Origin of the sequence: Chryseobacterium sp. C39-AII1 (genome assembly GCF_039672645.1) — a bacterium.
Taxonomy (GTDB): domain Bacteria; phylum Bacteroidota; class Bacteroidia; order Flavobacteriales; family Weeksellaceae; genus Chryseobacterium.
Genome location: NZ_JBDFPQ010000004.1, coordinates 123767 through 181437, shown reverse-complemented (window position 1 = coordinate 181437; position 57671 = coordinate 123767). Strand labels below are relative to the sequence as shown.

At 34.5% G+C, this 57671-nt stretch carries 54 protein-coding genes (2 of these 54 running past the window's edge); 14 read left to right on the top strand and 40 right to left on the bottom strand.

Going from position 1 to position 57671, the window contains the following annotated elements; genetic code table 11:
- The 6 genes from ABEG63_RS08860 to ABEG63_RS08835 form a co-directional block, all read right to left on the bottom strand.
- Positions 1-819: the 5' portion of a TolC family protein gene (locus tag ABEG63_RS08860; RefSeq protein ID WP_346584209.1), read on the bottom strand. It extends 363 nt beyond the left edge of the window; the window shows 819 of its 1182 coding nt (coding positions 1-819); it begins with the start codon at positions 817-819; the stop codon falls past the left edge of the window.
- Between the two features lie 282 nt (positions 820-1101).
- Positions 1102-1434 (bottom strand): SMR family transporter, encoded by a 333-nt coding sequence (locus ABEG63_RS08855; protein ID WP_346584208.1) that lies wholly within the window; start codon positions 1432-1434, stop codon positions 1102-1104.
- A 15-nt stretch (positions 1435-1449) separates the two neighbouring features.
- Complete coding sequence (locus ABEG63_RS08850) at positions 1450-2118, bottom strand: LytTR family DNA-binding domain-containing protein (protein ID WP_346584207.1); 669 nt, start codon at positions 2116-2118, stop codon at positions 1450-1452.
- Positions 2105-2938: a histidine kinase gene (locus ABEG63_RS08845; RefSeq protein ID WP_346584206.1), complete on the bottom strand. Its 834-nt coding sequence runs from the start codon at positions 2936-2938 to the stop codon at positions 2105-2107. Before ABEG63_RS08845 ends, ABEG63_RS08850 begins: the two co-directional genes overlap by 14 nt.
- 709 nt (positions 2939-3647) lie before the next feature.
- Positions 3648-4397, bottom strand: coding sequence for a DeoR/GlpR family DNA-binding transcription regulator (locus ABEG63_RS08840; protein ID WP_346584205.1), 750 nt, complete (start codon positions 4395-4397; stop codon positions 3648-3650).
- Positions 4391-5575, bottom strand: a complete 1185-nt coding sequence (locus ABEG63_RS08835) for an MFS transporter (RefSeq protein ID WP_346584204.1) — start codon at positions 5573-5575, stop codon at positions 4391-4393. Before ABEG63_RS08835 ends, ABEG63_RS08840 begins: the two co-directional genes overlap by 7 nt.
- An 80-nt stretch (positions 5576-5655) precedes the next feature.
- On the opposite strand from ABEG63_RS08835, the gene ABEG63_RS08830 reads away from it, so the two are divergent.
- Positions 5656-6054 (top strand): VOC family protein, encoded by a 399-nt coding sequence (locus tag ABEG63_RS08830; RefSeq protein ID WP_346584203.1) that lies wholly within the window; start codon positions 5656-5658, stop codon positions 6052-6054.
- 36 nt (positions 6055-6090) lie between these two features.
- Here the strand turns inward: ABEG63_RS08830 and ABEG63_RS08825 are convergent, their stop codons facing one another.
- The 5 genes from ABEG63_RS08825 to ABEG63_RS08805 all read right to left on the bottom strand — a co-directional run bounded on the left by ABEG63_RS08825 (position 6091) and on the right by ABEG63_RS08805 (position 10196).
- On the bottom strand, positions 6091-6567 hold the full coding sequence (locus tag ABEG63_RS08825) for a PA2169 family four-helix-bundle protein (RefSeq protein ID WP_312398882.1): 477 nt from the start codon (positions 6565-6567) through the stop codon (positions 6091-6093).
- Positions 6568-6615: 48 nt separating this feature from the next.
- Positions 6616-7740 carry an NAD(P)/FAD-dependent oxidoreductase gene (locus tag ABEG63_RS08820; RefSeq protein WP_346584202.1) on the bottom strand — a complete coding sequence of 375 codons (1125 nt, stop codon included), beginning with the start codon at positions 7738-7740 and terminating at the stop codon, positions 6616-6618.
- A 40-nt stretch (positions 7741-7780) separates the two neighbouring features.
- Complete coding sequence (locus ABEG63_RS08815; RefSeq protein ID WP_346584201.1) at positions 7781-8587, bottom strand: helix-turn-helix domain-containing protein; 807 nt, start codon at positions 8585-8587, stop codon at positions 7781-7783.
- A gap of 117 nt (positions 8588-8704) precedes the next feature.
- The gene (locus ABEG63_RS08810) at positions 8705-9517 is read right to left on the bottom strand and encodes an alpha/beta hydrolase-fold protein (RefSeq protein ID WP_346584200.1); all 813 of its coding nucleotides are present in this window, start codon (positions 9515-9517) and stop codon (positions 8705-8707) included.
- Positions 9518-9623: 106 nt separating this feature from the next.
- Positions 9624-10196, bottom strand: a complete 573-nt coding sequence (locus tag ABEG63_RS08805; protein WP_346584199.1) for a Crp/Fnr family transcriptional regulator — start codon at positions 10194-10196, stop codon at positions 9624-9626.
- Positions 10197-10315: 119 nt separating this feature from the next.
- Here ABEG63_RS08805 and ABEG63_RS08800 point away from each other — a divergent pair, with 119 nt between their 5' ends.
- Positions 10316-11113: a Cof-type HAD-IIB family hydrolase gene (locus ABEG63_RS08800; protein ID WP_346584198.1), complete on the top strand. Its 798-nt coding sequence runs from the start codon at positions 10316-10318 to the stop codon at positions 11111-11113.
- Between the two features lie 126 nt (positions 11114-11239).
- The gene (locus ABEG63_RS08795; RefSeq protein WP_267403083.1) at positions 11240-11410 is read left to right on the top strand and encodes a lmo0937 family membrane protein; all 171 of its coding nucleotides are present in this window, start codon (positions 11240-11242) and stop codon (positions 11408-11410) included.
- A 144-nt stretch (positions 11411-11554) separates the two neighbouring features.
- Here the strand turns inward: ABEG63_RS08795 and ABEG63_RS08790 are convergent, their stop codons facing one another.
- Both ABEG63_RS08790 and ABEG63_RS08785 read right to left on the bottom strand, forming a co-directional pair.
- Entirely contained in the window at positions 11555-12127 is a 573-nt protein-coding gene (locus ABEG63_RS08790) for an OmpH family outer membrane protein (protein ID WP_312398913.1), read from the bottom strand.
- A gap of 287 nt (positions 12128-12414) precedes the next feature.
- Positions 12415-13404 (bottom strand): aldo/keto reductase, encoded by a 990-nt coding sequence (locus tag ABEG63_RS08785; protein WP_346584197.1) that lies wholly within the window; start codon positions 13402-13404, stop codon positions 12415-12417.
- Between the two features lie 273 nt (positions 13405-13677).
- Here ABEG63_RS08785 and ABEG63_RS08780 point away from each other — a divergent pair, with 273 nt between their 5' ends.
- Positions 13678-14964 (top strand): NAD(P)/FAD-dependent oxidoreductase, encoded by a 1287-nt coding sequence (locus ABEG63_RS08780; protein WP_346584196.1) that lies wholly within the window; start codon positions 13678-13680, stop codon positions 14962-14964.
- Between the two features lie 60 nt (positions 14965-15024).
- Entirely contained in the window at positions 15025-16869 is a 1845-nt protein-coding gene (locus ABEG63_RS08775; RefSeq protein WP_346584195.1) for a chloride channel protein, read from the top strand.
- 88 nt (positions 16870-16957) lie between these two features.
- Here ABEG63_RS08775 and ABEG63_RS08770 read toward each other — a convergent pair whose 3' ends face one another.
- From ABEG63_RS08770 to ABEG63_RS08760, 3 genes are all read right to left on the bottom strand, one after another.
- Positions 16958-17902 (bottom strand): aldo/keto reductase, encoded by a 945-nt coding sequence (locus tag ABEG63_RS08770; RefSeq protein WP_346584194.1) that lies wholly within the window; start codon positions 17900-17902, stop codon positions 16958-16960.
- A 161-nt stretch (positions 17903-18063) separates the two neighbouring features.
- Positions 18064-18873 carry an anti-sigma factor gene (locus tag ABEG63_RS08765; protein ID WP_346584193.1) on the bottom strand — a complete coding sequence of 270 codons (810 nt, stop codon included), beginning with the start codon at positions 18871-18873 and terminating at the stop codon, positions 18064-18066.
- Position 18874: 1 nt separating this feature from the next.
- Positions 18875-19444 carry a sigma-70 family RNA polymerase sigma factor gene (locus ABEG63_RS08760; protein ID WP_346584192.1) on the bottom strand — a complete coding sequence of 190 codons (570 nt, stop codon included), beginning with the start codon at positions 19442-19444 and terminating at the stop codon, positions 18875-18877.
- Between the two features lie 271 nt (positions 19445-19715).
- Here ABEG63_RS08760 and ABEG63_RS08755 point away from each other — a divergent pair, with 271 nt between their 5' ends.
- The 3 genes from ABEG63_RS08755 to ABEG63_RS08745 all read left to right on the top strand — a co-directional run bounded on the left by ABEG63_RS08755 (position 19716) and on the right by ABEG63_RS08745 (position 21918).
- Positions 19716-20285: a fasciclin domain-containing protein gene (locus ABEG63_RS08755; RefSeq protein ID WP_267403074.1), complete on the top strand. Its 570-nt coding sequence runs from the start codon at positions 19716-19718 to the stop codon at positions 20283-20285.
- An 81-nt stretch (positions 20286-20366) separates the two neighbouring features.
- Positions 20367-21080 (top strand): ferritin-like domain-containing protein, encoded by a 714-nt coding sequence (locus ABEG63_RS08750; protein ID WP_346584191.1) that lies wholly within the window; start codon positions 20367-20369, stop codon positions 21078-21080.
- A 25-nt stretch (positions 21081-21105) separates the two neighbouring features.
- Positions 21106-21918, top strand: a complete 813-nt coding sequence (locus ABEG63_RS08745) for a ferritin-like domain-containing protein (protein WP_346584190.1) — start codon at positions 21106-21108, stop codon at positions 21916-21918.
- A gap of 106 nt (positions 21919-22024) precedes the next feature.
- On the opposite strand, the gene ABEG63_RS08740 is transcribed toward ABEG63_RS08745, so the two are convergent.
- The 6 genes from ABEG63_RS08740 to ABEG63_RS08715 form a co-directional block, all read right to left on the bottom strand.
- Positions 22025-23176: an efflux RND transporter periplasmic adaptor subunit gene (locus ABEG63_RS08740; protein WP_346584189.1), complete on the bottom strand. Its 1152-nt coding sequence runs from the start codon at positions 23174-23176 to the stop codon at positions 22025-22027.
- A 7-nt stretch (positions 23177-23183) separates the two neighbouring features.
- Positions 23184-24392, bottom strand: a complete 1209-nt coding sequence (locus ABEG63_RS08735; protein ID WP_346584188.1) for a TolC family protein — start codon at positions 24390-24392, stop codon at positions 23184-23186.
- A gap of 90 nt (positions 24393-24482) precedes the next feature.
- Positions 24483-27623: a CusA/CzcA family heavy metal efflux RND transporter gene (locus ABEG63_RS08730; RefSeq protein ID WP_346584187.1), complete on the bottom strand. Its 3141-nt coding sequence runs from the start codon at positions 27621-27623 to the stop codon at positions 24483-24485.
- Between the two features lie 82 nt (positions 27624-27705).
- Positions 27706-28038, bottom strand: a complete 333-nt coding sequence (locus ABEG63_RS08725; protein WP_267403068.1) for a hypothetical protein — start codon at positions 28036-28038, stop codon at positions 27706-27708.
- A 100-nt stretch (positions 28039-28138) separates the two neighbouring features.
- Positions 28139-28615: a TlpA disulfide reductase family protein gene (locus tag ABEG63_RS08720; protein WP_346584186.1), complete on the bottom strand. Its 477-nt coding sequence runs from the start codon at positions 28613-28615 to the stop codon at positions 28139-28141.
- Positions 28616-28735: 120 nt separating this feature from the next.
- Positions 28736-29512 carry an AraC family transcriptional regulator gene (locus ABEG63_RS08715; RefSeq protein ID WP_346584185.1) on the bottom strand — a complete coding sequence of 259 codons (777 nt, stop codon included), beginning with the start codon at positions 29510-29512 and terminating at the stop codon, positions 28736-28738.
- Positions 29513-29591: 79 nt separating this feature from the next.
- Here ABEG63_RS08715 and ABEG63_RS08710 point away from each other — a divergent pair, with 79 nt between their 5' ends.
- The gene (locus tag ABEG63_RS08710) at positions 29592-30797 is read left to right on the top strand and encodes an MFS transporter (RefSeq protein WP_346584184.1); all 1206 of its coding nucleotides are present in this window, start codon (positions 29592-29594) and stop codon (positions 30795-30797) included.
- A 46-nt stretch (positions 30798-30843) separates the two neighbouring features.
- Here ABEG63_RS08710 and ABEG63_RS08705 read toward each other — a convergent pair whose 3' ends face one another.
- The 6 genes from ABEG63_RS08705 to ABEG63_RS08680 form a co-directional block, all read right to left on the bottom strand.
- Positions 30844-31380 (bottom strand): GNAT family protein, encoded by a 537-nt coding sequence (locus tag ABEG63_RS08705; protein WP_346584183.1) that lies wholly within the window; start codon positions 31378-31380, stop codon positions 30844-30846.
- A gap of 59 nt (positions 31381-31439) precedes the next feature.
- The gene (bioA, locus tag ABEG63_RS08700) at positions 31440-32711 is read right to left on the bottom strand and encodes an adenosylmethionine--8-amino-7-oxononanoate transaminase (protein WP_346584182.1); all 1272 of its coding nucleotides are present in this window, start codon (positions 32709-32711) and stop codon (positions 31440-31442) included.
- A gap of 94 nt (positions 32712-32805) precedes the next feature.
- The gene (bioB, locus tag ABEG63_RS08695; protein WP_346584181.1) at positions 32806-33789 is read right to left on the bottom strand and encodes a biotin synthase BioB; all 984 of its coding nucleotides are present in this window, start codon (positions 33787-33789) and stop codon (positions 32806-32808) included.
- On the bottom strand, positions 33786-34394 hold the full coding sequence (bioD, locus tag ABEG63_RS08690) for a dethiobiotin synthase (protein ID WP_346584180.1): 609 nt from the start codon (positions 34392-34394) through the stop codon (positions 33786-33788). The genes bioB and bioD overlap by 4 nt, the downstream gene beginning before the upstream one ends.
- Positions 34391-35500: a pyridoxal phosphate-dependent aminotransferase family protein gene (locus ABEG63_RS08685; protein WP_346584179.1), complete on the bottom strand. Its 1110-nt coding sequence runs from the start codon at positions 35498-35500 to the stop codon at positions 34391-34393. Before ABEG63_RS08685 ends, bioD begins: the two co-directional genes overlap by 4 nt.
- Entirely contained in the window at positions 35490-36116 is a 627-nt protein-coding gene (locus tag ABEG63_RS08680) for a hypothetical protein (protein ID WP_346584178.1), read from the bottom strand. Before ABEG63_RS08680 ends, ABEG63_RS08685 begins: the two co-directional genes overlap by 11 nt.
- Before the next feature lie 65 nt (positions 36117-36181).
- On the opposite strand from ABEG63_RS08680, the gene ABEG63_RS08675 reads away from it, so the two are divergent.
- Positions 36182-37663 (top strand): PLP-dependent aminotransferase family protein, encoded by a 1482-nt coding sequence (locus tag ABEG63_RS08675; RefSeq protein ID WP_346584177.1) that lies wholly within the window; start codon positions 36182-36184, stop codon positions 37661-37663.
- Between the two features lie 233 nt (positions 37664-37896).
- Here ABEG63_RS08675 and ABEG63_RS08670 read toward each other — a convergent pair whose 3' ends face one another.
- Positions 37897-38604, bottom strand: a complete 708-nt coding sequence (locus ABEG63_RS08670; RefSeq protein WP_346584176.1) for a YetF domain-containing protein — start codon at positions 38602-38604, stop codon at positions 37897-37899.
- A 136-nt stretch (positions 38605-38740) separates the two neighbouring features.
- Here ABEG63_RS08670 and ABEG63_RS08665 point away from each other — a divergent pair, with 136 nt between their 5' ends.
- On the top strand, positions 38741-39472 hold the full coding sequence (locus ABEG63_RS08665) for an MBL fold metallo-hydrolase (RefSeq protein ID WP_346584175.1): 732 nt from the start codon (positions 38741-38743) through the stop codon (positions 39470-39472).
- 3 nt (positions 39473-39475) lie between these two features.
- Here ABEG63_RS08665 and ABEG63_RS08660 read toward each other — a convergent pair whose 3' ends face one another.
- Complete coding sequence (locus ABEG63_RS08660) at positions 39476-39817, bottom strand: hypothetical protein (RefSeq protein ID WP_267403053.1); 342 nt, start codon at positions 39815-39817, stop codon at positions 39476-39478.
- Between the two features lie 699 nt (positions 39818-40516).
- Here ABEG63_RS08660 and ABEG63_RS08655 point away from each other — a divergent pair.
- Positions 40517-40996 carry a DUF296 domain-containing protein gene (locus ABEG63_RS08655; RefSeq protein ID WP_346584174.1) on the top strand — a complete coding sequence of 160 codons (480 nt, stop codon included), beginning with the start codon at positions 40517-40519 and terminating at the stop codon, positions 40994-40996.
- On the opposite strand, the gene ABEG63_RS08650 is transcribed toward ABEG63_RS08655, so the two are convergent.
- The 8 genes from ABEG63_RS08650 to ABEG63_RS08615 all read right to left on the bottom strand — a co-directional run bounded on the left by ABEG63_RS08650 (position 40993) and on the right by ABEG63_RS08615 (position 54394).
- Complete coding sequence (locus ABEG63_RS08650; RefSeq protein ID WP_346584173.1) at positions 40993-41691, bottom strand: DsbA family oxidoreductase; 699 nt, start codon at positions 41689-41691, stop codon at positions 40993-40995. The two genes, ABEG63_RS08655 and ABEG63_RS08650, sit on opposite strands and share 4 nt — an antisense overlap.
- Positions 41692-41815: 124 nt before the next feature.
- A complete protein-coding gene (locus ABEG63_RS08645) occupies positions 41816-44272 on the bottom strand; it encodes a glycoside hydrolase family 3 N-terminal domain-containing protein (protein ID WP_346584172.1) in 2457 nt (818 codons plus the stop codon).
- Between the two features lie 3 nt (positions 44273-44275).
- The gene (locus ABEG63_RS08640) at positions 44276-45307 is read right to left on the bottom strand and encodes a nucleoside hydrolase (RefSeq protein ID WP_346584171.1); all 1032 of its coding nucleotides are present in this window, start codon (positions 45305-45307) and stop codon (positions 44276-44278) included.
- A gap of 163 nt (positions 45308-45470) precedes the next feature.
- Positions 45471-46349, bottom strand: a complete 879-nt coding sequence (locus tag ABEG63_RS08635) for an alpha/beta hydrolase (protein WP_346584170.1) — start codon at positions 46347-46349, stop codon at positions 45471-45473.
- A gap of 367 nt (positions 46350-46716) precedes the next feature.
- Positions 46717-47883: an alpha/beta hydrolase-fold protein gene (locus ABEG63_RS08630; protein WP_346584169.1), complete on the bottom strand. Its 1167-nt coding sequence runs from the start codon at positions 47881-47883 to the stop codon at positions 46717-46719.
- Positions 47884-48166: 283 nt separating this feature from the next.
- Positions 48167-49765: a nucleoside hydrolase-like domain-containing protein gene (locus ABEG63_RS08625; protein WP_346584168.1), complete on the bottom strand. Its 1599-nt coding sequence runs from the start codon at positions 49763-49765 to the stop codon at positions 48167-48169.
- Between the two features lie 65 nt (positions 49766-49830).
- Entirely contained in the window at positions 49831-52122 is a 2292-nt protein-coding gene (locus ABEG63_RS08620) for a glycoside hydrolase family 3 N-terminal domain-containing protein (protein WP_346584167.1), read from the bottom strand.
- A 10-nt stretch (positions 52123-52132) separates the two neighbouring features.
- Complete coding sequence (locus ABEG63_RS08615) at positions 52133-54394, bottom strand: TonB-dependent receptor (protein ID WP_346584166.1); 2262 nt, start codon at positions 54392-54394, stop codon at positions 52133-52135.
- A 584-nt stretch (positions 54395-54978) separates the two neighbouring features.
- Between ABEG63_RS08615 and ABEG63_RS08610 the strand changes: the two genes are divergently transcribed.
- Complete coding sequence (locus tag ABEG63_RS08610; protein ID WP_267403043.1) at positions 54979-55728, top strand: NUDIX domain-containing protein; 750 nt, start codon at positions 54979-54981, stop codon at positions 55726-55728.
- 58 nt (positions 55729-55786) lie between these two features.
- Here the strand turns inward: ABEG63_RS08610 and ABEG63_RS08605 are convergent, their stop codons facing one another.
- Positions 55787-56413, bottom strand: coding sequence for a chloramphenicol acetyltransferase (locus ABEG63_RS08605; RefSeq protein WP_346584165.1), 627 nt, complete (start codon positions 56411-56413; stop codon positions 55787-55789).
- Between the two features lie 91 nt (positions 56414-56504).
- Positions 56505-57347 carry an AraC family transcriptional regulator gene (locus ABEG63_RS08600; protein WP_346584164.1) on the bottom strand — a complete coding sequence of 281 codons (843 nt, stop codon included), beginning with the start codon at positions 57345-57347 and terminating at the stop codon, positions 56505-56507.
- Between the two features lie 156 nt (positions 57348-57503).
- Between ABEG63_RS08600 and ABEG63_RS08595 the strand changes: the two genes are divergently transcribed.
- On the top strand, positions 57504-57671 hold the 5' end (the start) of the coding sequence (locus ABEG63_RS08595; RefSeq protein ID WP_346584163.1) for an amidohydrolase family protein. It continues 1209 nt past the right edge of the window; only the first 168 of its 1377 coding nucleotides appear in the window; its start codon is at positions 57504-57506; the stop codon falls past the right edge of the window.

Below are 57671 nucleotides of genomic sequence, written 5' to 3'. Positions count from 1 at the left end.
TGCTAAATTGGCAGCCAAAGTTTTCGTAATAGAACCCGGAAGATCAAACCACGTACTTACTTTAAAAGAATTGACTCCAACCTGTGGCGACAAACTTATACTAGGATACATGGCCGCTTTGGCTAAACCCGTTTTAGCATTCAAGCTGATGACGTTGAATTCCGCTGCTTTCAAATCTGGCCTTCGACTTAACAATTGAGCAGGAATTTCGACTGTTAAAGGATTTTCAGAGATCATTGTATGTAAACCTTCTGATCTTTCCACCGACTTAGGATATTCTCCACAAAGAATGCTCAATGCATTTTCCTGTAAGGAAATATTCTGTTTCGCTAAAGGCACAATAAGTTCTGCCGTTTTCTTTTGCGCTTCCGATTGTTGAATTGCTAATGAATTAATTTGCCCTGCCGTGTATTGAAGTTTCATTTCAGAAACTACATTTCCATCCACCAAAGGCTTCAATTTATCAACTTCAAGCTTAGCACTTGCCTGGCTCGCCAATGCCGATTTCAATGCCGCTTCGCTGTTATGGACCTGCTCATTGTAAACCGAAGGATTTATTTTAAACAAAGCCTGCCCTTTATTCACATATTGCCCTTCCTTTACGTAAACCGCTTCCAGATAACCTGTAACCTGAGCCTTGATATCTACATTATCCTGCCCTTCGATACTTCCGGGATAACCTGTAGAAACATCTGCATTTCCAGATTGTAACTGAATAAAATCTGTCGACATCGCGGTCGTTTGTTCTGTCGGTTCCTGGCTTTTCCCAGAGTTGCAGGAATATAGTATTGCGGCGATGATAAGCCATTTTCGTTTCATTTTTATTAAACTCCGTTTCGGGTTTCATTTTCTCCGTTTCACTGTAAAATTTGAAAGAACAAAGATGTTTTACCGTTATCTTTAAGAAGTCATGAAAGTTTGGGTTTCTTCAGACTTTTTGTTTCTTTATATCATATATTAAAAAAAGCCTCAGAAATTTTCCGAGGCATTTATTTTATTATTGAAGAGAAAAGTAAAAGGTAAAAAGAGCCAAATAAAGTCTAGATTTTTAATTTTCACTTCATCCACTTGGCTCTTTCTACTTTCCCCTTTTTACTTTATTTAATGCGTTGCCGATTTTGAAAAAACATTAATCACCACGACACCTATTACAATTAAAAGAATTCCGATGATTGCAGGAACGTCCAGCGTCTGTTTATAAACGAAATAGCCGATTAAAGAGATCAGAACAATCCCAACCGCCGACCAGATCGCATAGGCAATTCCAATCGGGATTACTTTGATGGCGTGGGTTAAAAGGTAAAATGATGCCGACATGGCCACCACAAAAATTACGGTCTGTAAAGGCTTGGTAAAATTTTCTGAAGCCTTTAAAAATGAAGTGGCTAACGATTCTAAAAGAATAGCACACGCCAGAAATATATAGTTTTTCATAAGTTTTTTTTAAGTTTAATAATCCATCCACGATTTGAAAGCAGAAGCTTTATGAATAATAAATTGCCTATTTGCCCTGAAAAATGATTTCGGGTCTAATTGTTTATCAAGGTCTTCCAAGGTCTGTGGAACGGTTTCAATAGTTCCTGTATTTAACATCGCTTTGCTGATGCCGTGTTCCGTATAAAAATATAGGACATCTTCTGCCAAAACTGTTTTATAACCGTCACGGTGCGCCAACAGAAAACGTTTTCTGTAATCTTTAGGCTGAATATAATTGAGCAAGCCTTCAATCGCATTTCCGAGATATGGAATGTTTTCCATGAAGTTTTCATACGTTCGTAAAGCCGCATCTAATTCTTCCTCTTCAATAGGTTTTAGCAAATAATCGACGCTGTTATATTTAAATGCTTTCACTGCATATTCGTCATACGCCGTGGTGAAAATCACAGGGCTCCGAACCTGACATTTATTGAAGATCTCAAAGCTTAAACCGTCTGCCAGACGAACATCCAGCATAATCATATCGGGAGCATTGTTATTGTTGAGCCATTCTACCGTAGAGGAAATAGAATCTTCCACGGAAAGAATTTCGATGTTGGGTCTTAACTTTAACAATAACCTTTTCAACCGATCGGCATTCGGTTTTTCATCTTCAACAATTAAAATTTTATTTATCTTCATATAAAGGAATTTTAGCAATGAAATCTTTTTCGGTTTTCAAAATAATAGGTCTTTTGTTGCCTAAAAACTCAAAACGATTGATGATATTTTTTATTCCCAATCCGGCAGATTCTGTTTTATTGATGAGTGGTGACAGCGAATTATGTACTACAAGATATTGATCACTCGTTGTATAAATTTTAATTTGCAAAGGATTGGATTTTGAGGTTTGATTATGCTTCAACGCATTTTCAACCAAAAACTGCAGCGCGAGCGGAGGCAGTAAAAACTGTTTCAGCTCATTATTTACCGAAATATCAAAATGTACACCTTCACCGATTCTTTTTGTCGTTAAATAAATATAGGAATTTAAAAATTTTAACTCTTCTACTAAAGTGATGGTATCTTTTTTAGAATTAACCAGCAAATAACGATAAACTTTCGCAAAACTTTCAGAATATTCATAACCAAGCTGTTGGTCTTCAAGAATAAGTTCAGACAAAACACTTAAATTGTTAAAGATAAAATGCGGATCAATCTGCAATTTTAGCGCCTGAAGTTCTGCCGCCATTGCTGCTCTTTTGTGTTCGGAAGCTTTTAATTTGTGTTGAGTTGCTTCCAAAGCTGTTTTTTTCCAGTTTTCCAAAAGGAAAGTTCCTGTATTTATGGCACTTATCAATAACGAAACAATAATATTGGTGGCAATCCACTGAGACATTAACGTAATTTCTTTTCTGTAATCGATATTTCCCAGATTATCGCAGCCTTCAAAAAATATAAAATTAATAATGATAACAATCACGATACTTCCGACGATTTGAAGTAATGTTTGTGTAATCAACCTCTTACTGCTTTTTGTATGCCAAGAAATTTTCTTATCTAAACAATAATCTATAAAAAGGCTGACTTCTGCAATAATGATTGAGAATAAAAAGATCCAAAAAATATCTTCAATGATATAAAAAAGGTTTGTGAAGAAGCTCTTTATACGAAAAAGGATCAATAAGATAAATGAAGATGTAGGAAAATAAAAAGGCAATAATCCAAATGACTATCCTTTTTTTTAATCCGTCTAAAAAATTTTTCTTTTTACTGTTCATACAATTACGCAGTGGTTTTATGAATGTAAAGATAAATATTGAATTAAAAAAAAACGGTTTTAAAAGTCAGACGGAGAAAACAGCGGTTGAACCGTTGATTAGAAAGGTTAGAATGTTTGTCCAGATCACTTTATTTTTTCAATAAAAAGCATTGATTTAATGATAATTTTATGGTTGCAAATATTGCGACGAGGGTATATTAAAGTTTTCAGTTTTTATGAGTAACATAGATTAAGAATCAATAAAAATCTTTTGTACATTAAAAAAATTCCTTGTTCGGCCTGTAAGGGCTTAATTTAAACTTAATCATGTTGGGTAGGATTGGTTTTTCCAGTCCTATTTTTTTGTTTTGTTGGGTTTTAATTTAATAGGATTGCATCCTATTCTGTTTTAACTCGCCCTTTCAGGGCTCGCAAGAACCTTAAATTCATCCAGATTTTTTACAACTAATTAAACAATCTGAATATTCAGATTTCTGAATGCATCTAATTCCGGATTATTTGAATCCAAATCGGTGATCAAACTGTCAATATTCTCTATAGAGCATACCTTGAAAGCTTCTGCCCTTCCTAATTTGTTCTGACTGGCTAAGGCAAGAATTCTTTTTGAAGACTGCACCATTGACTTTTTTGTTTCGCCGTCGGTAACGGAAACTGCCGAAACACCGAAACCGGAATCAATCGCGCAGGTTCCCATAATGAAAAGATCAGCAATATATTTTGAAACTTCGTTGCAGGTGGTAACGCCGGAAGTAACTGCCAAATCGACTTCGTAATTGCCCCCAAGCATTATTAATTCAATATTTTTAAATTTATCAATCAAGGGAATGACAGAAAAATTGTTGGTGATAATTCTCAATTTTATATCTAAAGGCATACAGTTTACTACGGCGCAAATCGTGGTTCCTCCATCCATAAAAACCGTCATACCATCCTTTAAAAAAGACTGAACTTTTAAGGCAATAATATCTTTTTCTTTGGTGAGAAAAGACTGTCGATCATGAAAAGTCAGCGGATCTTTTTCCCGAAGAATAGCGCCACCACGAGCTTTAGATAGCAATCCGTTGCGATGCAGAATATCGATATCCCGTCGAATGGTATCTTCGGAAACCTGTAAAAGCAAAGCAAGATCTTCAAACTTTACTTTTTTCTTTTCGTTCAACTCCTTTAGAATAATTTCGAAACGTTCCTCTTTTAGCATGATGATGATTTTTTTCGGATTTTATAAATTAAAGCTACTACAATAAACAGCAAAGCTATTATTTCAAAGGCAACCGTCAAAGAAAAATGATGCGCAATAAAACCTAATAAAGCTGGCCCTGCTAACTGCCCTGCATAACCCATCGTTGTGATTACGGGAATACTTACTGTAGGCGATAATCCTGAAATTTTCCCGCCTTCACTGAAGAAAACTGGAACAATATTCGCAGCACCGATCCCAAGTAAAATAAATCCTATCAAAGATACGGTAATCCATGGACTGAAAATAAGAATTACAATGCCTGCTGAAGCGATAATACTTCCTCCGATGACTACAATTTTGCTGTTCAGTTTACTAATTAAAGAATCGCCTGCCAATCTCATAACAGCCATTGCTACTGAGAATGCAGCATATCCTATTCCTGAAAATTCAGGCTCCACATTTTTGTTATCTCTTAAAAAGATAGCGCTCCAGTCCAGCATCGCGCCTTCAGATAAGAAAACGATAAAACACATCAGACCTAATAATAGAACAGTTGAATTAAACCATTGAAGACGGCTTGTGGCAACCTTTTCTTCATCAACATTTGAAAATTTTAGAATAATTTCCTTTTCTGTTTGATAATTAAATAAATGTTTAAACTGGATGCTCAGCAGAAATATCAACAAAGTAGAAATTGTGATGGCTGCATAAATTGGATTTAAACCTAATTTGATTAAAAAGCCCAATCCTAACGAACCAAATAGACCACCAACACTGAATAAGCCGTGTAAAGATGACATGATTGGCTTTTCGTAAATATTCTGAACCTGAATTCCGTGGGCATTCATAGCAACATCTACTGTTCCGATGCTGCATCCGAAGGCAAAGAGCGCTAATCCCATCAGGTAAATATTTGAAATCACCAATAAGCTAGGCAATATAAAAGCGGCCGCTAATACACTTCCTACAATAACTTTTCTTGAACCTATTTTACTGATTAAGATTCCTGATATTGGCATCATCACCAATGCGCCACCTCCCAATAACAACAACAATAATCCTAGATCTGCTTCATTCAATCCTAACCTGTCTTTTGCTAAAGGAACCATTGGAGCCCAACTTGCAATTCCGAGTCCGCAGACTAAAAATATAACCTGAGTTGCTCTTTTTGCATCAATTATTTTCTTTGTAATCATACTTCATAATTTTTACATTGCAAATTAATGCAATTTTGCATTAATTTGCAATATGTTCAAACTGAAAAATTTAAAATTTTATGAAAGCAAAAATTGAACACGTCGCTGTATGGTGTAATGATTTGGAACAGATGAAAGAATTTTACATGAAGTATTTCGATATGTCAAGTAATGAAAAATACATCAATCCTGTGAAGAATTTTGAATCTTATTTTTTGAGTTTTAATGCAAGTGATTCTGCAAAAATAGAACTAATGAAACGTCCGGATATTATTGAAAATTCTTTTACACGAGGCAATCTGATGGGATTTTGCCATCTCGCAATATCCGTTGGAAATAGAAATTCAGTAGATATTTTAACCGAAAATTTAAGAAGTGATGGCTATAAAATTATCGGTGAACCTCGCGTAACCGGTGATGGATTCTACGAAAGTATTGTGGAAGATCCTGAAGGAAACTGGGTGGAGATTACGGAATAAAAAAATCCCGGACAATTTTTAATGTCCGGGAAATTTTTAAACGAAAGGTTCTTCGTTATTATTTTTATACTGAATCATACCTTTAAACTGATGATAAGAATCTTTAATATTTTTCAACTGTTCAGAGACAATTGGTAAACTTTTTTCACTAAGATCACCACTATCAATTGAATTCTGATATGCATCAATCGCTGCTTTTTCTCCAAAAACTACATTTTCAAGCGTAGATTCTTCTGTGTTTCCGATGGTAAATGAGTTTTTAATATCGATCCAAGTTCTGTGCAAAGCTCCAGCAACAGATGATGAATCATTTGCTTCGCCGCCATTTTCGGTAATCAGATTGATCAGTTCGTTTTTCATAATGGTTGCAAGGGAATTCATTTTAGCATACTCCGGTTTTACATCGGGGTAATTTTCCCAAATTTTACCTTCAACTTTTGCAAATCCTAGGATACGGTCGTTGGTAATATGCAATAAATCGTTCAGTACAGAAATTTCTTTTTGATTTTCCATAATATAATTTTTTGTAGGTGTAGGAAAAAGCTTGCAATAACTGTACCTCTACTCCTTCATCAATTTCATAAAAGAAAAATCAGGCTGACGCATTTCAATTTCATTTTCGCTGGAAGCTTTTTGAGCTTCAGAAGCATATACAAACATTTGCTGTTCATAGTTTTGAATCGCTTCATCAATGGTTTTAAAATTATCACTCTTTAAATTTTCAGATAAAATTAAAGCATCTAACAATCCTGTATTCACGCCTTGTCCGGCAAATGGAGGCATTAAATGTGCGGCATCACCAATTAAAGTTATAGGTAAAGCACGATTCTGTTTCCACGAAGTTTCTAATGGAAGTTTTCTTGTTGGCAGCCCTACAAAAAAATGAGTTGAGTGAATTAAATTTTTATAAATCTCATTCCAATCTGAAAATTTATTTAGCAAAAAGGCTGTTATTTCCTGTGAATTTTGAAAATCAAATTCTATTTCAGACTTTTTTAAAATAATGCCATACGTTAAAGAACCATTATTAAGAGGATTCGCAACAATTAATACACCTTTATTGGCAGCCATTAATCTTCTACCATCACATAATTTAAAAAATTCCGGGCAGTTGATCTCCGGTTGCTCCACATCTCCTTGAATAATAATTGTTCCTGTTTCTTCCACTTGCGCATTGGTAACATAATTTCTGACTTTTGACATTCCGCCGTTAGCAACAATCATAAAATCAGTTAATTCAGTTTTATTATGTTCAAATTCTAATTGCCATTTATTATTGATGGGTTGAATATCAATTAATTTTCTATCCCAAATTACGGTTGCTTCATTTAAACTATTCAATAAAATCATTCTCAGATCGTTTCGGTTAATTTCAGGATTAGCAAATTGATTTTCAACGGCAACTTCAATTGTTGATAAAATATTACCTTGTTCGTCTGCCATATTAATTCCCATTGGCAAAGCAATTTCATAATATTTCTCAAGCAAGCCAGCTTTTTTCATCGCAATCTGCCCTGAATCTTTATGTAAATCTAACGTTCCTCCCCAAATTCGGGTTTCTGCATTTACATCTCGTTCAAAAACAGTTACATCTGTTCCGTTTTGCTGTAATAACCTCGCCATTGTCAAACCTACTGGTCCGGCTCCGATGATGGCTATTTTTTTATCTTTCAGTATATTGTTCATCTTCTAAAATTTGAAAACAAAATTCTGAAAAACAGCTGCTTTAGGATTGTATAAATGCGACAAATTCACGGTTTGGAATTTTTTCAATCTTTGCTTTTCTGGCAAATGCACCGGGCGTTGTTCCACTGTATTTTTTAAATTCCCGATTAAAATGTGCCTGATCGGTGTATCCCAACTCAATAGCTAATTCTGCAAGATTAGAATCTGGCTGGCTCCACAAGATATTTCTAGCTTTCTCAAAACGAATCAATCCGGAAACATCTTTCACCGTAAATCCGGAAGATTGCTTGAACTTCCTTTCTAAAGTACGAATTGTCGTATGTGCAGCAACGGCAATTTTACTGACAGGAATACTTCCATTCGCCTTTCTCATCGCTATTCCTGCTTTATAAATAAGACTATCGGTTGACATTTCAAGATTAAAAAAATAGTCTTTAATAAAATCTATCGCTTCCTGAATCTGGTTTTTATTAATAAAATTCTGCAACGAAGGTTGAAGTTTTGCAATAGGATGTTCAAATGTATCGACTCCGTTTTTGTTAGAATCTAAATTAAGCAAATCAAAAACCGTCCAGGGAAAGCATCTTATAGCAAGAATTTGTAACCTTTTTCTTGTATAAAAATGAGCAGGATGATTAAGCAAACCTACCAAAAAGGGAGAAGGTAACGATTGTAAATTTTCATTTTGAAGGATCTGAAGTTCCTCACCGAAATGAAAAATAATCTCAACAAAACCATCAGGAATTACTTCAAAATTGGTTTGTTCATTCCCAAAATCTGTGTCATTATACCAAAAACAGGTAATGGTATCGCGCAATTCCTTCGGTGGTTCAAATTCTATATGCATGCAAGCTTCAATAAGATGAATTAAAATTAATAAAAATAAACAGCTCTTCAACTAATTAAAATTGAAGAGCTTGTAACAAGGCAAAAATATGAATGAGTAGTTTAAAAATGATGAATTTTATTTACCGAAATATTTTTCAAACAAAGCTAACTGATTGGTTAAAGAAATACTCCAATATTTTGTGTCATGGGCTCCCAAAGATTCGATATACAAATGCTGAATTTTCTTCTGGGTTAAAGCTTGGTGAAACTTTCTGTTTTGCTCAATCATCTGCACATCTTCTGTTCCGCAATCAAAAATATAATGTTGCTGAGCCGTTTCCATCTGATTAATTTTACTGTCTGTAAGGTAATTACTCTTCAATGATTCAAACGGTCCTAAAACTTTATCTACCTGATATTTATTATAATTCTCTCCAAAAACTCTGAAATCCAACGCGCCGCAAGAACTGCCAACAATACCGAAAGTATCATGATACGTAACCCCGATATTGGTAGCGCCATAGCCACCCATACTCCATCCCAAAATTCCTCTTTGTGCTTTTTCTTTTTTAACAGGATAATTTTTATCAATAAACTCCACCAATTCTTTTCCTATAAAAGTTTGATATTGAGAATCTTTAACAATCGGACTATCTACATACCAACTGCTGAAATTCCCGTCTGGCAAAATATAAATAGTTCCATATTTTTGAGATTTTTCAGCTAAGCCTGGAATATCTTCTTTAATGATTCTTTCGGGATTTCCGCTGAAACCATGCAAAATATAAACTGAGTTATATGCTTTTTTTGCTTCAAGGTTTGGAGTGACAACAATTACCTTTATTTTCTTATTCATTTTAGGGCTAAAAACTTCCTGACGAATAATTTTCTGTGAATACAACTGACTAAAAGTGATGAAAATCAATATAAGGTTTATTAACTTTTTCATAATTTAAAATTTTAATTAATAATGGCTTTATCGTTAAAATAAAGCTTTTTCGTTCTACAAAATTGCGAACTATAAAATCAAAAAACATCAACATATGTTAACGTTTCTATTGATTTAATTCTTTTCTTATTCTGCTTAACTGCGTGGGTGTTACTCCTAAATAGGAAGCAATATGATGCTGTTTTAACCTTTTAAATAAAGATTGATTCTCCATTAAAGCTAGATATCGGGTTTTTGCGGTTTCATACTTTAATGAAATTTCCAACGGCTCTTTTTTCACTACCCAATTTTTTTCCAAGTAGTGAATTTGAAATAATGCAATGTCTAAATGTTGATGAAAGAGCTCTCTGTAAGCATTTACAGGATATTTAATAACTTCACAATCTTCCAAAGCAATCATGCTGAATTTACTGGGTTCATGCGTAATAACTGCCGAAGTGGAAGCAACAAAACTATTCTCTTCAAAAAATATTTTATAGGCTGTATTGCCATTTTCATCCGTATTATAATAGCCAATCAGCCCAGATTTTAAAAAATAATAATATCTCGACATCATGCCTTCTTCCAACAACAATGTATTTTTTTCGAATTTTTCTTCAGAGCAGATGTTTAGCAAAAGAGAAATACTTTCATCAGAAAGCGGGTAATAGATATTTATTTGTTTTATAAGTTCTTCCAAAATAATAAATTTCAACAATAAGTTTAATAATTATATAAAATGCTTAAACCATTAATCATACCATTTTTGTTCGTACTTTTGTAATGATACATTAAACAATTTTTCACAATAAATTTACTATGAATTCTAATCAAAATCCAAATATTAAAGCTGTATTTTTCGATGTTGACGGCACTTTAATAAGTTTTAAAACCAATAAAATTCCGGAATCTACACAAGAAGCCATAAAAAAACTTCGCGAAAAAGGGATAAAAGTCATTGTAGCAACCGGACGATCCATTAATTCTTTAGATCATATTAAACACATTGATTTCGACGGATTTATCACATTTAATGGCGGCTACTGCATGACGACGGATGGCAATATCATGTTTAAAAAAGCCATTAACGCTGAAGATATAAAAAATTTAATTAATTATTCTGAAAAATCTCCTTTAAGCTTTTCATTAATGTATGAAAATAAAGTTGAAATAAATGATGTAAATCCTGAAGTGGTTGGCATGTACGCCCATCTCAATCTTCCCGTTCCGCCTTTACATGATAAAGATAATGTGGATGTTGAAAATGTTCTGCAGGCAAATATTTTTCTTGGACCTGATGAAGAAAAGGTTTTTATGGAAAAAGTAATGCCGAATTCTGTGGCTTCCAGATGGACTCCCCTTTTTGCGGACGTTAATCCCGGTGGAATTACCAAACAAAACGGAATAGAATATTTCTGTAAACATTTCGGAATCGATTTTGCTGAAACTATGGCTTTTGGAGACGGAGGGAATGATATTTCTATGCTAAAATTTGTAAAAATTGGCGTTGCCATGGGAAATGCAAATGAAAATGTAAAAGAAATTTCGGATTACGTTACTGAAGAGGTTGACAATCATGGAATTGAACTCGCTTTAAAACATTTTGGACTACTTTAATTTTATATCTCATAGCTAAACATTTTTAAGCCTAATTAAATATGTGGTATTTGTTTTTAAACTGATTTAATAAAAAAGGCACAGTATGTGTATATAACTAATTAAATCACTTAAAAATATTTAGTTATGAGAAGTTTATTATGGCTAGTAGCGGTCATTTGCATTGTCGTTTGGCTACTAGGAATGTTAGGAGTTGTGCCGGGTATGAGCACAGGTTATTTAGTACATGTTTTATTGGTAATCGCCATTATTGTAGTTTTATATAATATTATTACAGGTCGAAAACCTCTCGATTAATAGATTTCTTCAAATTGAAACTATTCTATTAATTTAGTAAACTTTAAAAATATTGATCCTTGACAAATTTTGTTAAGGATTTTTTAATTAAAAAGCAGAATCTGAAATACATCAAATTCCGCTTTTATTCTTATTTATAGAAAATTATTTTTTTGCTTTTGCAGGAGCTGCTGTAGTAGCGCCTAGTTTAGATTTTACATCCGCAGTAATATCTTCACCACCATCTAAGTAAGCAATCTGGCTGTTTCCCTGAGAAGTTGCCACATCAAAAACGTATGCCAATCCTTTTTCTTTAGCCACAGTAGAAATCATGCTCGCTACTTTTTTCTGAATCGGAGCAAACAATTCGTTTTGCTTTTGAGAAATATCCTGGGCCGCTTTTGTACGCGTTTCTTCAATCGTTTTTCCTAATTGCTGAAGTTCAGTCTGAGCTGCTGTAAGTTCCTTAATTACAGATTCTTTATTTGCTTCACTGATTGTTTTTTCTTTATCCTGAGCCGCTTTTAGCTTCGTTTGGTAGCTTGTGATCAGCTTCTCAATTTCTCCTTGTTTTGTTTTGGTAAAAGTATCCAAACTCGCTTCTGCAGTTTTAGCTTCAGAAAGATTATTGAAAACATCATCAGAGTTTACATGACCGATTTTTTGTTGCGCTTGGGCAAGGTTTGATGTAAGAAATAATCCCGCTGCTACAGAAAATACAGTGATTAACTTTTTCATGTTATTGTTGATTTTTAAAATTATTTTAATTGTTTGTTTTTAAAAAGATGACAAATATAATAAATATAACTACATCTCTAGTGATAATAACAGAAAAGAAGCCCAAAAAACCTCGGACTTCTTTTCTAAATAATATTAAGTAAAAAATGAAAGACTAATTTTATGCTATACAAAAGTATTTTCTTGAGATTCAAAACGTGTTAACCCACAAATAATAATTCCTTAAAAATAGCTTAAAACAAAACCTTTATATTTTTGATTAATACATTATCTTCATTCTAAAAAGATCAAATGGGAACTTGTGCTTTTTCGTAAATTATACCTTCACTTTTTAATTCTTTCCAAAAATCAACAGGAATTTCTGCATTCAGTGCATTTACATTTCCCTGAACCTGTTCAGCCTTACTTGCCCCAGGAATTATTGCTGAAAATTCATCTGCTGCCAACACAAAATGAAGGGCTGCATCTACAAGACTGAGGTTATATTTTTTCGCGATTTCAGCTATTTTATCACGTTTTTCCGTCATTCCTTTAGGAATTACATCTTTATAATTATATCGTGGTCTTCCATTGATAAACCCAGAATTGTATCCCGCACCGGAAACCAGCTTTATACCAGCTTTTTTTACGGCAGGAAGCAGACGGTCCACAGCATCTTCGTGCTCAAGAATAGAATATTGTGTAGCGGAAAGGCAGATATCAGGATCGGCAGATTCAATACAATCTAAAATAGGTTCAATTTTATTGACACCCATACCCCAGGCTTTAATAATCCCCTGATCCCGCAAATCAGATAAAACTTTGAAAGCTCCTTCCCTTGCCTGTTTAAAAAAATAAGGATAACGATCGCCCACCTGATCTTCAGATAAATCGTGAACGTACACAATATCAATATGATTTAATCCTGTTCTTCTCAAACTTTCCTCAATGCTTTTTTTAATGGCATCTGCAGTGTAGTTATGCTCAAAATCGTAATTTAAAGGTGCTTTCCACATCGTTGGAGGAACTTTATCTTCTGGAACTTCTGTAAACAGCCTTCCCACTTTTGTTGAGAATACAAATTTATCTCTCTTCTGATTTTGTAAAAAACTTCCAAACCTTCTCTCACTTTTCGTAAGTCCGTACCATGGAGAAGAATCGAAATATCGAATTCCCAGATCCCATGCTTTCTGTAGAACTTTGTAAGAATCTTCGTCTGTTAATGGCTCGAATGCAGTTCCTATGGCTACTCCACCCAATCCCAATTTGTGTTTTTCATTTAAAACATCTGCTTTCATATGATAATATTTAAGTGTTTTGGTTGGTGTAAAGGATACAAACACCGTGCAGACATGGGCTTTCAAATCATAATATTTTTAATTTTTATAAAGATTAAAAATGAAATGTCAAAAAGAATTTTTTTTCATCGAAGGTTTTGATCTTTGGTTTGGATTAACTCAATAATTAGTCAACCAATTATATTCATATTGATAAGAATCAATTGTTATCGTATAAAACTAATATTTGGCTTTATTATTGAAGCTAAGATAATACACTTCAACATCAAAAATATGAAAAAGCATATCGTAATCGTAGGCGGAGGTTTTGCGGGAATCAATCTTATAAAATCCTTGGTAAATGATAAAAGATTCAAAATAACACTTGTTGACAAGAATAATTATCACTTTTTTCCACCATTAATTTATCAGGTGGCCACTTCCTTTATTGAAGCATCCAATATCAGCTACCCTTTCCGAAAGATGTTTTCCAAATACAAGAACGTAAAATTTCACATGGGAGGTCTTCTGAATGTTTTGCCTGAAATCAAAACCATCCAAACGGAAACCGGAGAAATCACCTACGATTATCTTGTTTTAGCATTAGGAACAGAATCGAATTTCTTTGGAATGGAAAACGTTCAAAATTGCGCCTTGCCGATGAAAACTATCGATGAAGCTTTATATTTGCGAAATTATATGCTTTTAACATTGGAAGAAGCGGCTCGAAATAAAGATATTAAAGAAGCTCAAAAGTTACAAAATATCGTAATTGCAGGCGGTGGCCCCACTGGTGTAGAATTAGCAGGAATGATTGCCGAAATGGGAAGCTATATTGCTAAAAAAGAATATCCAGAAATAAAATCAGCTTTATCGAATATCTATTTAATTGATGCGTTGCCCACATTACTTTCGCCGATGAGTAAAATGGCCCAACAGGCTGCTTACGATAAGCTTAATAGCTTGGGAGTGAAGATTATCCTGAATGTTGCGGTAAAAGACTATGCCGATGGAAAGGTAATTTTAGCGGATGGAAAATCTATCGAAACAGAAACGTTAATCTGGACTTCCGGAGTGATCGGTCGTGAAGTGAAAGGGTTGCCTGAAGAAAGCATAGGAAAAGGGCGAAGAATTCTCGTTGATGCTTATAATAAAGTAAATGGCACAGAAAATATTTATGCCTTAGGAGACATCAGTCTTCAATTTTCGGATAAAAAATTTCCTAATGGGCATCCACAATTAGCACAGGTTGCCATTCAGCAAGGGAAAAATTTAGGACAAAATTTTAAAAGAATTGAAGACGAAAAAGTACTCCATACTTTCGAATATAATGATAAAGGGAGTATGGCGATCATATCAAAATTCAATGCGGTGGTAGATTTACCGAAGTTTTCATTTAAAGGTTTTACTGCATGGCTTACTTGGCTTTTTATTCATATTATTCCGTTGGTTAGTTTTAGAAGTAAAATACGTCTGGCAATGGATTGGCTGAGATTATTCATCACCAATAACCCTTCCATCAGATTAATTCTACGACCAAAAAGAAACACTGGAAAAGAAGCAGAATTTGAGCATTCCTAATATATTACGTAAATTTACACAACTATAACAATTCGGTTATGGAATAAAATCTTTATTTAAGTGAAAATTCATAATAGAAGAAAATTTCTCAGCTTTCTAAAGTTTAAGAGAGATTTTCAAAAGTATGGGCTTGAAAAAGCACGAAGTTATGAGCTCATTCTTCATTGGCTAAACAATAGGTTAAGCCGAAATCAGTTTCTTGTACTTTCCGGAATTCTTGTAGGATGCTCGGCGGGTTTGGCAGGGGTTATCCTTAAAACGCTGGTGCATAATATTCACCATTTTATTACGACAAAAGTTCATTTTGAGTATCAGATTCTTTTTTATGTTGTCTTTCCTTTTTTAGGAATTGTTTTGACGACAAGTATCGTTTTAACGATTTTTAAAGGACAAGACAGGAAAGGAATTGGCGCTATTTTATATGAAATTGCTCAAAATTCAAGTATCGTTTCATCTGTAAAAATGTATTCTCAAATCGTACAAAGTGCTATTACGGTGGGCCTTGGAGGTTCTGCCGGATTGGAAAGTCCTATCGCCGTGACGGGAGCTGCCATTGGTTCTAATTTTGCCCAAACCTATCGTTTAAGCTATAAAGAACGTACGCTTTTATTGGCGGCGGGTGCTACGGCTGGTATTGCTTCGGCATTTAATGCTCCGATTGCGGGAATTATGTTTGCTTTTGAAATTTTGTTAACAGGGGTGGTTTTCACAGATTTTATTCCTTTGGTTGTTGCCGCGGTATGTGGAAGTTTACTGTCAAGAATCTTATTGCAGGAAGATGTACTTTTCAGGTTTTATACAAGAGAAGCTTTTAATTATAAAAATGTTCCTTACTATCTTTTATTAGGAATTGTCACAGGTTTGTATGCCAGATATTTTGTTGTTATTTCCCAAAAAGTTGAACATTTTATTAAAGGGGTGAAAATGTCTCGTCTTAGAAAGGCAATGTTTGGAGGTGCTGTGTTATCCTTGCTATGCGTTCTCTTTCCTCCCTTATTTGGTGAAGGATATGAAACTGTAAAAGCCTTTACCAACGGAGATACTCATTTAATTATCGAAAATAGCTTATTCAGATATTTTGAAATTAAAGATTTTACTATTATCATCTTTTTGATCTTAGTACTTTTACTGAAAGCTTTTGCCACGTCTTTCACCATTTTCAGCGGTGGAAATGGAGGAAATTTTGCACCGTCTCTTTTTGCAGGAGGAACGGTGGGATATCTATTTGCCATTGTTTGTCAGCAGATCGGTTTTACAGATGTTCCGGTTACCAACTTGGTATTGGTAGGAATGGCGGGAGCGATGAGTGGTGTGATGTATGCCCCCTTAACAGCTATTTTCCTGATTGCAGAATCTAGTTTTGGATACGACTTATTTATTCCGTTAATGATTGTTTCTATTATGTCTTATTTAATTGCCAAGTGGTTTTCTCCTATTTCTCCCGAACTGAAATCATTAGCCGATCAAGGAAAAATTTTCACAAATAAGCATGATAAAAATTTATTATTTTCATTAAAAACAGAAGATTTTATTGATAGATATTCTCAAGCCATTAACCAAAATGCACCAATTACAGAATTATTTGAACTGATAAAAAACGGAGATAAAAATATTTTCGCTGTTATTGATGAAAATAAATCTTTGAAAGGCATACTTACTTTAGATGATGTAAGACCCTATCTTTTTTCAAACGATGAAATTTCGGCAACGATAATTCAAATTATGAAAGCTCCGCCTGCCATTATTCATCCTGAAGATCAGCCATTAGAGATCCTTCAGACCTTTGACGATACGGGGATGTGGAATTTACCTGTTGTAAATAACGAAAATAAATTTATCGGATTTATTTCTAAATCAAAAATTTTAACGAGTTACAGACAATTGTTAAAAGAATATTCAGATTAAGATCTATTTCATAAAAACCAAAAGCCGTTCAATCATAACATTGAACGGCTTTTTTATCTAAAAAAAATAATTTACTTTAAAGTATTTATTATTGGCTTACTTTGTTCAAAAGTTCGACCTCATCGCTGCTTAATTGAATAGTGGGAGCAGCAAATAATGTTTCCAATTGAGATTCGCTGGTTGCGCTCACAATCGGAGCCGTAATCAACGGATTTGCCAATAACCAAGCCAATGCCACAGCACCTTGCGTTGTATTATGTTGAGAACTAATTTCATCTAAAGCTTTTAAAACTTCCAAACCTTTAGGATTAAGATATTTTCTTACGCCCTCCCCTCTTTGGCTTTTTGATAAATCAGCTTCATCACGGTATTTTCCGGTTAAAAATCCGGCTGCTAAAGACCAATATGGGAATACGCTTAAACCAAATTGATCGACCAATGGAGCATAATTAGTCTCAAAACCTTCTCTTTCCAGCAAATTATAATGAGGCTGAAGCGCAACATATTTCGGGAAATTATTTTTCTCGGCCACTTCAAAAGATTCTTTCAATCTTTCAGGAGAAACGTTTGAGGCTGCGATATAACGCACTTTTCCAGCTTTTACAATTTCATCATATGCTGATAAAGTTTCCTCGACTGGCGTTTTATTATCGTCGAAATGCGTGTAATAAATATCAATATAATCGGTCTGAAGTCTTTGCAAAGATTCATCCACAGATTTTAAAATATGTTTTTTACTGATATCAAAACCATGCTCTTTAGTTTCAGAGCCTACTTTTGTTGCGATGACCAAACCGTGCCTGTTATCACGGCTTTTCATCCATTTTCCGATAATTTCTTCAGACTGACCGCCTTTTCCGTTCACCCACCAAGAGTAAGTATCAGCCGTATCTACAAAGTTAAAACCTCCCGCGATAAATTGATCCAGAATATCAAAAGATTGTTTTTCATCGAGCGTCCATCCGAACACGTTTCCTCCAAAATTTACTGGTGCAATTGACAGATCAGTATTTTTTATTTTTCTTTTTTCCATGAGAATGATTAAGATTAAAGAATTATTTATTGAATAGCTTAAAGGTAACGAATAATATTTTTGATTAATGGTTTAATCTCTCTATTCTATTAATAATTTTTCTCAATGAAAAAAGACCAACTTTTCAAGCTGGTCTTTCTATTTTATAATTGTTGATTTCATTAAATCTCTCCCATCACATACATATTTTCCATGGTTGGGATGGTACTTCCGCCCTGTTTTTCCAAAGTGATTGCAAAGGCCTGAGCATTAGAAATATTCGCTAAAGCAATTTCGCTGTCTTTTTCATGCGTGTACATTCCTGCATTTACAGGTTTTCCATCTTCAATAGCCCAAAGTTGATATTGCATACCATCAGGTGCTTTTGGAAGACTTTCGGCGGTAAGATAAACATCTTTGGTCTTTTTATTCCAGAAAACCATGGCCTTAGAATCGGTATGTTTTTCAACACCTTTTAACATCACCATTTCCATATTCGGATCAGTTGCCATATCCATCTTACGATTCATTTTCTGCATCGCCAAATCCTGAGATTTCTTACGATTGTGCATATCCGCAATCTCGGTTTTCATTTTAGATTGATTGCTCATCCAAAACATATTCCCTCCTACACTTATTAAAAATAAAACAGAAGCAGCAATAGCAAAGGTTTTCCAATTATTATTTCCCTGAATTCTAATTTCTTCCTGAGGTTTTGCAGCCGGAATATCTGCCGAAACTGCAGGTTTCACTTCTTCAACAATCTGTTCCTGTTGAATTTTATTCCAAATCTTTGATTTTAAATCGACTGGAGGTATCACAGACTGAGCTGTAGCCAAATCTTCTAAAGTTTTCTGCGCTTCTTCAAAAGCTTCTCTTACTTCAGCATTGTTCTTCATCACACACTCCAAAATCCCCGCCTCTTCAGGTGAAGCGTGGCCTAGAATATAAGATTCTATAATTCCGGATGATATGTATTCTTTAGTGTTCAATTTATTGATAGTCTTTTAACAAATCCTTTAATTTCATCAGTGCGTTTCTCATTTTGGTCTTTACCGTTCCCAGCGGGATCTTCAGTTTTTCGGATATTTCATTTTGAGTATATCCCTGATAATAAGCCAAATCAATCAACTCCTGTTTATCGACTTCCAGTCCTTCAATTACTTTATTAAATCCGATAAAATCAGAAGAATTATTTGTTGTCGAAAGCTCTGCAGAGTTATATACGAAATCCGGAAGCGATTGGTTTTTAAGCTCATTCTGAAAACCTTTAGATTTTAAATAATCAATAGCGGTATTTCTTGCAATATTAATCATCCAGGTATAAAACCTTCCTTTTGATGAATCGTATTGCTGAATGGAATTCCAGATTTTAACAAAAACATCCTGAATAATTTCTTCTGTATATTCTTTTGACTGAACGATTCGGAGAATAATACCATATAGCGCACCAGAATAGTGGTCATACAAATAATGAAAACCAGATTCGTTTCTCTCTTTTAGTAAAACGATGAGCTCCTCTTCCGAATAGATTGTTTTAATAGTGAGTATTTTTCGTTTCAAATGTAATGAAATATTCCAAATTAAAAACAATTTTTAAACCAAATTTCAATTCTTCAATAAAATTAAACAGACGTTTGCAATTTCTCTGCCTAAAGATTTAATTTTTAATGATTTATTAATTTCCAAATAAAATCCCATGGAAAAACGAAATTTATCAAACTGATTATCAATTAGTTGAAAATAATTTAATCTTTTTTAAATCTGAATTAAAACCAGCCTCGTAAATGACATTAACAACGAAAAATTTAAACAACACTTAAAATTTAATACAATGAACACAAGATCAAAAATTGCAGTAGCAGGAATGATGGTTTTATCATTCGCTTTCAGTGGAAATTTAACTGCACAAACGATGAAAGAAAAAACAGTAATGGTTGGCGGAGCAGCAATGTACCCTTCAAAAAACATTATTGAAAATGCTGTTAATTCAAAAGACCATAAAACATTGGTTGCAGCAGTAAAAGCAGCAGGTTTGGTTGAAACTTTACAGGGAAAAGGTCCTTTTACGGTATTGGCTCCAACGGATGCGGCTTTTGCAAAATTACCAAAAGGAACGGTAGAAAATCTGGTAAAACCTGAAAACAAAGCTACGCTTACAAAAATCCTTACTTATCATGTGCTTCCTGGAAAATTCAATGCTAAAGAAATTTGGGCAGCCGTGAAAGCCGGAAACGGAAAAAGCATGATGAAAACAGTAGAAGGCGAAGAACTTACTTTCTGGACCAAAGGCAAAGACCTTTATGTGAGAGACGCGAAAGGAAATGATGCTAAAGTTACTATTGCAGATGTAAATCAGTCAAATGGTGTGATTCACGTGATCGACACTGTTTTAATGCCTTAGGGCTTATTAGTTGTTGGAACAGCATAAAATAATATGCTGTTCTTTTCTTCATCAATAATCAAACACTTAAAAAATAATATTATGAAAAGAACAACAATTCAGGTTTCTAATCAAGGAGCAACACTTGATACAGGAAGACGAAATTTCTTAAAACTAAGTGGTGTTGGATTGGCTATTGCCGGACTCACCCTTATTGGATGCGATGATAATGACGATTTTAACTTTATGGATAATGATGTTTTTGATCTGGGATCAGGAGATGTAGGTATACTGAATTACGCCTATGCCCTTGAACAGTTGGAAGCCGATTTTTACACCAAAGTAGTTAATAATTTTTACAGTGGCATTTCGAGTATTGAAAAGGAATTATTCACAGATTTGTACCATCATGAGGTAATTCACAGAGATTTTTTCAAAGCGGCTATCAGCGGAGCCACTTCAAATGTACTACCCAAGCTTGAGTTTCAATATCCAAATGTAAATTTCAATGACAAAAATTCTGTGCTGGCTACTGCAAAAGCATTGGAAGATACTGGCGTTGCAGCGTATAACGGAGCCGGAAAATACATAACAAATCCTACCTATCTGGTAATTGCCGGAAAAATAGTTTCTGTGGAAGCTAGGCATGCTTCAGCAATCAGAAACCTAATAAATCCAGGAACAGCAGCTTTCTCAGGAGATGACGTGATAGATGCCAACGGATTGGATCTTGCCAAAGAACCAAAAGATATTGTTGCCGCGGCAGGAGGGTTTTTCAAAACTCCTTTTACATGGAAAGAACAAGGAATCGGCTAAATTATTCACCATTAAATCTATTATTATGAATATTCTAAAATTACTGGATAAACTTTCTAACGATAAATTTTTCACTACAGAAACTTCACGATTAGAAACAATTACGAATCTTTCTTCAGCTGGTAAAAAAGCTGCTGTAGCATCCATCCCTTTTGGATTGGGAGCATTAATGACGACTTCTGCTAAAGCAGAAACGGTAACCACTACAGATTCTAGCTTATTTAAAAATGCTTTGACGGATGCACTTCAATTGGCTTTAGTCCTTGAATATCTTGAAAATGAATTTTATGCCATGGGATTGGCCGCGGGAACATTAATTCCTAACGGAGACCGAGCAGTTTTTATGCAAATTTCAAAACATGAAGCAGCCCACGTCAATTTCTTAAAAAGTACTTTAACTTCTTTAGGAACGACCCCGGGAGCAAAACCTACTTTTGATTTTACCGCAAACGGGAGCTTCTCCCCTTTCACAGATTATAGTCAGTTTTTGGTTCTGGCTCAGGCTTTTGAAGATACTGGAGTTAGGGCCTACAAAGGCCAGGCAGGAAATGTGATGTCTAATAAAGCTGTTTTGCAGGCTGCATTACAAATTCATTCTGTGGAAGCAAGACATGCCTCTCAGGTGCGAAGAATGCGTGCTAACAAAGGCTGGATAGAACTTGCAGACGGCGGAAATATGCCTCCTGCAACAAATGCCGTGTATGCTGGCGAAGATGTGACCAATCAGGCAGGATTCAATACTGCAACGGCTTTTGGAGCTGCAGCAGGTTCTGCCGCGTATGATGAAATTTTAACAGGAAGCGATGCTCAAACCATAGCATCTTTGTTTATTGTATAGTGATATTTAATATTAATGTTTGGTAAGAATCCTTTCTAGTTTTGAGAAAGGATTTTTGTTGAAAATAAAAAGACTGACATTAACGTCAGTCTTTTTATTCGCTTTTTTATTCTGCTTTATTTTTCAGCGCCATCAAAAGCCCATAAGCTCCTTTCTGAACAATCTTTTTATCTTTCAAATTATCCGCTTTTAAAATTTCTGTGAATTGATCATCAGAAATCCCTACGTTTACAGGAATCATCTTAAATTTCTTGTTCCCTAAATCTTCAAAAATATAATTTTTACTCTCAAAAGAAACCACAGATTCATTAGGTAATCCAATCGTAAATCTACTGTTTATCGTCACTTCTGCATTAATGTACATTCCTTTGATGAACTCAGGATTTGATGCTGAAAGTTTTGCGACAGCAATTGACGAACCGCCATTTTCAATACTCGGAACAATACTTACAATTTTTGCAGTCGATTTTTTATCTGGATTTTGATTGTTATAAACTAAAATTTCCTGTCCGATTTGCACGTCATTTACATCATTTTCAAATACTTTTAATTCAAGCAATAATCCGGTTGGATTAATCAATTCAAACAAAGTATCAGAAGGATTAATATATTGTCCATTATTCACCAGAATTTTGCTCACAAAACCACTGAAAGGTGCATAAACATTAATTCTACTTCTGATATTGGATGAATTTAAACCTTTTGCATTAATTCCGATAATTCTTAATTTTTCCTCCAAACCTCTCAACGTTGCATTCAATGTTGAATAATCTGCCTGAGCGGTTTGCAAAGTTTTATCACTGGTCGCTTTGGTGATATTCAAATCTTTTTGACGGCTTAAATTCAATCTTGCAGATTCCAACTGCGCTTTCGTCACCAAATAATCCTGTTGAAGCTGAATAAATTGCGGATCTTCTACAACAGCCAAAACCTGTCCTTTACTGAAATGACTTCCATTAATCACATTAATCGATTTGATATGACCGCCCATAATGCTGGAAACCGAACTGATATGAGACGGCGCAATTTCCACTTTACCATTCAGGCGAACCCGTTTTTGCATTGTTTTTTCCTGAATGGTTGTTGTCGTTAAACCAATCGATTCCAATTGCTTATCCGACATTTGAACCGTATTCTGGTTTTTTTCCTTGAATTTTGTGTTTTCATACACCGTTTTTTCTTCCTCTTTTTTTCCTGAACAGGAAGATAAAATCAGAATTACACTTAAACTGAAGATTGAGATATTTTTAAGATACATTTCGCTTTTATTTTGATAGTAAAAAATTAAGTTCTGCACCGATTTGGTTGAGTCTTTCGAGATTATCAATGTAATCAACCTTTGTTTTCACTGCCTGATTCGTCAGGATTACCCAGTTCAGATAATCGATTTCGCCGACTTCTAATTGTTTTTGAACCGTTTTTAAAATGGTTTCAGACTTTGGAAGCTGTTTTTGCTCATAATTATCAACGATTTTCAGTTGATTGGTGTAATTATTAATTTGCTGTCCGAATCTGTTTTTCAGTTCAATTTCTTTTAATTGATATTGATTTTCTGAAATCGCCACTTTTGCTTTTGTCGCTTTTGCCAAAACTCTCTGACCTTTCGTAAACAAAGGAATTCCAACGCCGACCTGAACCGCATTAAAACGATTGTTATTCAGATTTTTCATACTTTGATTCGTATATCCGACCAATAAATCCGGCAACAACTTCGATTTTTCAAGTTGCGCTTCTGCTTCATTAACTTTAATTTGTTGATTTAAATATTGTAATTCAGGATGTTGCTGAAGCATTTCTTCCGAAACCTGAAGATTAACATTCATAATCGGTTTGTCCGAAACAGGTTGAAATTTTTCTTTGGACTGAAGCAATAACTGAAGCTGAAGTTTGGCAATATTTAAATCATTTTCAAGCATATTCAACTGAGTTTTTGCCTGTTCGTTCTGAATTTCTGCGGTTGATTCTTCTAGAATATTGGTTTCACCTTTTTTCAGTCTCAAACTCGCTTTTTCAGCAAAACTGCTGTACAGTTTGCTGATATATTCAATCACTTTTTTCTTTTCCTGAAGCGTAAGAATTCGGTAAAAAACATCGGAAACTTCCTTTGTTAATTGCGCTTTCGTCAAATTTTGATTGATGACACTCGCATTCCATTCTGCATCCAACATTTGTTTTCTTTTGGTATAAACCGTCGGAAAACTGAAACGTTGAGAAATAGAGAAAGAATTATCAGTTTCAATTCCATTAATTTGTCCGATTTGCGCACTGACTTCCGTTTGTGGAATATCAAGATAACTTGCCTTTAATTTTTCCTGATATTCAGAAATTAATTTTGAGTTTTTTAAAGTTCCATTTTGCTGAAAAGCTTTTTCCAAAGCCTGTTCGTAGGTAATATTTTCCTGCGCATTTATCATTCCGAAAGACATCAGAAATAAAAATGCGGACAGTTTTTTATAATTGTTTGAAAATTTCATTGTATTTATTTTTAATGTTATGAGCGCTAAGATTTTTTTAATTGAGACTTTTGATTTTTCGTTCGCAAAGGCGTTTCACTCAGCCAAGATTTAGTTTCTTTTGAACTTTTTCTTTTTACTGATTCGTTCAAATAAGACGTAAAGAATCGGTAAAACGAACAAGGTTAAAAGTGTTGCCAACATCAAACCTCCGATAACCACAGTTGCCAAAGGTCGCTGAACTTCCGCTCCGGCTCCGTTGCTGATCGCCATTGGTAAAAATCCTAATGAAGCCACAAAAGCGGTCATCAAAACTGGACGAAGACGGATTCTCGTTCCTATCAAAACAATTCGGCTTAAGTTCGTGACACCATCTTTTTTCAGTCGGTTGAATTCTGAAATCAATACAATTCCATTCAAAACAGCTACTCCGAAAAGGGCGATAAATCCAACTCCTGCGCTGATGCTGAAAGGCATTCCTCGTAATGCTAAAAAGTAAATTCCACCAATTGCAGATAACGGAATTGCGGTGTAAATCAGCAAACTATGTTTTACAGAACCGAAAGCGAAGAACAGCAATAAGAAAATCATCACCAACGAAATCGGAACGGCAATTCCTAATCTTGCTTTAGCTTGATTTAAATTTTCAAAAGCACCACCGTAAGAAATCGTGTAACCTGCAGATAATTTCAAATCTTTGTTAACCTTTTGCTGAAGCTCTTCTACAATACTCTGAACGTCTCTTCCACGAACATTGAAACCAATGACAATCCTACGTTTTGTATTCTCTCTCTGAATCTGATTCGGACTTTCTTTTAATTCTACCTTCGCCAGTTGCGACAAAGGAATTTGCTCTCCATTCGGAGTTGGAACCAACAGATTTTGGATGCTTGAGATATCTTTTTTATGCTCATTATCCATTCTTACAACGATATCAAATTTTCTTTCGCCCTCGTACAAAACACCCGCAGTTTGCCCAGCAAAAGCCATATTGATGACTCTGTTGATTTCTGCAACGGAAATATTGTAACGAGAAAGTTCAGCCCGATTATAATCAATCACAACTTGCGGAGCACCGACAACAGGCTCTAAATACAAATCCTGAGCGCCATTAACGGTTGAAATAATTCCACCTAATCTTTTAGCATAAGTCGCCAAACTGTCTAAATCTTCGCCATAAATTTTACAAACCACATCCTGTTTTGCTCCCGTCATCAATTCATTAAAACGCATCTGAACCGGAAACTGAAAACTAGCAGTAAGTCCCGGAATAACTTGTAATGCTTCGTTCATTTTATCAGAAAGTTCAGGGAACGAATGTGCTGAAGTCCATTCTTTTTTCGGTTTTAAAACAACAATCATATCACCACCGTCCATCGGCATTGGGTCGGTTGGAATTTCTCCACTTCCGATTTTCATCACGACTTTCTCAACTTCCGGAAATTGCTTTAACAAAATCTTAGCGGCTTGTGTTGTCGCTTTTTTCGTTTCTTCAATATTACTTCCCTGAAGAATTCTCATCTCAACGGCAAAATCACCTTCCTCCAGAGACGGAATAAACTCTCCCCCCATTTTTGACAATACGAAAACTGCTCCTGCAAACAAAATAATAACGGTTGCAATAATTGTTTTTCTGAATTTTAAAGCTTTAATTAATAGCTTCTGATGACCGATTTCCACTTTCGCCATCACTTTGTCAGAAACATTATCTTTTGTTTTTTTCTTTCGGCTCAATACCAAAGAACTCATCATCGGAATGTAAGTTAATGACAATAAAAACGCTCCAATCAAAGCAAAAGCAACGGTTTGCGCCATTGGTTTGAACATTTTTCCTTCAATCCCCTGAAGCGTAAAAATCGGCAGGTAAACAATTAAAATAATGATTTGTCCGAAAACGGCACTGTTCACCATTTTTGTTGCGGAACTTGAAACCTGACCATCCATTTCAGCTTTTGAAAGCATATTGTCTTTTCCGAAATGTTTTTTGTGGGCTAATTGATGCAAAACCGCTTCTACGATAATTACAGCACCATCGACAATCAATCCGAAATCTAAAGCTCCAAGACTCATCAAGTTTCCTCCGACTCCGAAAATATTCATCATAATAATGGCAAAAAGCATTGCCAAAGGAATGACTGAAGCAACCAATAAACCCGCTCTGAAATTTCCAAGAAATAAAACCAAGATGAAAACGACGATTAAAGCACCTTCCATTAAGTTGGTTTTTACAGTACTAATCGTGTTATTTACCATTTTAGCTCTATCTAAAAACGGTTCAATCACAACGCCTTCCGGTAAAGATTCCTGAATTTTATCTAAAGTCTGCTTGATGTTTCCAACAACTTCATTGGCATTTTCGTCTTTCAACATCATAACAATGGCTCCGGAAACTTCGCCTTTGTCATTATAAGTCATTGCTCCGTAACGGGTTGCAAAGCCTATTTTCACCTGAGCAACATCTTTAATATGAACAGGAATTCCTTCTTTTGTATTGGAAACCTGAATATTTCCAATGTCTTCTGCACTTCCTAAAAGTCCTTCACTTCGGATGAAAAGAACGGTTTCTTTCTTTTCGATATACGCTCCACCTGTGTTTTGATTGTTTTTTTCAAGTGCATCAAAAACATCATTAATGGTAATGTTAAAAGCCTGAAGCTGATTGGGATTGATAGCAATTTCGTACTGCTTTAATTTACCTCCAAAACTACTGACATCGGCAACGCCCTTTGTTCCTAATAATTGTCGGCGAAGCACCCAATCCTGAATGGTTCTCAGTTCGGTTTCGTCATAAATATGTTCGTAACCTTTTTTAGCTCGAACAACATATTGAAAAATTTCACCTAAACCTGATGAAATGGGTCCTAATTCCGGTTTTCCGATACCTGCTGGAATATTTTCCTGAACCAATTGCAGTCGTTCCTGAACTTGCTGACGAGCCCAATAAACATCAGTATCATCATCAAAAACAATCGTTATCAACGACAATCCGAAACGTGAAAAACTGCGGATTTGAGTAATTCCGCTGATATTGCTGGTTGCCTGTTCGATAGGAAAAGTTACGAGACGTTCGATGTCCGCAGCTCCGTATGAAGGCGCAACAGTAATTACCTGAACTTGTGTACTTGTGATATCAGGCTGTGCATCGATGGGAAGTTTTGTGGTTTCATAAATTCCAAAAAGAATCAGTCCTATGGTAAAAAAACCGATAATGAGTTTATTCTTTACAGAAAACTCAATAATTTTATTTAACATAAAAATTTATTAATTGAATTAAATAGAAATCAACTGCTTTAGAAAAAAATCCTAAAACATTGATATTTAAGTTAAAAATCAATTAACAAAAGCGCGGTGGCTGAAAAATACGGGAAAGATAACTGCTGGAAAAGTCTTTTTCCTGATAAACAGTTGGTTTTTGAGATATGATAATCTCTTTTATTTTTTCGATGTGAAAAATAATTACGGGAAGTTGAGCGTGAACCATCAAAACAACCGGCGGATTGATAAAAGGAAGCTTTTGATCCGTATCCCAATCTGCATCTTTCTTGTGATTATCATAATGTTCCACCAAAAATTCAGAAACAGTTCCCTGATATTCCATTAAATGCTCTACAAATAAAGGCACTTTCAACACTTCACCAACATTGGTTGTTGCAAGCACATAAATCATTGAACATACTATGGAAAACCATCTCAACATGGCCGCAAAGATAGGGCTTAAATTTTTTTTGAAAGAAAAATCTATTGTTAAATTGCCATTAAATATGATTTTATTCTATGATTAATTTTTCAAGTTGCTGATAAAAAGAGTCTTTACTGTAATCTGCCATTCCGGTATGTTTCAGTCTAATTTTACCATTTTTATCAAGAATTACAGTAGTCGGAAGCGAACCGTTGTAAATTTCTTGAGGAATATTTCCATTTGAAACCCAAAATGGAATGCTATATTTATTCTTTTCTAAGAATTTTTTTCCGGCATTTACATCATCATCAAGATTTATGGTTAGGAATTCTACATTCTGGTTATCTTTATATTTTTCATATATTTTCTGAATAGACGGAAATTCTGCTCTGCACGGCGGACACCACGATGCCCAGAAATTAATAAAAACGACTTTGCTCCTGAAATCCTGAGTTGAAATACTTTTACCATTTATATCCCGCACATTAAAATCAGCAGCAGTAACGGATTCTGTTTTATCTTCAATTTTTGAATTCAATAATCCTGTGGAAACAATCTGTTTCATTACCCATGTTTTAACATCTTTGTTCACTAAAAACAAAAAGAAAAAGACGAAAAAAATAATATTTACAGCATTTTTTCTTACCCAAAACCACGATTTTTCCATACTTTAAAGATAATTATTTTACTGAATACTTTTCGCAAAGTCACTCGGTCTGCAGTGCATCACTGAAAGAAAACTTCTCGTGTAGGCCTGCACACTTTTATATCCTACCTCAAAAGCAATCTCTGAAATCGTAAGATTTTTTGAACTCAGAAATTCCAGACTTTTGATAATGCGCAGCATCTGTTGATATTTATTGAGGGTAATCCCGGTTTCAGTTTTAAAAATACGTTCCAAAGTTCTCAATGAGAGTATGGCAAGATCACTGAGATCTTCCATTTTAAAGTCCTGGTTATAATGATGATGAAGGTATTCCATTACTTTAGAGAGCCGCTTATCTTTTGGCAGCGTGAGATGTAATTGTAAAGAATTAGCTACAAAGTGGGGAAGTTCATTAAAAAGAGCCTTTAAAAAAGTAGATTCATCCGAATTATTTTCTAAACTTTTAGACCACTTTTCGGAATATTTAATCATTTCCTTTAAAACAGGCGGAACGGAGAAAATTTTCTCCTGATGGTAAAAATCTTCATTACTGTCGATATCCGAAAACATAATCATCAGTTTAATTTTTTCTGAATGGGCATTCGTTTTATGCACTGCATTAGGCGGAATCCAAGCGGCATGATTTTGTGGAAGCAGATAAATTTTCTCTTCAATCGTTAAATACTGAAAGCCGCTTTCAACATAAACTAGCTGTCCTTTTTTATGAGAATGAAGAATATCATCGTGCTCCCAATCATTTTCAAACCAAACAAAATAGGGCTTTTTTAATTCATCAATTATATTATCATTATTCAAAATAATGTCGTTTTAAGTTAATATTTTGACAAATTTAAATAAAATTACAAAACTAATTTTGCTGTAGAAATTTTAACATATGACAAAAAACGAAACAAAAACAAATATCTCTTACATTTTACTTTTGGTAAATATTTTAATTGTAATATTGGTATCCAGTAATTTACGTTCACCTATTACTTCTGTTTCTCCGGTTTTAAGCGATATAAAAACCACATTGGGACTTAGCAGTTTACAAATCAGCATGCTTACCTCTATTCCACTTTTTATGTTTGCCACCTGTTCGGTATTAGTAAGCCGTTTTTCTCATAAGCTGAGCATAAACAGATTGCTGCTTTATTCATTAATCATTTTAAGTTTCGGATTATTTTTAAGAGTTATGGGTTCTCTTTCAACCTTATTTTTGGGCTCGGTTTTTATCGGCTTAGGAATTTGTATCGGAAATGTGGTAACGCCAGGCTATGTTAAAAATAATTTCCCTAAACAGATCGGACTGATGACAGGGATTTTTGCTGTTTCAATGAATATCAGCGCAGCATTAGCATCAGGATTTAGCATCAACATCGGAAAATGGACAGGCTTTGGGTGGCGAGGTTCGTTGGGAATATGGCTTGTTATTTCATTATTGGCAATAATTGTAGTCATCATCGAAATGATTTTTAATAAAAATAAATTGCAGGAAGTAAAATCGTCGATCAGCAGTTCAGATTTTAATATGTTTAGATCTTCCCAAGCGTGGAATATCAGCATTTTCATGGGATTACAATCACTATTTTATTACTGCATTATGGCCTGGCTTCCGGCATTTCTCACGGATCATCAGATGAATGCTGAGTCTTCCGGCTGGGTTTTGTTTGTCATTCAGATTACGATGCTTCCTGTCACTTTTGGAGCTCCGATAATTGCTCAAAAGATGAAAAACCAAAAGGCTATGATCGTTTTTATCTGCAGTTTGCTGCTGATAAGCACCTTAATGTTTGCTTTCCTGAAATCAGAATGGATTTATGTAAATGCAGTATTCATAGGATTATCAAATGGTTTGTCATTCAGTCTTGCGATCTTGTTTTTTTCGTTAAGAACAAAATCGAGCGCCAATGCGATCAAAATCTCAGGGATGGCGCAGTCTGTAGGGTATTTAATTGCCGCTTTTGGTCCGCCGGTTTTTGGAAAACTTCACGATTGGGATCCGACCTGGAAAACTTCTTTCTATTTCCTTTCTTTTGCCGTAATAGTTATGCTTTATTTTGGAATAAAAGCGGGAGGAAATAAATTCGTTGAAGATTGATATTTGATTTAAATAATAAAACCGCCTCGATGGAGACGGTTTTTATTTATTTTTTAATCCATTCTTCTTTTAGAACAGCAAAAATTACATCATCAACCCACTTATCATTCCAAAACAGACTTTTCTTAAAGTGTCCTTCTTTTCTAAGTCCGATTCTTTCCATTAACTTCATAGAATCACCATTATCAGGATCGATGGAAGCCATAATTCTATGTTTATTTAAATCATTAAAAAGAAAATCAATAACACTTTTTAAAGCTTCGGAAGCATAACCTTTACCGTAAAAGAATTTATTTAATGTAATTCCCAATTCTACTTGTAAATTTTCATCTCCGAAAAAATGAATTCCGATATCTCCGATGACTGCTTTTGTTTCTTTGTCCGTAATTAAAATCTGATACCAACTTTCCGGTTGATTGAATTCTTTATTATTTCTTTCAATAAAACTCTCAACATTTTCTAACGTTTCAGGAATCCAGCTTTGAAATTTGTTGGCTTCTGCATCTGAACGATAATCGAAAATCGCCTGTTTATCATCTATTGTAATATCTCTTAAAAGTAATCTTTCTGTAAAAAGCTGCATGATTTTAATTTAATTCAAAACAAAAATAGGGTTATTCATCAAACTTTAAACTAAGAATCTTAAACTTTGAATTGATCTAAAACCTCTAAAATATTTCGATAGATAAAATCCAATTCTTTCGAAGTGATGCAATATGGCGGAACAATATACATTACGTTTCCCAATGGTCGCATAATAATTCCTCTTTTTAAAAATTCGTTATATAAAATTTTTCCGATTTCATTAAAATAAGAAGTTTGTTTATCATTTTTTATTTCCCACGCTAAAATTGTACCTGTCTGTCTTACATTTTCAACTTTTGAATGCTGTTGTAAAGCTTTAGAAAAAATTAAATTTTTTTCACTGATGAGATTAATATTATTTAAAGTTTCTTCTTTCAACAAAAGTTCCATACTCACCAAAGCTGCCGTACAAGCCAAAGGATTTGCAGTAAAAGAATGCCCGTGAAATAACGTTTTATACTTATCATCAGACAAAAAAGCTTCGAAAATCTGATGAGTTGAAGTGGTAATTCCCATTGGCATCGTTCCGCCTGTTAAACCTTTCGAAAAACACATAATATCAGGATTTTCTGATAGATAATTGGCTGCAAATAATTTCCCCGTTCTTCCAAAGCCTGTAAAAACCTCGTCCTGAATCATTAAAATATTTTCTTCCTTACAAAACTTCATTAATTCTGATAAATCTTCTGGTTGATGCATCAACATTCCCGCAGCGCCCTGAATCAAAGGCTCATAGATAAAACAGGTAATTTCCTCCGAATGATTTTTAATAATTGATTTTAAATCATTAAGATTTTCCGAAGTCGGTGTATCAATGAAAATCACTTCAAAAAGCATTTCGCCAAAAGGTTTTGTCCATACACTTCTCCCGCTCACAGACATTGCTCCGAAAGTATCGCCATGATAAGCATCTTTAAAAGCCAGAATTTTCGTCTTTTCTTTTCCTTGATTATGCCAAAACTGAATGCACATTTTCAAAGCAACTTCAACCGCAGTCGAACCGTTATCGGAATAGAAAACCTTATCCTGATTATCGGGTAAAAGCTGCAACAAATTTTCCGAAAGTTGAATTGCCGGTTCGTGTGTAAAACCTGCAAAAATAACCTGTTCCAAAATATTCAACTGCTCAGAAACCTTTTGTGCAATATACGGATTTGCGTGTCCGTGAAGCGTCACCCACCATGAAGAAACCGCATCAATATATTGTTTTCCCTCGTCATCAAAAAGATAAATTCCCTTTCCTTTTATGATCGGAACTGCATCTCCTGCCGTTTTCATTTGCGTGTAAGGATGCCAGTTGACGGCTCTGTCACGCTCTTGTAAAGTCATAAATGATAGTATTATTTGTGTCAATTGTGAATAGTCAATTCGCTTTGCTCGTCAATTTTAAAAATTCACGATTAACCATTCACAATTAAACTTTTTAGCACATTGTTTTTTCTCTTTTCATCGGTTTCAATCCTAAAGTCTGCAGCATTTGCATATCTTCCGAAACTCCCGGATTTGGCGTTACCAAAAGGGTTTCTCTTTCTCCCGTAAAGATCGAGTTTGCTCCTGCCATGAAACACCAACCTTGTTCAAATTCAGTCATTTCAATTCTTCCTGCGCTCAAACGAACCATCGATGAAGGCATGATAATTCTTGCTGTTGCAATCATTCTCACCATTTTCCAAGTGTTCGTTTTTTCGTTGTCCTGAAGCGGCGTTCCTTCTACTCTAGCCAATGCGTTGATGGGAACAGATTCCGGATGTTTTGGCATTGTTGATAATGTTAAAAGCATGGAAATTCTGTCTCCTTGAGTTTCTCCAAGACCGATAATTCCTCCTGAACAAACGGTAATTCCAGCTTTTCTTACATTATTGATAGTATTAATTCTATTATCGAAAGTTCTCGTAGAAATAATTTCTTCATAATATTGTTCTGAAGTATCCAAATTGTGATTGTAAGCGTACAAACCAGCTTCTTGAAGGCGAATTGCTTGTTCTTCCGTTAGCATTCCCAATGTACAGCAAACCTCCATTCCAAGGTCGTTTACACCTTTTACCATATCGATAACTCGATCAAAATCGCGGTTGTTACGTACTTCTCGCCAAGCTGCAGCCATACAAAAACGTGACGAACCATTGTCTTTTGCCTTTTGAGCATGTGCAATAACCTGTTCCGTCGGAAGCAACGCCTGAACTTTGATATTGGTGTGATAACGAGCCGCTTGTCCGCAATACGAACAATCTTCGGGGCAACCTCCGGTCTTTATGGAAAGCAAAGTCGACATCTGAACTTCCTCTGGATTGTGCCATTCACGGTGAACTGTTGCTGCTTTATAGATCAATTCAAGAAGCGGAAGATTGTAGATTTCTTCGATTTCTTCTTTCGTCCAATCATTTCTCAATTTTGTTTTATCTCTCATCTATTTTCTAATTGTTTTGTAATACTTTCTATATTTTCTTTTGTAATGTTTTTGATATCCGGAATTCTAATAATTTTCGTTTCTGATTGAATATTTTCGCAAATAATTCTTTCAGTATCAAATGGAAAATATCCATTAAGAATTAAATATTGTAGTTTTATTTTTCTTTGATTTAAGGCTAAAATCGATAATAAAGTATGGTTGATGCAACCTAAATAATTCCTCACAACCAAAGCGACTGGAATGTTTAATTTTTCAATTAAATCAATAATAAATTCAGTATCATTTAAAGGAACCATCAATCCTCCAGCTCCTTCTACTATTAAATTGTTTTGAGTTTGAGGAAGTTTGAATTCATTTAAATTAACTGTAATTCCTTGTTCTTTTGCTGATTGATGCGGAGAAGCTGCCAATTGAAATCGATAAGTTTCTGGATAACAAACTGTATTTTCTCCAACCCAGCTTTTGATTTTCATACTATCAGAAAAATCCAAATCTCCGGATTGAACGGGTTTCCAATAATCTGCATTAAAATATTTCGTTAAAACTGCCGAACAAACGGTTTTCCCTACTTCTGTTCCGATTCCGGTTACAAATAATTTCATGTAAATTTTTTAATGATATTTGTTAATTGTATAATTTCTTCTTCCGTATTAAAACTATGCAGACAAATCCTCAACCGTTCCGTTCCTTCTTTCACAGTCGGACTAAAGACAGCATACGTCAAAAATCCATTTTCAAATAAAACTTCTTTTAAAGTTCTTAATTGATGATTATCAGGAATAATAATCGCCTGAATCGGACTGTTTTCCGAAGAGGGACTTTTCAAATTTTGATCACGAAAAATTTTAATATTTTCCTGAAGTTTGATTGATAATTCTTTATTTGTATTTAAAAAATGATATCCTTCTTGAATGCTCATCCAAAGAAAATCATGCGCTGAAGTTGAATAGATAAAAGGTGATGCGAAGTTTATGAGATAAGATTTGATTAAATCATTCGTTAAAATCGCTGCGCCATGAGTTCCCAGAGCTTTTCCATAAGTAATAACTGTCGCTAAAACTTTATTTTGAAGTTGAAATTTATCAACCAAACCATATCCAAAAACACCAAAAGCATGAGCTTCGTCGACAATTAAATTCGCATTATATTTTTCCGTGATTTCAGCAATTTCATTAATGGGAGCAATATCTCCATCCATCGAATACAGGCTTTCAATTGCTACATAACAAAGTCCGTTTTGCTTTTTTAAAATCCTTTCTAAATCCTCAACATCATTATGTTTAAATTTCAATTTTTTAGCATTAGACATCTTACACGCATCGTGTACAGAACGATGAATCTGTTCATCAACAATAATTGTATCATGACGAGTCGGAAGTGTTGAAAACAAAGCTAAATTTGCATTATAACCAGAAGGAAAAAGCAATGCAGATTCATATTGATGTTCTTTAGCAATAAATTCTTCGGTTTCAACAACAATAGAACTATTTCCGCTTATTAATCTTGAACCTGTACTTCCTTTTAGCAATTCAGGATTTTCTGTGATTTTTTTTAATAATAATTCTTGAAAATCTTTATTTCTTGCTAATCCCAAATAATCATTAGAATAAAAATCTATTCCTTCTTGCTTTTGCTTTAAAATTCTTAATGTTCCGCTTTCTTTTCTTTTTTCTAAAACTTCCTGAAAATGATGAAATTTATTCAGCATAATTTAATTGCAAAACTTCCTCAGAAATCGCACTGACCCATTGTTCATGAAGTTTTTTTTCAATATTCAAAATAACTTCAGCATGAACTTTCCAATCTTCCGAAAATTCATTCAGTTGATTAATCATTTCCTCCAAATGCCCTTCTTCTTCCAAAATAATTGACTTAACCATAATTTTTGATGAAGTTTTTGTCAAAATATCCTGATACACCGGATACAATTCATCAGCACGAACTTCAATGGCATATGTCACAAAAAGATAGGCAGCAAATTTTAATTCTTCTTTGTTTAATTTAAAATGTTGTTGAAGGTATTTACAAGCCTTAATATCAAGAGAATGAAGATATTGTCGAGTTGCAATAGAAGCTAATAATTCATTACTTTCATACGTTTTGCATAATTCAGGATCAATTTTTCCGATTTGTTTTTTCAGATAAAAAGCATGGCGATGCTCTTCCGTTGCATGTTTTAATTGAATTAAACTAACTTTCGTGGGATGCTCGCAAGCAGAAATTTTTCTCGCTCCTGCATTTTCCATGAATGAAAGTGTATTCAGCCATTTTGCATGAGTTTTATTGTGATGAACAATTTTGTCTAAAAGATTGTAAAATTCCATTCTTTTTTGTTTTGGTTCAAAAGTAGTATATTGCCGGATGGTTGAATGGTGCCAGTTTTAAGATTATGGATAGTCCGGTTGAAATTCCTTATCAAAGTTTCATTAAAATCGATAGAAATTCTGAGGTTTCGATTTACATGCAAATTTCAAATCAGTTAATAAATGCAATACAACGTGGTTTTTTGCCTTTCGGAACAAAACTTCCGGGAACGAGAGCTTTAAGCCAGATTTTGGAAGTTCACAGAAATACAATTGTTTCTGTTTATGACGAATTATTTGCTCAAGGTTGGGTAGAAAGCCTTCCCAATAAAGGAACTTTCGTTATTGGAAAAGATCAGGACAAACCTTTAGAAATTAAAAATTTTGAGAAAGGACATCTTGAAAATTACCCAAAAACAACCGGATTTTCTTTCAAAATGTCCAATATTTTGGATAATCCTTTCGAATATTCAAATTGTGAATATATCTTCAACGACGGAATTCCCGATATTCGTTTAACGCAAATCGATCAGCATTCCAGAATTTACAGCTCTATTTTAAAAAGAAAAGCGCATAAAATCGGACAATACAATCAGGATGGGAGTGAATTTTTCAAGCAAAATCTTTCAAAATATCTAAATTTATCAAGAGGATTACCAATTTCAAAGAATAATCTTTTAATTACAAGAAGTACGGAAATGAGTATTTATATTGTTTCTGAAATTCTTTTATCTCAAGGTGATACCGTTTTGGTTGGAGAATTAAGTTATTTTTCTGTCAATATGATTTTCCAAAAAGCAGGAGTTAAAATTCAATCCATTCCGATTGATGATGACGGACTCACCGTAGAGGAAGTCCGTAAAATCTGTGAAAAACAGAAGATTAGAATGCTGTATCTTACGCCACATCACCATTATCCGACCACTGTTACTTTGAGTGCTCAAAGGCGATTAGAACTTTTAAATCTTGCCAACGAATTCGGTTTTATCATTTTAGAAGATGATTATGATTACGATTTTCACTACGATAAAAGTCCGATTCTTCCCCTTGCAAGCGCTGATACCAACGGAATGGTTGTCTACATCGGATCTTTCGGAAAATCTCTTGCACCAGGTTTTCGTACCGGATTTATCGTTGCTCCTGAAAATCTGATGATCGAAATGCGAAAATATCTCGGAATTATTGATAGACAGGGCGATGTTTTGATGGAACATGTTCTGGGTGAAATGATTGCAGAAGGTGAAATCAATCGATATTTAAAGAAATCTTTGAAAATTTATCAGGAAAGACGTGATTATTTTTCTTTATTATTGAATGAATATTTAGGAGAATGTATTGATTTTCAGAAACCTTCAGGCGGATTGGCCATTTGGGCAGAATGGAAAACTCCAATTAATCTAATGCAGCTAAGCAGAGCTTGTGCAGATGATCATCTTTTTATCCCAAAAACATTACTGTATCAAAATAAAAATCTTACAGCAATGCGCTTAGGTTTTGGAAATCTAAATTTTGATGAAATGGAAAAAAGTATTCTCATTTTTTCAAAAAATGTAAACCTCGTAAAGTAATTTAAAGTTTACTAATTAATTTATTTAATATTAAGAGTTTATAATATAAATAAGTGAAAATATATTTCACCATTCTGTTCTTGAATCTAAATTAGGATTTATTTTTTATTAAAAATTATACAAAGTATTGATAAATTCATTATATTTGAAGCACGAAATAATTTTTTTTCATCATTTGTGTTTTTTTAGGCCCCTATCTTTTTAGGGGCTTTTTGTTTTTTTATTAATATTTTTCAGGTAATCCTCCTTTTATTACTAGCGGGTATCCAATTTATTTTTTTACAAATAATGCAATGACCTCCTTTTCCTATATTTTTCTCTTCTGTATGTCCGCAAAAAGTACATGCATAATGACCTTTTTTAATAATTTGTTCTGATGATTTATCTAAAGAATGAGGTAAAATAGGTAAACCATATTTCACATTTTCTTCCTCAAAAAAGAAAACACTGATTTCTCCAGAAACTTCTTCAATAGCCATTTCTATTTGACCAAGTTGTGAAATGCCCTTTAATCTTAATTCGGAAAAAAATTCATCACTACCTAAATTTTCTTTCTTGAAATTCTGAATAGCAAATTCACCATTTTTAATCAGGCAAATTGATTTCCCTTCAACTAATGTCTCGAATTTTTTATTTTTACTTATAAAAAAAGTAACAATGCTGTAAAGAATAATTATCACTATAAATACTATTATTGAGGAAATTATTCCCACGTCTTTATTAAACATAGGATCTCCTGCTGCAGAACCTAAGCCAATAATTACAACAAGTTCAAAAATAGACAATTGCTTCACCCCTCTTTTTCCTAAAATTCGTAAGCCAATAATAATGGCAATAAACATAATTGCTGTACGAAGAATAATTTCCAGAAGAAATGACCACTCTTCATGACCCATCAATAATTCTTTCCAATTAAAATTCAATAAAAATAAAGAGAACATAGAAAATTATTTATTTTATCAAATCCAAAAAACAGACCAATAACAATCGGTTTTAGCGATAATAATGATCGAAAAAAAGCGTTTTTATAAATTAATAATTATAGGGAAATTTGCATTTTATATTTACACTTTTCTAATGAAAATAATTCCACTGAAAGAAGGTAATTTCTCAACCAATAAAACGAAAGATTTTACTTTATTAACTGATGAAAATTTTGATGAAATTAAAGGTATTAAAATGTCGGTTCAGCCGTTTTTAGTTATTACAAAAAATGATTACATCCTTTTAGATGCTGGTATTGGCTGGAAAAATAATGCAGGAGAATTAATTATACTAGAAAAATTGAAAGAAAATAATATCAATCCGGAGCAAATAACAAAAGTATTACTTTCTCATCTTCATAAAGATCACATTGAAGGAATTTTAAAATCTACAGACAGTGGTTTTGAATCTAATTTTCCAAATGCTAAAATTTATATTCAGAAAAGAGAACTAGATTTCGCTCTGCAAAACACAGGAAATTATTCCTTTGATTTGGATACTTTGAAGAAAATTATTCAGTTACCTCATATTATTTGGATGTATGAAGATATCGGAAAAATCAATAATGAAATTTCATTTGAAGTTACCGGAGGTCACACTCCTTTTATGCAGGTTTTTTGGATTAATGAAGCAGGAGAAACCATCTTTTATGGTGCAGATAACCTTCCACAAGAGTCTTATCTGAAATATCATTTGGCCTATAAAAGCGACTATGATGGGAGAAAAGCAATGGAACTGAGACACCTTTGGCAACAGCAGGCTGAAGAAAACCATTGGAAAGTTCTTTTATACCACGATCTGGAAAAGGCTATTTTAGAATTTTAATAATTATAATTGATTGAACCACTTATAGATATCTACTTCAGAAGCAATATTCAGTTTTTTTCTTAATCTGTTTTTACGATTTTGAATGGCTTTTGGGGTAACAAAAGTGTAAGTGGCAATCTCTTTAGTTGATAGATTAAGTTTTAAATAAATACAAAAAATAAGCTCCGAATTCTTCAGATTGGGCTGTATAGCGAATATTTTATCAAAAAAATCGGGATAAACCAATCGAGATTTGTTCAAAAGACGAGGCGAGTTTTCTTTCGCTAATGTTATAATCTCATCCTGTGCCAAAATTTTTTGGTTTAAATCGTCTAAATTTATTTCCGCTTTGTCGTTTTTCATACTATTCTTTCTCATCTCTACTCAATTCCGATGCTTAAATGCAAAGGCTCTATTCCACTCTTAAACTTTAATTTACTATTTCTCAAAAAAATAAATAAAATTCGTCTTTTTGATATATTATTTTCATGCTTTTTGATATTTTGTTTAAAATTATAAACACCTAGGCATTCATATAATTTTAAGGTAAGAGCAAAGAAATAAAAAATGATTATATTTTCACGAAATTACAATACCACATACATACCACGCGGATCGCAATTTTGCTAATATTTATCATTTTTTTTACTCATCAAATATCTGTTAGTTAAATCTTGGGGTCAAAAGTAGAATATTATCGTCTTATAAATTTATGATTACAATCAAGCATTTTAGGTTTAAACATCAAAATAGCTTTAAACCATTGTTTATGGGTGATATCAAAAAGTTTCATGGTATGTCTGTGGTATTTTTTATCACTATTTATAGATTAATCTATCATTTCTTTGAGATTTGAAAAATATTCTCAAATCAATATTTTTTAACTAAAATTTTTAATAAAAGTTAATTTTCAAATCTTCATTAAAATGATATGCTACGAATAATTATTCTAATTTTTTTAATACTAAAATTTATTGTATTAGAGTTTTTTGTACGAATATGGCATAGAGAATGTATTAGGAAACAGAACAATATTACTTTAACAAGTTTATCTTTAAATAATTGAAAATTATAGAGTTGTTACCACTTAATTATATACACTTTATGGATGCAAATAGTTTTAGAGGCGACTTTTGGTCGGCTAGAAAGATTGAAAACAGTTATCTCATTAGTATAAAAGAAAAATCAAGCTTAAAAGATGCCCTTACCGATTTTATTATAAGTCAAAAAATAACAACCGGAAAAATAGTTGGGGTTGGCTCCATAAAAGATGTTCTGCTTCGTTTTAAAAATCCGGGGACTAAAAAGCATTTTAATGTGAAATTTAATGCTAAAAATATGACCGCCAATATATCAGGAAGTGTCTGTAATATTGATGAAAGCCCTATTTTAGAACTCAATGTAACTTTTGATGAAGAACATTATGCTATGGCAGGCGATCTTTTGGATGCTAAGATATTAAATAAGGGTGAATTTTTCCTCCACCCTTTAAATACTCAGATTATTTATTTTAATAATGATAACGACAGGTTTTTATCCTAAATTGTACAGCCATCATCATCACAAGAATTTCCTTGATCTGATAAATTTATAAACGGTGATTCCGTTTCTTTAAAGGTCTGTCTTAAAGCATCTTCAAAAACATTCACGGGTTGCGCTCCAGAAACAGCATACTTTTCATTTAATACAAAAAACGGAACGCTACTAATCCCATGATTTCTGGCTTCCAAAATATCCTGATTTACTTCATAATCAAATTCATCAGAGCTTAGTACTTTTTTAGTTTCTTCTTCATTAATTCCTAATTCTGAAGCTAAAGAACTTAAAACATCAACATCAGAAACATCTTTTCCATCTGTAAAATGAGCTTTAAACAAAAGTTCTTCCATTTCATTTGCTTTACTATATTTTTTAGCCAAATGAAGAATTTTATGCGCTGAAAAGGTATTTGTGATTAAAGCTTTACTAAAATTAAATTCCAAGCCAGCAGATTTTCCAACTTCAGAAACATGATTCATCATTTGCTGAGCCTGAGATTCTGGAAAACCTTTCTTTTCTTTAAAATATTGCGAAGTGCTGATGGCTTTTCCAGATTCCAATGTTGGATCCAGCTGAAAGCTCTTCCACTCTACTTCTACTTTATCTTTAAAAGGTAATTTTTCGAGTGCCTGCTCAAAATTATGTTTTCCTATATAACAAAACGGACACATCACGTCTGACCAAACTTCTATTTTCATTGTTTAAATTTTACGAACCAAATTTAATTCTTTCACTTTATATGTAAAATGAAAATTGATAGGTGGAAACTATTAGTATCATAAAAAAAGAGGCTGCCTCAGCAACCTCTCATAATTCAATTTTTTACGGTTTTAAATCTGTAAACTGTTTATCCGAAGGAAAAACATGCTGCACTTTTTCTACTACCAATTCTTTAGGTAGCGAAAATTCTACATTTTGTTTAATATCCTGCGAAGAAGCTCCGATTGAAACTTTATATTTACCTTGTTCAGCAACCCATGCACTTTTAGCGGTGATAAATGATGCTAAATCTTTCGGATTTAAACTTAAAGTAATAGTCTGACTTTCGTTTGGCTGCAATTCTTTTGTTTTTGCATAAGCTTTCAATTCAGCCTTTGGTTTGTCAATTGATTGATGAGGAGCTGATAAATAGAGCTGAACAACCTCTTTTCCAGCTACTTTTCCTGTATTTTTCACATCAATGCTCACCTCAATTTTATTATTAAAAGTTGGCGAACTGATCTTTATATTAGAATAATCGAAATTAGTGTAAGATTTTCCGTAGCCAAACTCGTACGACGGTTTTACATTGAATGTATCGAAATAACGATAACCCACGTACACTCCTTCTTCATACGTCACTTCTTTAGGATTTTCAGCAGGAACTCCAGGGAAATTCTTTGCTGAAGGCGTGTCTGAATATTTCACAGGGAAAGTCATCGTCAGTTTTCCTGAAGGATTGATCTTCCCTGACACTACATCAGCAACAGAGTGCCCGCCTTCCTGACCGGGTTGCCAAGCCAAAAGAATTCCATCCACTTTATCTTTCCATGATGCAGTTTCAATAACACCACCGATGTTTAAAATAACCACTACTTTTTTACTTTTCGCATGGAAAGCTTTAGAAATCTTGTCCAGCATTTCGATTTCTTCTGTTGCTAAGTTGAAATCTTCGTTCACAACTCTATCACCGCCTTCACCTGAATTCCTTCCTAAAGTCACGAAGGCAATTTCAGAAGTTTCGGCTTTTTTTGCATAGAAAGCATCATCCAATTTAATTTCACCCAATCTTCCCGGAAGCCCAAGAATTCCTTTTTTCTTTCTTTCAATTAATTCTGCTGCGGCTTCTTTTTCTGCGTGAGGTTTGTATAAATCAACCAGTTCTTTGTCTAATTTGTAACCTGTAGAATTCAGACCTTCCAAAAGAGAAACCGTGTGTTTGTTGTTCACACTTCCACTTCCCGTTCCACCTGTAATCCAAGCATAAGAAGTCACACCGAATAACGAAACTTCTTTTTGCTTGTCTGCAAAAGGTAATGCATTTCCTTCATTTTTAAGCAAAATCATTCCTTCTGCCGCTGCATTTCTTGTTACTTGCGCATGTTGTGCCAGATCAGGTTGATCGCTGTATTTATATTGTGCAAAAGTTGGCGTTTTGAAGATATATTCTAAAATTCTCTTCACATTCAGATTGGCAACTTCCTTGGATAATTTTCCTGAATTTAAAGCTTCCAGTAACACTTTTTTTTGAGCAGGTATTCCCGGCATCAACAAGTCATTTCCTGCATTCATCTGTTTTACAACGTCGGAAATTCCGCCATCTTTAATCGATTCAAACCCAGGGAACCCTCCGAACCAGTCGGTCATTACAATTCCTTTAAAGCCCCATTCTTTTCTCAAAACCTGAGTTAAAAGATCATGACTGTCTGAAGTATAAACACCATTCAGCTTGTTGTAAGAAGACATTACCGTCCATGGCTGAGATTCTTTTACGGCAATTTCGAAATTTCTCAGATACAATTCTCTCATCGCTCTTTCCGAAACATGTGCATTGATGGTTAATCGATTAGTTTCTTCATTATTAGCAGCAAAATGTTTGATAGAAGTTCCCACGCCTTGAGACTGAATTCCGTTCACAATTGCCGCAGCCGTTTTACCAGAAATCAAAGGATCTTCAGAATAATATTCGAAATTCCTTCCGTTTAAAGGGTTTCTGTTGATATTTAAAGCCGGAGCCAATAAAACATCCACACCATATTCTTTCACTTCATTTCCCATTGCTTTTCCAACCTGCTCCAGAAGAGTTTTATTCCAAGTTGAAGCCAAAGCCGTTCCTACAGGAAATGCCGTTGCATAATACGTTTTTGAATCATTTTCTCTCGTTGGCTGAATTCTCAAACCTGCAGGGCCATCGGCAACAATCGTCGCTGGGATCCCGAATCTGTCAAAAGAATCTGTTCCACCAGCGGCTCCAGGAACCAAACCTTGTTTTGAATCTCCAACAGGACCAGTCAATACTTCTATTCCGGGCATTCCTGTTCCAATCAGAAGGTTTACTTTTTCCTCATTGGTCATTCGTTTGATGATGGCATCAATTCGTTTGTCAACCGATAGACGTGTATCTTCCCAAAGGTCTAATTTTCCGTTTTTGTTTAAATCTTTAAACGTTTTTCCGTCAACACTTAGCGTTGGAGTATTCTGTGCCTTTGCAAAAGGCGATGCTGCCAATAAAGCCAAGAATAATCCTGAGTATTTTGCTTTTTGAGAAAGCTTGATTAATGTGGATACATTCTTCTTCATATTTTATTTTTTAGAATTAAACATTTTTAGTTTTACATATAAATCTTCAAACATCAATCTTGTATCAAGATGGGTGTAAACTCTTATATTTCTACCGTTTGAATTGTATTCGTAAGCTCCATTATCATTAATTTTCGGAGCATTTTTTAAGACATAACTGCTTGATGATGGGTCAGCTTCAAAAGAAGACTGAAGCGCCGTTAATAAAACCAACGGACTGTCGCCCATGATATACGTTTCGCCAACCAGCAAATTGAATTTTTGCGTTTTAAGCATCAAATCTTCAATTTTTTGCGTTAAATAAGCTCCCGTTTTTCCTTCAGGTTTCACTTTACTCAGTAATTCAGCATAAGACATTAAAGTCTGTCGATACGTATTTCTCGGAACTTGCCAGATATTTAAGTTAGATTGATTGAAAACCACCTGAGCCGCTTTAATATCGATTCCTAAATTATATTCCAAAGGCGTATAACCAGGCGGCGGAGTGGCTAAATCTGAATATTCGGGACCGCCAATCCAAACCACAACGATTTTGTCGGCGATTTTTGGTTCCATCAAATAAGCGCTTGCAACTTCTGTTAAACCGGCAACACAAACTATAAACAGAGGATTTTTCTCATCAGCTTTCATTGCTTCGGCAACGATTGCTTTTGCACCTTCGGAAATGTTTGGTGTTTTAAGATCTTTCAACTGATCATTTGAACCTTGAAAAACATTAAATTTATTTTTAAGATTCATCACTTCCAATGTTTCATTCACTTTTTTCACTGCATTTTCAGCGGTAATTTTTGAAGAATCAAACGGATCTCCGGGTTTCAAATGCGAACCGATAATTCCACGAATTTCTGTGGAAGGTGATAAGATCTGATGCACTAATTGAAATAATCCATCCGGATCGCCACCAAAATCATTATCGACAATAACGCGGTAGCGCGGTTTTACGTATTTATCCATTTCCGAAATCACGGCAGTAGACTGTGCGGACACAGCCATTGCCGTAAAAAAAGAAACTATATTAAAAAATACTGATTTCATTGTTTATTTTTTAACAAAAAAGTGTTGATGATTTTCTGGTAGGATTTTATAAATCTCTCGCTGATTATGCAGATGGAGCAGATTTTAATTTTACTTATCTGAAAAATTTGTTCAATCTACATGAGATTTTAATCAATACATTCTTTATGATTTAATTAAAATATTATAAAAATTTGTGGAATCTCAACCAATCCAAATACACATCCGACCATTTGTCAACAGGAAGATTTTGTTTTCCCATTCCGAAACCGTGACCACCTTTTTCATAAATATGAAGTTCGGTTGGTTGTCCTGCTTCCAACCATTTATTGTAAAGTAAAACTGACTTTGGAGCCAATTTTAACTGATCATCACTTGCTGCACAAATGAATAATGGAAGCGGAGATTTCGGAATTTCTGTATCTAAAATTTCCTGACTTGGGCCGCCATAAATTGATGCCGCAAAGTTTGGTAAAGTTGAAGCATCTTTGCTGTGAAGAACGCTTTCTAAAATTACACTTGCTCCTGCCGAAAATCCGATTACACCCAATTTTTCTGGATTGATATTCAATTCTTTTGCGTGAGTTCTTACATAAGAAATCGCTATTTTGATATCCTCACCTGCCATTACTTTAATCGGTGCAGTTTTCGCATCAAAAGCTTTTCTGTCTTTGATGTTTTCCATCATTTCTTTGGCTGGGTCATTGGATTTTGTTTCCAATAATCTGTATTTTAAAACCACTGCAGTAATTCCGTTTTCTGCGAGTTTTTTTGCCATATCAATTCCTTCGCGGTTGATTGATAAACTTTGAAAACCTCCACCCGGAGCAACAACGACAACAGCTCCGTTTGCTTTTGATTTATCGGCTTCGAAAACTAAAATTGAAGGTTGCGTAACGTTGAAAACAACTTCTGTTTTGAACAGTTCATTGAATTGCTGTGCTTCTTTCTGCGTCCAGTTTTCTGTTCCCGGCGCTTTTCCTTTGTATAATGGAATTGATTTTTGAGCATTGATGCTGTTTAAACCGAAAAGGAATAAACTTGCTATAATTAATTTTTTCATTGATTTTTATTATTTTAAACGCAAAGAGCGCAAAGATTTTTTTTAATTATTCTGTATATTTTTCGTTCGCAAAGGCGTTTCACTCAGCGAAGACCGCAATAAATTGAAAGTTAATTTGTCATTCCGTAGGAATCTAGACTTCCTTGTCAATATCATTATTGAGATTCCTACGGAATGACAAAAATGCGGTTGATTTGGAATGTCAGTTTTAACAGCAAATCTCACGCAGCCCGATTTGAGCGAAAATCCTTTTTTGCTTGTACTCAAGTTCTATTTAGATTGAAATCGTCCCCAAAAAAGATTGGGAGCCCTTCGACAAGCTCAGGATAAACTACAGGCGGAGTAAGCTGTCCAAATAATTATTATTTTACTTAAATAACTGTGTAACAAACTCGTTTAAATACGTTCTCCAATTGCTCCACGTATGCCCGCCTTCAGATTCTACATATTGATATTTGAAATTTATTTTGTCAAGTTTCTTACGGTATTCCTCTACGTTTTTATAGAGAAAATCTGTCTTTCCAATGGCAATCCAATACAGTTTATAACCATCATTCTGCTGTATTTTCAATTTTGAATCTAAATTCTGATAAACAGAGCTTTTCTTTTCGTCTGGTGGAAGAATCGCAGGAGAAAATAAACCTACATAATCAAACGTTTTCGGCTGATTGGCAGAGATGTATAGTGAATGAAAACCACCCATCGAAAGTCCTGCAACAGCACGATTTTTAGAATCTGTTTTTACTCGATAATTTGACTCTGTGAAATTCATAATTTCCTTGAAATACGTTTCCATATCACCACTGAAAATATCCGGCGTCCTCATATCGATTTTATAAAACCCTTTGGAAGATTCGCCCGGCGCCGCAGAATTGCTGGTGTGCCCGTTTGGCATTACGACAATCATCGGTTTTGCTTTTCCCTGAGCGATAAGATTATCTAAAATCTGAGACGCTCTTCCCAAAGTCATCCACGCCTCTTCGTCACCGCCCATTCCGTGTAATAAGTATAAAACAGGGAATTTCTCTTTTGAAGTTTCGTAACCCGGAGGTGTGTAAACGGTTAATCTTCGGTCTTCTTTCAGTCCATCCGAATGGTACCATCTTTTGGAAACCGTTCCGTGCGGGACATTTTGAACTTTGTAATTTTCGGATTGTTTTCCGTCAATCAAAATCATACTCATCACCGACGAAACATCACGAACCTGGTAAGAATTGTTCGGGTCGTTGGCTTTTACGCCATCAACAACGAATGAGTAGGTATAAATATCGGGATTGAAATCATTTTTTGTGAACGACCAAACACCGTCCTTATCTTTCTGCAAATCGACGGAACCCGGCTCCATTCCTTTGGACAGAAACCAGTTTCCCTGCAGTTTTACGCTGTTCGCATTGGGAGCGAGCAAACGAAAGGTCACATTCTGACCGTTGATTTCGGGAGAAATTAAGTTTTTCTTTCCGCTGAAATCAAGCCTTTCCTGAGCAAACATTAATGGACCAAGCATTAATGAATAGATTGTGTATTTGATTTTCATATTTTAATTGTGTGTATTTAAATTTTAAACATTAAGAAATTAAGTTTTAAAGAGTTTTTACTTAATGTATCTTAATGAAAATCAATTTATTGACTTCTTTATTTTTAATAATTGTGGTCTTTCTTAAATCCTTAATGTTGAAATATTTTAAGAATAAACTTTGTTTATTTTCATTAAGAAAAATAAGTTTCGTTAAAACCGGACGAAAAATGTCCGGTTTTAAGACATTCATTAGTATCAATTATGAATCATTTTTTCTTTAATTCTGATAAGATTTGAAATACTATCTTACCATAATTATAACACGTTGATATCTCGTCAATGCAGGAATTCCGTTGTCTGTGGCTTCTAAAATCAGGTGAATGGTTTGTCCGCTTTTTGCTGTTTTTGGAATAATGATTTCGGGATTTAAACTGTCTGATTTTGAAATTTCAACATCACCGTTATAAGTTCCGGCTTGTTTGAATTGCCACCATTTTACATTTACTTTATTTCCGTCTGGGTCGGTAACAGAACCGTATAATGGAACTTTTTCTCCTGCGGAAGAACGAATATTTGTAGGGCCTGAAATTTTTACAATCGGTTCGTGATTCGCTTTGGAAAAAGTAGATGTCGTAGACCAGGTTAATCTTGCTGCAAAATCATTCATTGCTTGTGGTAAAAAGTTAGGGAAAGCCAATTCTTTCTCCGATTTTTCCTTTGATGCCATTGAATTTGCCATTGCCTCTGCGCTGTTATTTCCGTCAGCTGCATTATCGAAAAACATATTAGAATTTGCTTTTGATATTGGTTCGATTCCGCCCCAACCGCCGTAAGAACCGGATTCGTAAGAACGTAATCCGTTTCCGAGCATATTCATAAAGGTAAAATTGTCGCCTTCACTTAAGAAAGAACCTTTCGGTTGCAACGGCATCCAGACTTTGTAGCCTTGCTTTTTCAGTTCTTCGGCAGTTACGCCTGAAAATCCGAAGAAATCAACGATATCATTTTTTACCATCTGTTTTCCGTCGCCCCAAACTCTGTACAATTCGCCAAAAGTTCCTTTATTAGAGATGTTTTTCTTCATCCAATCGGCTGAGAAATATTTTGCATTTTCAGGACTCGCTTTCAAAGGAGCCGTGTAACCATAATTTGGTCCGTCCACAAATTCTCTGTAATCCAGTTTTGGCCAATTCGGTTTGATGTAAGAAGCGTAAGTATCATCTTGGTCACCCGAAGGTAAAATGACCAATTTTCTCGCCACTTTAGTTTGAATTTTCTCCCAATCTGTCGTGTTTTCAAATTCTTCCTGAATGGATTTTAAAGCTCTTGCAATCGTGCTCAATCCGCCCCAAGCTGTGACAAATAATTTCCCGGGTTTGTTATCAAGAATGGCAGCTTTTATTAAATCTGAACCTTCAGAATCTTTGGAAATATCACCATCAAACTCAATATTTCCGTACTTGATTTTTGATTTTAAAATTTCAGGAGAAGGATAATTCGGGTTGTGAACTTTTAAATTGGAATACGATTTCGCATAAGCATCCACCGCATCGTGAATGAATTTTTCATCTTCGCCCCATCTCCAGGATTCACAGGGGCAAATTCCTGTTCCAAATCTTGAATATTCTCTGCTCGGAACAAACCATTTTGTGCCTTTTCCGTCGCCTTTCCAGTGAAATGCACTGCTTGCATAAACCAATCCGTCAATATCCAAATCTGAACTGTACAGCAAAAAACGAATCATCGAATTGCTGTCGTCCAATTCCGGATCGGCTGTGATGATGATTCTTGGTCTTTCTTGGTTGGAAACGGTTCGAGCCTGTCCGAAAACTGAACTCATCATCAAGAAACCAACGGCAAGATTCTGAACTTTTTTATAGGTTTTAAAATTAATTTTCATTGTTTTTCTTTTAGATAAAAAATAAAATTCTGAGCCCGTAAACTACAGACTCAGAATCTTTTCAATTACTTTTTATATTTCGCTGTTCTTGCGTCTTTAATCACACCAGACCAGTTCATTCCGTATCCGAAATCGTAGTTGTGACCTTCGGAATCTTTGTGCGTTTCCATATCGTAAGGCACATCTTCTTTTTGCTTTTCAACCGTCACCATATTTGCAGGCATCTGAAGCGGAAGCAATCCTGAAGGTTCGTATTTTCCTGTTACGATATCTACAACAGCCTGATTTGACACATTGAAATTCATTAAAATCGCATCAGCATGACCTTCAAATTCGTTGAAAATCATCGGTTTTGAAGCCGTAACAGAAACAATAACAGGTTTTCCGTTCATTGCTTTATACGTGTTTTCAATCGTCAACAAATCTGTGAAATTGGTAACCGTTGAAGTTTTATTTTTGAAAGTTCTGTCGTGTACATTGGGTGCAACGACCGGGTCGCCTGCTGCAATACTTTTCTCACGAGCTTCAGTCGCTGTGTAAGTCTGATATTGAAGAGAAATCGGAAGGTAACCGTTTCCGCCTTCTTTAGCATCAATGTCGCTGTAACCGCCTTCTTCACTGTGCGGACTTTTCACAAAAACCAATGCGAAATCAGCTTTTGTAGGATCTTCAGTTACATCGAAATGTTTTTTAATTTGATTAATATCAACAGGGAAATCTAAAGACGGCGCCGTGTAAATTCCCCACCAGTTGAACGTTGCAGGAGAATATCTCTTTGGAATGTAAACCGTTTTTCTTTCTTTGATGGGAAGAACATTCGCTTTGTTTTTCAACATTACGATAGATTTTACCTGAGCTTCGTAACCTGCCTTCATAAATTCAGGATTTCCAACGATTTTCTTGGTTTCTTCAACGTTGACATAAGGATTTTCAAACAATCCTGTTCTGAAGAAGTTTCTCAACAAACGAACCGCCGATTGCTCAAATTTTGCACGATAAGCTTTTTCGCCGTGTTCTTTTACACCCATTTGGTAGGCTTCCAAAACAGGTCCTTTATCATTATTTCCTCCGAATTGGTCAACACCTGCTTCCAAAACTTTATAATGACGTTCAGCAATTGATAATTTTTCAGCTCCCCAAGGTTTTCCTGCAAATCCGCCCGGAGTTTTTGGTTCGTCTGCCGTAATCAACCAATCGGTACAAACTACACCGTCATACTTGTATTTTCCACGAAGTAAATCTGTGATTAAATATTTGCTGTAACCATTTCCAACGTTTTCGCCATTTTTCGTGTCTTGATTAAAACTAATTGTGTAATAAGGCATTACCGCAGAAGCTTCTTTAGTTCCACCATTTAATTTGAAAGCACCTTCGGTAAATGGTTTTACGTGGTTTTGGAAATTATTCCCAGGATAAACTGCAAATTTTCCCATTGCCCAGTGACCGTCGCGACCGCCTTCTTCAGGTCCACCTCCCGGCCAGTGTTTTACCATTGCATTCACACTTTTGTTTCCCCAACCGTTTTTGCTGCCAGAAGTGGTTTGGAAACCATCGATGTAACCTCTTCCTAAATCCGCCGTTAATTCCGGACTTTCAGAAAAGACGTAAGCGATTCTGTACCAACGAGGTTCTGTTCCTAAATCGATTTGTGGAGATAATGCTGTTGAGATTCCCAACGCTCTGTATTCCTGAGCGGCAATATTTCCGAATTTTTTAACCAATTCAGGGTCGAAAGTTGCTCCCATTGCCAAACCATCCGGCCAAAGAGAAATTTGTCCGCCTGCTCCTTCATTAAATTCGGCTGTTACTGTTGCAGAATGTCTCGGGTCTGTACTGTTGTTTGCAGGAATTCCCAATCCTAAACCTTCAATATAAGCCTGAATATTATTACTCCATTGCGCTGCAATTGCAGGAGATTCAACCGTCGTTACCAAAACGTGACGAAGATTGTCTTCCTTTAAAAATTTCTTTTGTTGGTCTGTTAAATCAGAAGCTTTTGCGCCACTTTCTTTGTATAACATTCCGTTATATTTTCCTGCTCTGAAACCATCTGCAGGAGCGGGAACGGATTGATGACCGCTGTATAACATCAAACCTGCAATCTGTTCGATAGACATTTTTGAAGCTAAATCTTTTGCTCTTTCGTCAACAGGAAGTCTCCAATCTTCATATTTATCGAGTTTTCCGTTTCTATTTAAATCTTTAAATTTATTTCCACCAACCGTCAGGATTTTTACGCCAGATTCTGTGGAATATCCCAAAACAGGACCTTTAGAATTCGTAACTGTCTGAATGTTTTGCGAAAATGCTGTTACTCCTAAAAATAATGCAGCAACATTTAAAACCGTTCTTTTCATTGTTTACATTTTAGAAATTAAAGCTTACTGAGAATTGACCTGTTAATGGCATAATGTACGTTCCCGTCAACAATTTTCCGTAGAATGGACTTGCATCGGTAATCAATTCAGCACCGTTGATGGTTCCACTGGCTCCTCTTTGATTTAGGAAGTTGATAACCGTTGCGCCAACATTGATATTTTTATTAACCGTATAACTTACCCCACCGAAAGTTTCCCATCTTGGTGCGAAGTATAAAGCATTGGTAAGATTCGCATATTGTTTTGAGAAATATCTGAAACTTGCCCAAAATCTCCATTTATCGATGGTATAACTTGGATCGATCTCCATTAAAACTTTAGAAACACCCAATACATTTTTATCAGCATAATTATAATTTTCGCCAAATGCACTGAAAGCAAAATCTTTGTACACCGGATTCTGGAATGTAATTAAATAATGGAAGTTAAACCCTTTGAAAGGTTTCAAAACAAAATCCGTTGTCCAACCCAAAGTCTGGATGCTATAATCTACACTTGCCACTTCAACCTGCGTACTGTTGTTCGGATTTACAAGATTGTATCTTCCTAAATATCCGTTTTTCGTTAACCAGGTAGCCTGAGAAATCAATTGGATATAATCTGTATTCCAGAAAACCCCGATCGCCCCCAAAGGACTTCTGATTTTCTTCATATCCGGAGTAAATGGCTGAGAATAACTCTCCAGTCTTCTGTTTTCTTCCGTATAAAGGAAATTTGCTAAAACACCGAAGTTTTTGCTGATATTATAGGTAGCATTTACGCTTCCGCCAACATGAAACCAGCTTTCATTGATGCTTTGGAAATCATTGGCTCCAAAAACAAAATTAGGTGATCTCGGCGTCATAGAAAATTCACCATCAATGATATGATTTCTTAAATGAAGCCCGTAGCTTAGGTTAAAATTATCAGATACCTTCCAATCATCAGAAGCGTAAACGGATAGTTTATTTTCAGTCCCGCTGTGGAATTCTCCTCCGACATTGTAATTATAGAAACCGTTTGCATCGGTTGACGGCCCAATTAATCTTTCAGGCTGGGCACCAACCGTTTGGAAGAAAAATGATCTGTTGGATGTGAATTTATCAATATTATAAAATTGTTCTAAAATTCCAACTGTTACATTGTGATTGCCGATTTGCTTATTTAATGAAAAACGACCTGCAATATTCGTGATCGGTGTTTTAGGAGTATACATTGCCAATTGCGTTCCCACAGCACCGGAATATGCCTGACCGTTTGAGGCCAAAGTATAACCCGCCGAAGAATCTGCATTGAAAATACTCAAAGGGATGATATTCGCCATCTTCACATTCGCGAAGTGTGCTCTTGTTGAAAATTTAAAATTCCAGGCGTTGTTTAATAAATAATTACCTAAAATATCGATATTATGAGCTTTAGAACTGTTATCATTACCGCTCATTCCTGCCCAGTAATCTTGTCCTGTCAGAATATCTTTCATTCTTATCTGTCCGTCATTTACAACGTAAGAATCTCTACCAATCTTAAAATTATCAAGCTCAGTAACTTTACCATTTTCACCATATTGAAAAACGGCATAATTTCCTACATTATAAGAATCTGAATATTTGTATAAAAATGAAATTTGACCTCTGTCATCTTTAAAATATTTCGTAGCACCCGCTCTGAAAATTTTTGTTTCATCAACATTTCTTGCAAAACCCAGTTTAAAAGTACTTGGATCGTAATTGGCAAAAGCTCCAACTGTATAAGTCCAGCCGTTTTTAGTAATCGGTCCGGAAACATTTACATCACCTTGTAGCCATCCGAAAGTACTTGTTGTAAATTTTCCTTTTAGTTTAAAATCTTTCGTTCCCGTTTGAGAATAAGAGTTTACCGCGAAACCAAGATCGCCCATTGTGTTGGCTAATTGGTCCATTTTCAAAAGTCCGGTTCTTTCTAAACCAACACTTTGTCGCCATGTTTTGTTAGGAAGTTCGGGCCAGAAAAAGTACACGGCAGGAAGGTCGTTTTCAAGAATCGTAATTCCTCCCACGGTTGCAGGCAAGCCGATGTTTACATCTCTCGGACTCGTGTTATTGGCTGCATTCAGCATCACGTTTCTGTTATTGTCTTCTTTGGATGAAGTCGTAACGGTCTTTACGCCTCCTTCAGTTTTTGAAGCTTCTTTCAAAGCATTTTTTACCGCAAGGCTGTCGGTTTCCTGGCCAAAAGCTACGGCAAAGGAAAACATCAGCCCTAATGCTGAAATTTTTAAAGTTGATTTTCTCATCGTACAGTTAATTAGTATAATTTCTTCTTAAGTTGTTGTTTATCAATTTTATTTTAAATAAAGACATAGGAATATCCTGCATCCAAAAAATCATTGGATGGACTTTATTTTTCATCAGCACCGGATTGATTGTTTTTCTAAAGCCGGTTTATCAGCAGCATTGTATTATCATTGCATTGATATTGGGAGAAACCTTCTCAGCTTCAAGCAATATCTTTATTTTAATTGAATGATTTTTAATCATTTTCAACCAAAATATACTCTCTGGAAAGAGTACGATTCGAATAAATTCAGATTCAAAAAAGTGTTCATTTTCATTGCTTCAATAAGAAGCATTACAATACTACATTGTTTCATCGGATTCACCAAAAAAAAATATTAAATTTTCTTAATATTTAATGTAACTAACTGTTTTACATTTAAATAAATTTCAAATAATAAAACATTTTTCATTGATTCTTATTGAAACAATGATTAAAATCACGTTAAAATTTCCCCAAAAGTACCTCAAGGTATCAATTTTGGTGTCTACTCCAATTTTTTATCACTAAATTTGTAAATACACATTTTTCTCACTTCTAATAATGGATTCTAAAGAACAACTTTTAAAAAAATCGATTGAGGCAAAAGAAATTTTTATCCCTCATCTTTCTGCCGATCCTGTAATTTTTGGTTTCGATCAAAACGAGCTTAAAGTTTTGCTTTTAAAGATGAATTACAGAAAGCAATGGTTTTTGCCAGGAGGTTATGTGCGAAAGGATGAAGATTTAGACGATGCGGTGGTGAGAATTTTGAAAGACAGAGCCGGAATTACAGAAGTTTATCTGGAAGAATTTGCCGTTTTTGGAAAGAAAAACAGAAGTGAATTTTATTTTGAAGATTTTGATGAAACTCTTTTCCACAAGCAAAGATTCGTAACTATCGGATATTACGCCCTTTACAATCCAGATCGTTTTAATCTGATTGCTGATGAATTCAGTGAAAGTTGTGAATGGATTTATTTAAGCGAGCTTCCCAATATCGAATTGGCGATGGATCACCGTGAAATTATCGAAAAAGCGTTATTAACTTTAAGAGAGAAAATTTCTCATAAACCTATCGGATTCAATTTATTACCTGAAAAATTTACACTTTCTGAATTGCAAAAATTATACGAAGTTATTCTCGGAAAAGAACTTAACAGAGGAAATTTTTATCGAAAAATTAAAAATTTAGGAATTCTAAAAAAATTAGACGAGCGAAGAACTGGCGGCGCTCATAAAGCTCCGGATCTCTATTCTTTTGATGAAGAAAATTATGCTAAGGCGCTTGAAAATGGTTTGAGTAACTGGTAATTACAAAAAATTGCTTTACCAATTTAATTTGATAAAGCAATCTTCTACATATTTCGAACTATTGATCTAATTCTTTCTGAAAAGCTTCAAAATATTTTGCCAAATGAAGACCATCTGCCAAACCGTGATGTGCTTCAATAGAAACAGGCATCATCTTTTTGCCATCTTTAAGACTGAATTTTCCAAACGCGATTTTCGGAATACATTCTTTAGGATCAAAATTGGTAGGATGTAAAATTGTAGTAAACGAACTCCAAGGAATCGTAGTGTGTCTGATATGATTAATTGGCAAAACATCGTTACTAATTCCTAAGCCAGTTGAACTCTGAACTGTTTTTATTTGATCCTGTAATCTCTCATTAAACGTTTCAAAATTTTCAGAATAATGAAAAAATGAAAACCCAAAAGTTCCGTCTTCTCTTCCAATCGTACTTCCGACATGAACTTCATCAAACTGAATAACCTCACCATCCACAATTCGTAATTTCAATTCATGAACAGAATTGATCGCCACCATAGATTTGTAAAGATAATAGGCAAAAAACGAAATTCCTTTTTCTTTTGCTTTTTCATACGCTTTTGTGCAGTCTACCTCCGTTGTAAAACCGAAATAAGGACTTTTCATTTTAGAGAAAAATTCAAAATGTTCCTTTCTGTTCCAGCTTTCAATATCTATTACCTTCATTGATTTATTTTTTGCAAATTTCCATAAGATTTTCGGTTTTAAAAACTTTTGGAATATGAAATTTAATCGTAAAGTTTAATTTTAATTAAAACTATAAAGCATACTGAAACTTATAATCCGATGGACTTACTTTCATTAACTTTTTAAAATAATTGGTTAAATGGCTCTCATCCGTAAAACCAAACTCAAAAGCGATTTGCTTCATGGTCATTTGCCCGGATTGGATTCTTCTTTCAATTAATTTTAACTTATAATCTGTAATATATTTTCGGTAAGAAATTTCAAAATTTCTTTTAAAATAAGATCCAAAATAAGTTTCCGAAATATTGAAATGCTTGGCAATAGCCGTTATTCTAATGAGTTCGGGCTGATAAATATTTTGATGAATGTAAGATATCAAATCATCTTTTTTGGGAGCATCTTTATCTACTTTCACATGTAAAAACTTAGCGGAAGCCTCACGAATTAAACCAAATAACGATAAAACCTGAAAAAACATAATGGGTGACTCTGAAACTTTGTTGAATCTATTATAGTCAATAATATTTTCCACCGTTTTTTTTAAAATCGTTTTACAGGGTTCATCAAAGGTTAGTTTTTCTTCTTTCAGCAACGCATTTCGCATAATATCTGTGGGAGAAGCTGTTGCAAGATTATCCGGTGAAAGATGTTTATTCTGGTCAAAATAACTGTCATTGAATTTAATAAAACAGAATTTGGTCGGTTTTTTGATGTCAAAAAAATGTTCATCATCTGGAGAAATAAGATAAAAATCGCCTGCTTTATAAGAAATTACAATGCCGTTGATATGATGATCGCCACAGCCTTTGAAAATATAAATCATTTCATAATACGTATGGCTGTGTTTGGGAAACGGATAAACAGATGCTTCAAAGGTATCAATTTCCAGAGGTTCAAACTGTTTTCTTTTCATGTCTTAAAATTACAATTTGTTAAACGATTTTTACAACCTGAAAATCATTTTTTTTAACAAAATTTGTATAGACCTTGAAAGATAACATTAAGATACTCAGACAAAGTTTCATCTCTGTCTCTTTTGAATTTTAAATCAATCGACAAATTATTATTTATGAAAATATTAAAAAGAATATCAGGAATTGTATTGGGAAGTCTTTTACTTCTTTCGTGTAATCAAAAAAATAAAGAAAATTCTACCGCATCCAACGAGTCATTATTGTTTGAAAATGTTCGTGTAATCGACGGAAATGGAGGAAATCCTGTTGAAAATACCAAAGTT

Excerpts from the sequence above, each read along its gene's own strand:
- ABEG63_RS08855 (WP_346584208.1), bottom strand. The coding sequence starts at position 1,434 with ATGAAAAACTATATATTTCTGGCGTGTGCTATTCTTTTAGAATCGTTA.
- ABEG63_RS08850 (WP_346584207.1), bottom strand. The coding sequence starts at position 2,118 with ATGAAGATAAATAAAATTTTAATTGTTGAAGATGAAAAACCGAATGCC.
- ABEG63_RS08840 (WP_346584205.1), bottom strand. The coding sequence starts at position 4,397 with ATGCTAAAAGAGGAACGTTTCGAAATTATTCTAAAGGAGTTGAACGAA.
- ABEG63_RS08835 (WP_346584204.1), bottom strand. The coding sequence starts at position 5,575 with ATGATTACAAAGAAAATAATTGATGCAAAAAGAGCAACTCAGGTTATA.
- ABEG63_RS08830 (WP_346584203.1), top strand. The coding sequence starts at position 5,656 with ATGAAAGCAAAAATTGAACACGTCGCTGTATGGTGTAATGATTTGGAA.
- ABEG63_RS08825 (WP_312398882.1), bottom strand. The coding sequence starts at position 6,567 with ATGGAAAATCAAAAAGAAATTTCTGTACTGAACGATTTATTGCATATT.
- ABEG63_RS08820 (WP_346584202.1), bottom strand. The coding sequence starts at position 7,740 with ATGAACAATATACTGAAAGATAAAAAAATAGCCATCATCGGAGCCGGA.
- ABEG63_RS08815 (WP_346584201.1), bottom strand. The coding sequence starts at position 8,587 with ATGCATATAGAATTTGAACCACCGAAGGAATTGCGCGATACCATTACC.
- ABEG63_RS08810 (WP_346584200.1), bottom strand. The coding sequence starts at position 9,517 with ATGAAAAAGTTAATAAACCTTATATTGATTTTCATCACTTTTAGTCAG.
- ABEG63_RS08800 (WP_346584198.1), top strand. The coding sequence starts at position 10,316 with ATGAATTCTAATCAAAATCCAAATATTAAAGCTGTATTTTTCGATGTT.
- ABEG63_RS08795 (WP_267403083.1), top strand. The coding sequence starts at position 11,240 with ATGAGAAGTTTATTATGGCTAGTAGCGGTCATTTGCATTGTCGTTTGG.
- ABEG63_RS08790 (WP_312398913.1), bottom strand. The coding sequence starts at position 12,127 with ATGAAAAAGTTAATCACTGTATTTTCTGTAGCAGCGGGATTATTTCTT.
- ABEG63_RS08785 (WP_346584197.1), bottom strand. The coding sequence starts at position 13,404 with ATGAAAGCAGATGTTTTAAATGAAAAACACAAATTGGGATTGGGTGGA.
- ABEG63_RS08780 (WP_346584196.1), top strand. The coding sequence starts at position 13,678 with ATGAAAAAGCATATCGTAATCGTAGGCGGAGGTTTTGCGGGAATCAAT.
- ABEG63_RS08770 (WP_346584194.1), bottom strand. The coding sequence starts at position 17,902 with ATGGAAAAAAGAAAAATAAAAAATACTGATCTGTCAATTGCACCAGTA.
- ABEG63_RS08755 (WP_267403074.1), top strand. The coding sequence starts at position 19,716 with ATGAACACAAGATCAAAAATTGCAGTAGCAGGAATGATGGTTTTATCA.
- ABEG63_RS08750 (WP_346584191.1), top strand. The coding sequence starts at position 20,367 with ATGAAAAGAACAACAATTCAGGTTTCTAATCAAGGAGCAACACTTGAT.
- ABEG63_RS08745 (WP_346584190.1), top strand. The coding sequence starts at position 21,106 with ATGAATATTCTAAAATTACTGGATAAACTTTCTAACGATAAATTTTTC.
- ABEG63_RS08740 (WP_346584189.1), bottom strand. The coding sequence starts at position 23,176 with ATGTATCTTAAAAATATCTCAATCTTCAGTTTAAGTGTAATTCTGATT.
- ABEG63_RS08735 (WP_346584188.1), bottom strand. The coding sequence starts at position 24,392 with ATGAAATTTTCAAACAATTATAAAAAACTGTCCGCATTTTTATTTCTG.
- ABEG63_RS08730 (WP_346584187.1), bottom strand. The coding sequence starts at position 27,623 with ATGTTAAATAAAATTATTGAGTTTTCTGTAAAGAATAAACTCATTATC.
- ABEG63_RS08725 (WP_267403068.1), bottom strand. The coding sequence starts at position 28,038 with ATGATTTATGTGCTTGCAACAACCAATGTTGGTGAAGTGTTGAAAGTG.
- ABEG63_RS08720 (WP_346584186.1), bottom strand. The coding sequence starts at position 28,615 with ATGAAACAGATTGTTTCCACAGGATTATTGAATTCAAAAATTGAAGAT.
- ABEG63_RS08710 (WP_346584184.1), top strand. The coding sequence starts at position 29,592 with ATGACAAAAAACGAAACAAAAACAAATATCTCTTACATTTTACTTTTG.
- ABEG63_RS08705 (WP_346584183.1), bottom strand. The coding sequence starts at position 31,380 with ATGCAGCTTTTTACAGAAAGATTACTTTTAAGAGATATTACAATAGAT.
- bioA (WP_346584182.1), bottom strand. The coding sequence starts at position 32,711 with ATGACTTTACAAGAGCGTGACAGAGCCGTCAACTGGCATCCTTACACG.
- bioB (WP_346584181.1), bottom strand. The coding sequence starts at position 33,789 with ATGAGAGATAAAACAAAATTGAGAAATGATTGGACGAAAGAAGAAATC.
- bioD (WP_346584180.1), bottom strand. The coding sequence starts at position 34,394 with ATGAAATTATTTGTAACCGGAATCGGAACAGAAGTAGGGAAAACCGTT.
- ABEG63_RS08685 (WP_346584179.1), bottom strand. The coding sequence starts at position 35,500 with ATGCTGAATAAATTTCATCATTTTCAGGAAGTTTTAGAAAAAAGAAAA.
- ABEG63_RS08680 (WP_346584178.1), bottom strand. The coding sequence starts at position 36,116 with ATGGAATTTTACAATCTTTTAGACAAAATTGTTCATCACAATAAAACT.
- ABEG63_RS08675 (WP_346584177.1), top strand. The coding sequence starts at position 36,182 with ATGGATAGTCCGGTTGAAATTCCTTATCAAAGTTTCATTAAAATCGAT.
- ABEG63_RS08670 (WP_346584176.1), bottom strand. The coding sequence starts at position 38,604 with ATGTTCTCTTTATTTTTATTGAATTTTAATTGGAAAGAATTATTGATG.
- ABEG63_RS08665 (WP_346584175.1), top strand. The coding sequence starts at position 38,741 with ATGAAAATAATTCCACTGAAAGAAGGTAATTTCTCAACCAATAAAACG.
- ABEG63_RS08660 (WP_267403053.1), bottom strand. The coding sequence starts at position 39,817 with ATGAAAAACGACAAAGCGGAAATAAATTTAGACGATTTAAACCAAAAA.
- ABEG63_RS08650 (WP_346584173.1), bottom strand. The coding sequence starts at position 41,691 with ATGAAAATAGAAGTTTGGTCAGACGTGATGTGTCCGTTTTGTTATATA.
- ABEG63_RS08645 (WP_346584172.1), bottom strand. The coding sequence starts at position 44,272 with ATGAAGAAGAATGTATCCACATTAATCAAGCTTTCTCAAAAAGCAAAA.
- ABEG63_RS08640 (WP_346584171.1), bottom strand. The coding sequence starts at position 45,307 with ATGAAATCAGTATTTTTTAATATAGTTTCTTTTTTTACGGCAATGGCT.
- ABEG63_RS08635 (WP_346584170.1), bottom strand. The coding sequence starts at position 46,349 with ATGAAAAAATTAATTATAGCAAGTTTATTCCTTTTCGGTTTAAACAGC.
- ABEG63_RS08630 (WP_346584169.1), bottom strand. The coding sequence starts at position 47,883 with ATGAAAATCAAATACACAATCTATTCATTAATGCTTGGTCCATTAATG.
- ABEG63_RS08625 (WP_346584168.1), bottom strand. The coding sequence starts at position 49,765 with ATGAAAATTAATTTTAAAACCTATAAAAAAGTTCAGAATCTTGCCGTT.
- ABEG63_RS08620 (WP_346584167.1), bottom strand. The coding sequence starts at position 52,122 with ATGAAAAGAACGGTTTTAAATGTTGCTGCATTATTTTTAGGAGTAACA.
- ABEG63_RS08615 (WP_346584166.1), bottom strand. The coding sequence starts at position 54,394 with ATGAGAAAATCAACTTTAAAAATTTCAGCATTAGGGCTGATGTTTTCC.
- ABEG63_RS08610 (WP_267403043.1), top strand. The coding sequence starts at position 54,979 with ATGGATTCTAAAGAACAACTTTTAAAAAAATCGATTGAGGCAAAAGAA.
- ABEG63_RS08605 (WP_346584165.1), bottom strand. The coding sequence starts at position 56,413 with ATGAAGGTAATAGATATTGAAAGCTGGAACAGAAAGGAACATTTTGAA.
- ABEG63_RS08600 (WP_346584164.1), bottom strand. The coding sequence starts at position 57,347 with ATGAAAAGAAAACAGTTTGAACCTCTGGAAATTGATACCTTTGAAGCA.